This is a genomic window from Bradyrhizobium sp. IAR9, from assembly GCF_013408065.1.
Classification (GTDB): Bacteria; Pseudomonadota; Alphaproteobacteria; order Rhizobiales; family Xanthobacteraceae; genus Bradyrhizobium.
Map to the genome: position 1 here is coordinate 55,362 of NZ_JACBZW010000023.1, position 48,522 is coordinate 103,883.

Genomic DNA, 48,522 nt, shown 5'->3' on the forward strand with positions numbered 1-48,522 from the left:
TGCGCGACTTCATCAAGGCGACCGGCGCGCCGATCATGCTCGGCACCGATCCGGAAGCCGCCGTGCGCGGCGCCGACTGTGTCGTCACCGACACCTGGGTGTCGATGGGCGACAAGGAAGGCGAGCACCGCCACAACGTGCTTAAGCCCTATCAGGTCAACGGCAAGCTGATGTCGCTGGCCAAGCCCGATGCGCTGTTCATGCACTGCCTGCCCGCCCATCGCGGCGAGGAAGTCACCGACGACGTGATCGACGGTCCGCAATCGGTCGTGTTCGATGAGGCCGAAAACCGCCTGCACGCGCAGAAGGGCATCCTGGCCTGGTGCTTCGATGCGGTGAAGTAAGGGCGCTGCAAGCCCGACGGCCGCCTCACACACAACTGTCGTCCCTGCGAACGCAGGGACCCATACCGCGGAATCTCTCTTGTGGCGGGCTGGCGGAGGCGAGCGGTCTTCGCCAAACCGCATCCTGTGGTTATGGGCCCCGGAGCTGCGCTTACGGTTGTCCGGGACGACATCGAATTTGCCGCAACGTTGTGCAACCTTATCGCCCCCGAACCCACCACCCCGCGCCCTTCCATTTCCCACCGACCGACCCCAGATAACGACCCATGGTTTCCCAATCCCCTCAGATGAAAGCCGGCCCCGAAGGCCCGGTTCGCGCGCCATCAGCGGTTCCGATCGATGACGCCGTGTTGCCCTACGAGGTCGACGCGCTCGACGTGCGCGGGCGCCTGGTGCGGCTTGGCCCGGCGCTCGACGAGATCCTGACCAAGCACGATTACCCCGCGCCGGTCGGCAAGCTGCTCGGCGAGGCCATCGTGCTGACGACGCTGCTCGGCTCGGCGCTGAAATTCGAGGGCCGCTTCATCCTGCAGGCCCAGACCGACGGCCCGGTGTCGTTCCTGGTCGTAGACTACATGGCGCCGGATCGCCTGCGGGCCTATGCGCGCTTCGATGCCGCGCGTCTCGGCGATACCAAAGATTCGGGCACGCTGCTCGGCCGCGGCCATCTCGCCATGACCATCGACCAGGGCCCCGACATGAGTCGCTACCAGGGTCTGGTCGCGCTCGACGGCGGCAGCCTCGAAGACGCCGCCCACGAATATTTCCTGCGCTCCGAGCAGATCCCGACGCGCGTGCGCCTCGCGGTTGGCGAGGAGTGGCGCTCCAACGACGGCGGCAAGCATCGCTGGCGCGCCGGCGGCATGCTGATGCAGTTTCTGCCCAAGGCGGCGGAGCGCGCGCGGCAGGCCGATCTGCATCCCGGCGATGCCCCTGATGGCGTCGAGGTGCACAGCGTCGCGGAGGACGACGCCTGGGTCGAGGCGCGTTCGCTGATCGAGACCGTCGAGGACGTCGAGCTGATTGATCCCGAGCTCTCCGGCGAGCGGCTGCTGTTCCGCCTGTTTCACGAGCGCGGCGTGCGCGTGTTCAATCCGATGGTGCTCAAGGCGCAATGCTCCTGCTCGCGCGATGCGGTCGCCGCGATGCTGAAGAGCTTCTCCCCCGACGACCGCGCCGCCATGGTCAAGGACGACAAGGTCGTCGTCACCTGCGAGTTCTGCAGCTCGGTGTACGATTTCACGCCGGACGAGGCGGGCGTCGAAGGCGCGTAGCGAGCTCTCGTAGGGTGGGCAAAGGCGCACTTGCGCCGTGCCCACGAGCTCTCGACGGCGGCGAAAGACGTGGGCACGCTTCGCTTTGCCCACCCTACGGCGCCTGCCCTGTGTCGCGCTCTGTCAATCCGCTTCGCTAAAAATATTCCACTTTACCGAAATTCGGTTTCGGCGTATGTGTTGCCCATCCCGGCTCACCCAAGAGGGGCGACTATGTGGTCGTCACTGTCGCGAGCCGGGCTTGCGGTGGACGCGGCAGCGTCGGCACGAGAGGTGCGGGCAGGGCGGGTAGTCCCTGTGAGCCCGTAACCGCGTGCGGATGAGCGGCGCTGTTCAGTTCGTCTCGCCACATTCTTTCGGCAACGTCGACAAGGCCGGGAGATAATGTGGTGACCAGCGAATGCGCGTACGGCAAAACCGTGTGGTCCTGGCCGTCGTTGCTACGGTCAAGCCTTTCGAAGATGCGCGCGAGCCCAACCGGGCGGACGGCATCGTCAATTCGAACGGCGAGGGAGGCCAGAAGGAATGGTCGGCTCCCGGGAGATCACGGCATAAGCCGTCCAACCATCGCGCAGGGAAGGCCGAGTGATCGGCGACACCTGTATGCTGCTGTGCGGTCTTCTTGCGTGCGCTTTTCGCGCAGCAGACCGCGGGTGCCAGCCGGCACCCGGCCTTCCCTGCGCCCTCTTGGCTTTAGAGGGTGAAGCGACGAAGCAAAGCTCGGGCGATTCAAGCCGCGAGGCCGCCAAGGCGTGTCTGCAAGCTGAGCTGCGTGCCACAATCTCGATCTCGTAGGGTGGGCAAAGCGCAGCGTGCCCACGCCCTGTTGTTGATGGAAAGAGATCGTGGGCACGGCGCTATGCGCCTTTGCCTACCCTACGGCACCGCCGCTGGGATGTGCAGGGGAGCATCGCAATGCATGCGCCCTCTCCGATCTCCTGCCCCGGACGCTGCGCAGCACGAAGTGATGCGCTGCAGAGCCGGGGCCCATCTCGCCGCTTGCCGTGGCGCCCCTTTGTCCCGGCTCTGCGCAGCGCCACTACGTGCCGCAGCGCGTCCGGGACACGAGAGCGAGGCCCTAATTCAACACCCTCTTATTGTCCGGGCTATCCAGCGAAAACGCCGGCACGTCGATCTCGAAGCGCTCGCCGCTTTCGGTGACCATCTGGTAGCGGCCGGTCATGAAGCCGGAGGCGGTCGAGAGCGGGACGCCGGAGGTGTATTCGAAGCGCTCGCCGGGGGCCAGGATCGGCTGCTCGCCGACCACGCCCTCGCCCTTCACCTCCTGCTGGCGCCCGGAGGCGTCGGTGATGATCCAGTGCCGCGTCTTGAGCTGCACGGTCTCCTCGCCCGAATTGACGATGACGATGGTGTAGGACCAGAAGTAACGGGAGCGGTCGGCCGACGACTGCTCCGGAACAAAGTTCGGCTCGACGGTCACTTCGATCTGGCGGGTCACGGCGCGGTACATGGTTGCTATCATACCGAAATCCGGCGCTGGAACCAAACGCCGGAGACGGCTTTGGCGACATCGTCCCGCCAGAATTCGAAGGGAATGACACCCGGACGTGATCCGGCGGCTTTGCGAGATGACGACCGGACCGGTACACTCCTCAACGTCGCGATTTGCGGAAGGGTTTCTAGGCCCCGATGACCATTGCCGACCATGTGACGGGATCGACGATCGCGGGAACCGCCAAGCCTGCAGACGCCAAGCCTGTAGACAGTAAGCCTGTAGATTGCACGCCTGGGGACAGCAAGCCCGCGGGGGCGAAGCCGCGCGCGACCGCGCCGGCCATCACGCTGCCTGCCATCGGCGAGCGCGAGCTCCGGCTCGACCTGTTTCGCGGGCTGGCGCTGTGGCTGATCTTCATCGACCATCTGCCGCCGAGCCTGCTGACCTGGTTCACGATCCGCAATTACGGCTTCAGCGACGCCACCGAGATCTTCATCTTCATCTCCGGCTACACCGCCGCTTTCGTCTACGGAAGGGCGATGCTGGAGAGCGGCGTCGTCATCGCCACCGCGCGCATCCTGCGCCGGGTCTGGCAGATCTACGTCGCCCACGTCTTCCTGTTCACGATCTTCCTCGCCGAAATCTCCTACGTCGCGACCAGGTTCGAGAACCCGCTCTACACCGAAGAGATGGGCATCATGGATTTCCTGAAGCAGCCCGACGTCACCATCGTGCAGGCGCTGCTGCTGCGCTTCCGCCCCGTCAACATGGACGTGCTGCCGCTCTACATCGTGCTGATGCTGGCGCTGCCGCTGATCCTGTGGTCGATGAAATGGCGCCCCGACATCACGCTCGGCCTCTCGGTCGCGCTCTACGCGGTCACCTGGGAATACGATCTTTACCTGTCGGCCTATCCGAACGGCTTCTGGGCCTTCAATCCCTTCGCCTGGCAATTGCTGTTCGTCTTCGGTGCATGGTGCGCGCTCGGAGGTGCGCGACGGATGTCGCGTATCCTGGCTTCGCCCGTGACAATGTGGATCGCGATCGCATACCTCGCCGCGGCGTTCTACGTGACGCTGACCTGGTACGTGCCGCAGCTCTCCCAATTCATGCCGAAGCGGGTCGAGAAGTGGATGTATCCGATCGACAAGACCGATCTCGACGTGCTGCGCTTCACGCATTTCCTGGCGCTGGCCGCGCTCACCGTACGCTTCCTACCCCGGGATTGGCCGGGCTTGAAATCGCGCTGGCTACGACCATTGATTCTATGTGGCCAGCATTCTCTCGAGATCTTCTGCCTCGGCGTCTTCCTGGCCTTCGCCGGCCATTTCATTCTCGCCGAAGTCTCCGGCGGCGCAGCCATGCATGCGCTGATTAGTCTCTCCGGGGTCCTGATCATGTGGGGCGTGGCCTGGGTGATTTCGTGGTACAAGCGCGTGGCTGACAAGAGCGGTGCGAAAACCAAAAACGCCGTCGGCAACGCCGATCTGGCGGGAGGGGGCTGATGAAGGCGAAGGTTCTCCTGAGCCTGGTCCTGCTATGCGGTAGCCTCGCCGCGCCTGTGGCGCGCGCGGGCGATGCTGCGTCTGGCGCTGCCACCGCGCCCGCGGCGTGCGAATTGCCGTCTTATCTGCTTACCAGTGAAAGCCAGCTTCCCAAGGTCGCCGAGGCCGTCAAGGCCGGCAAGCCGCTCGAGATCCTGGTCATCGGCAGCCGCTCGACCACGATTCCATCCTCGGAGGGCAGCTCCTATCCGGCGCGCATGGAAGCGATTCTGAAGGAAAAGCTGCCGCCGTCGGAAGCGGTGCACGTCTCCGTAGAAATACAGAGCAAGCGAACGGCGGAGGAGGCCGCCTCGACCTTCGTTAAGCTGATGGAAGCAAAAACGCCTACTTTGGTCGTCTGGCAGACCGGGACCGTGGATGCCATCCGATCCATCGATCCCGACGAATTTCGCAGCGCCGTCACCGAGGGGGTTGTTGCGTTGCAAAAGGCAGGGGCCGACGTCGTCTTGATGAATTTGCAGTACAGCCCGCGTACCGAAACGATGATCTCGGCCCAACCGTTTCTCGATAATATGCGCGTCGTGGCGCAGGAGCATGATATTCCGCTGTTCGATCGTTTCACGATCATGCGGCAGTGGAATGATCAGGGTCAGTTCGACCTGTTCAGCCCGTCCCGCGGGCCCGAACTGGCGAAGCAGGTTCATGATTGCCTTGGCCGGGCGTTGGCACAGTTCGTGATCGACGCAGCCCATCTGGAGCCGGCCCAGCAGCAAAATTGAGGTCTAGTGTTAATGAGTTCTCTCCGCCCTTTTTGCCTGACGGCATGGCTGGCCGCGCCTGCAGCAGCAGTGCTGTTGTTGCTGGCGCCGGCCCCGCAGTCCCATGCGCAGACCCAAGCCGCGCAGGCGACACAAGCACCGGCGCAGTCGGCTGATCCCGCTCCCGCTTCGCCGTCCCAGACCACCGTTGCTGTGACCTCGCCCGAGCAGCGCGGCATCACCGCGCGCGCCATCGACAAGGTGAAGCAGGTCGCCAAATCCGCCGGCGACGTCTTCAACCGCGTGCCCTGCCTGCCGCCGAAGGGCGGCTCGAAGGCGATGGGCTCGCTGCCGCATGTCGCGGGCAAGCTCGTCGCCGGCCAGCCCGTCCTCATCGTCGCGTTCGGCTCGTCGTCGACCGCAGGATTCGGCGCGAGCTCGCCGGAGTTCAATTATCCGAACCGTCTCGCCGCCCAGCTGCGCCGACACTATCCGACCGCCGACATCACCGTCGTCAATGCCGGCGTCGGCGGCGAGGATGCGCCCGAGATGATGAAGCGCCTCCAGACCCAGGTGATCGACGTGCATCCGGATCTCGTGATCTGGCAGGTCGGCACCAACGCGGTGCTGCGCAATCTCGATCCCGGCGACACCGCCAAACTGGTCGAGGACGGCATCAGCCGCATCCAGGCCGCCGGCGGCGCCGACATCGTGCTGGTCGATCCTCAATATTCGCCGGCCGTCAACCAGCGCGGCGAAAGCGCCGGCAAGATGGTGAAGCTGCTCGGCAAGGTCGCCGAGCTTCGTCACGTCGGCATCTTCCCGCGCTTCGAGGTGATGCGCGACTGGCACGAGAACCAGTCGATTCCGGTCGAGAGCTTCGTCATCGCCGACGGTCTGCACATGAACGATTGGGGCTATGCCTGCTTCGCCCAGCTGCTCGGCGACGACATCATCCGCTCGGTGGGGCAGATCAAGCTGGGCGTGAACGTGCCCGCGGACGTAAGAACGTATCGGCCGATGTAGGCACGCTGCCGTAGGGTGGGCAAAGGCGCAAAGCGCCGTGCCCACCATCGCTCAGTGATACGAAGGAATCAGTGATACGAAGGAAGAAGACGTGGGCTCGCTTTCGCTTTGCCCACCCTACGAGATCTCGCTTCGCCTCACGCCTTCTCCAGCGCCGCAGTCAGATCCTCGATCAGGTCGTCGGCATGCTCGAGCCCCGCCGAGAAGCGGATGAACCCTTCGCTGATGCCGAGCGCGGCGCGGTCCTCCGGCTTCAGACGCTGATGCGTCGTGGTCGCCGGATGCGTGACGAGGCTCTTGGCGTCGCCGAGATTGTTGGAGATCTTCGCCAGCTTCAATTCATTGAGCACGCGGAACGCCGCGGCCTTGCCGCCCTTCACCTCGAAGCCGACCAGCGTCGAGCCGCCGCGCATCTGCTTTTTCACCAGCGCTGCCTGCGGATGATCGGCGCGGCCCGGGAAAACCAGTCGCGAGATCTTCGGATGGCTCGCCAGCACGTCGGCGATGCGCGCGGCCGTTTCGGTCTGCGCGCGCACGCGCACGCCCAGCGTCTCCAGGCCCTTGAGCAGGACCCAGGCGTTGAACGGCGAGATCGACGGGCCGGTCTGGCGCATGAAATTGTGGATGTGCTCGGCGATGAAGGCTTCCGACGACAGGATGATGCCGCCGAGGCAGCGCCCCTGGCCGTCGATATGCTTGGTCGCGGAATAGACCACGACGTCGGCCCCGAGCGCGAGCGGGCTCTGCCAGATCGGGGTCGCGAACACGTTGTCGACGACGAGTCGCGCGCCGCCCTTGTGCGCGATCTCGGCAATCCCGGGAATGTCGAGCACGTCCAGCGTCGGGTTGGTCGGGCTCTCCAGGAAGAACGTCTTGGTGTTGGGCTTCACCGCGCGTTGCCATTCATCGAGATTGGCTCCGTCGACCAGCGTGGTCTCGATGCCGTAGCGCGGCAGCAGGTCCTGGACGACGTAGAGGCACGAGCCGAACAGGGCGCGCGAGGCCACCACGTGGTCGCCGGCCTTGAGTGGCGCCAGGATCGCCGTCGTCACCGCGGCCATGCCGGTCGCCGCCGAGCGTGCGGCTTCGGCGCCTTCGAGCTCGATCATGCGGCGCTCGAACATCGCGATGGTGGGATTGGAGTAGCGCGAATAGATGAAGCCGGGATCCTCGCCCTTGAACCGCGCCTCGCACTCCTCGGCGCTGTTGTAGACGTAGCCCTGGGTCAGGAACAGCGCCTCCGACGTCTCGCCATATTGCGAGCGCAGGGTGCCGGAATGGACCAGGCGGGTTTCGGGACGGTAGTTGGTGGTCGACTTCGACATAGGTACCTCCGACATGACCGTCTCGTCGAAAACGGTCACAAAAAAACCGGCCTGGATATATCCACGGGCCGGGATCACAGAGGTCCCCGGCCTGTTTAGCGACTTATTTAACGTGGCTGCAAGCCGGCCGGCTCAAATCACCACGGGATAAGTGATGCTCATATTCCGCAATGCCCTTTCCGTCAAGGCGTCCATCGGATAGCCGTAAAAGACTTGTATTTTCGGCATGTCCGGATGCATCTGACCCCTGATGAGGACCCCCGGTTGACGTTCACGGTTGCGCCCGACGCCAATGGTATCCTGCCCGACCGCATGATCGCGGCGATGGCGGCGGCGGGGCTCATCCTGCCCGCCTATGACTTCGTCGAGAGCCAGATCCAGCCAGCGAGCCTCGATCTGCGTCTCGGCGACATCGCCTATCGCGTCCGCGCCAGCTTCCTGCCCGGTCCCGGCGCCACCGTCGCCGAGCGCATCGACGAATTGAAGCTGCACGAGTTCAGCCTCGCCGACGGCGCCGTGCTGGAGACCAACTGCGTCTACATCGTGCCGCTGCTGGAGAGCCTCGCGCTGCCGCCGGAGATCGTCGCGGCGGCGAACCCGAAGAGCTCGACCGGCCGGCTCGACGTCTTCACCCGCGTCATCGCCGACGGCACCCGCCGCTTCGACATGATCGGCGCCGGCTATCACGGCCCGCTCTATGCCGAGATCAGCCCGAAGACGTTTCCGGTGCTGGTCAGCGAGGGCTCGCGTCTGTCGCAGGTGCGCTTCCGCACCGGTGACGCCATCCTCAACGCCGACGAGCTCGATGGCTTGCATGCCGCCGAGCGCCTCGTCGACATCGACGATGCTGATCTCTCGGGCGGCGTCGCCGTCTCCGTCGATCTCTCCGGCGAGAAGGCAAACGGCTTCGTCGGCTACCGCGCCAAGCGTCACACCGGCGTCGTCGACGTTGATCGTCGCTCCGGATACGCGGTGGAAGATTTCTGGGAGCCGATCTCGGCCCGCCCCGACGGCAGCCTGATCCTCGATCCCGGCGAGTTCTACATCCTGGCGTCGAAGGAAGCCGTGCAGGTGCCGCCCGACTACGCCGCGGAGATGGTGCCGTTCGACCCGCTGGTCGGTGAATTCCGCGTGCATTATGCCGGATTCTTCGATCCCGGCTTCGGCTATGCCGGCGCGGGCGGGTTGGGATCGCGCGCCGTGCTGGAAGTGCGTTCGCGCGAAGTGCCGTTCATCCTCGAGCACGGCCAGATCGTCGGCCGCCTCGTCTACGAGAAGATGCTGGCCCGTCCCGACGCGATGTACGGCCAGCGCATCGGCTCCAACTATCAGGCCCAGGGCCTGAAGCTGAGCAAGCATTTTCGGGTGTAATTCCGTAGCCCGGATGGAGCGAAGCGCAATCCGGGACACCCTCGCTTGTGGCACGATCCCGGATTACGCTTCGCTCCATCCGGGCTACAGTCCACACGAGGTGGTGACATGACCGACCAATCCCAGCTCGACGCAAACATCCTCAACGACGTCGCGGATGCGCTGATCTATTCGGATCGCTCCGGCACGATCATGCGGTGGAACCGTGCAGCGGCGGCGCTGTTCGGCTTCTCCGCGACGGAAGCGCTCGGCCAGAATCTCGACCTGATCATTCCCGAGCATCTGCGCGCCGCGCACTGGAAGGGCTTTGAAGCTGCGCTGGCCAGCGGCAGCATGAAGCTTGCGGGCAGGCCGACCCTGACCCGCGCGCTGCACAAGAGCGGGCGCAAGCTCTACATCGAGATGACCTTCGCGCTGGTGCGGGATTCCGGCGGCACCGTCCTGGGATCGGTCGCGATGGCGCGCGATGTCACCGAACGGGTCGAGCGAGAGCGCGCGGCCAAGACGCCACCACAAACTTCGTGATGCGGAATTGGTGGGTAGCCGCGCAGGGCGCCCTGCACGGGCGTCATGTTGCCTGCCGGAAGGCGCGGTGACACACTCGATCGCAACAACGATCGGGAGCGAAACGAATGACCGCCGCAGCTGACGCAGCGCAGGAAGCCCAATGGAAGCGCTGGCGGGCGGTCGCCGACCTCTACCACGCCTATTTCACCGGCCTCATCCTCACCGTCGTCACGCGGCGCGGCACTGCGGATGCAGCGGAGTTCGTCTTCCGCGTATTCCGCCGCCAGCAGCAGGAGCGCTTCCTGCCGGGGCTTAGGAAGCTCGGGATCGATCATCTGCCGCCGGCGGTGGCGGCCGCGCAATATCACTATCTCTCCAACTGGATCGGCGGCGTGCACGTCGAATACATGTATGAGAGCGACGCCAAGGCCTGGATCCGCTATCCGCCGCCGCGCTGGATCTGGAAGGGCACCGCGATCTGCGGCGTGCCGGGCGAGGTCTCCCGCGCGATGCTGCGGGGATGGCACGCCAATAATGGCGTTGCGCTCGGCGATCTCAGGCTCGGCTTCGTCTGCACCAAGCAGAGCGTCGACGGCCAGGATGGGCTGGAAGGCTATTACCACCAGTACGACCATCCGCTAGAACTCGATCAGCGGCTCGTGTTCGCGCGCCACCTCGAAGCGCCGCTGTTCGATGCGAAGACTGCGCCGGCTTTGCCGGTTGCGAGCTGGCCGAAACCGCGCCTCGAAAAAGCCTATCGCAATTACGCGATGGAATATGTGCGCACGGCGGCGCCCGTGATGGTGCAGCTGTTTGGCCCGGAAGACGCCGGCTATCTGCTGCACCTCACCGGCAAGCTGATCGGCATGCAATATTTCGACGAAGTCGCCGCCGCGCTGGCGATGAGCCGCGGCGGGGCAAGCGCGTTCGCGTCATTCCTGGGCGCGCTGTTCGCGGCGCAGGATGACACGGCCGAGACCTCGCAATCCGAAGGCACGTTCGAAATCCGCCAGCAGAGCTGGAAGCTGATGGACGACGTTGCCGACTATCACGGCGCCTGCGCCAAGGTCCTGGAGGGATTGTTCGAAGGCCTGGCTGCGGGATGCGGGCGGCACATCGGCGTGCACATGCGCACTGCTGCTGGCGGCCGTCCGCCGCTGGTTTGGGTCGTGGAATAGGCGATGGCGCCGCCGCGCGCTTCGCCTCTCCCCGCGTGCGGGGAGAGGGAGAACAACAGCCGCAATTTCACGGGCTGAAATGCGCTGCCGCAGGGCACGCCTGCAACTGGCGCAGGAGAAATCGCTGCGGGCCGTGCTAACAAGCCTCTCGCCGCGCCTTCTGCGCGAAGAAAATAATTGGCACAGCTACGCATTGCCGCGCCGCGAATGGCGCCCCGTGCCCCGGAGAGGACATGTCCGACATCGCCGAAATCCCGGTCGATGAGCAAGAGCGTCCGCTGCCGCCGCCCCCGCGGCCGGTGCGAAGCGCGCTTGTAGACGGGCCGATTCTGCGCACGCTGCTCTCCCTCGCCTGGCCCAACGTGATCGCGCTCTCGGCCGGCACCTGTACGGTAATCGCGGAGACCTCCTATATCGGCCGGCTCGGCGTCGAGGCGCTGGCGGCGATGGCGCTGGTGTTTCCGACAATCATTCTGACCATGACGATGTCGGGCGGCGCCATGGGCGGTGCGGTCGCGTCCGCCATTGCACGCGCGCTCGGTGCTGGCGATCGCGAGCGTGCCGGCACGCTTGCCATGCATGCGATCCTGATCGGCATCAGCTTCGGCCTCGTCTTCATGCTGGGCATGCTGATCTTCGGGCCGCGGGTGCTGGAAATGCTCGGCGGCCGCGGCGATGTGCTGACTCATGCGGTCGCCTACACGCAGGTATTTTTCGGCGGCGCCGTGCTGCCCTGGCTGCTCAACACCATGGCCGGCGTGCTGCGTGGCACCGGCAACATGAAGCTGCCGTCGTTCCTGATCCTCAATTCGGCGGCCTGGCAGATCGTGCTCGGCGGCACGCTGGGCCTTGGGCTCGGGCCGGTGCCGCAGTTCGGCATGCGCGGCGTCGCGGCCGGCGCGCTGATCGCCTATTCCATGAATATCTGCATCATGGGCTGGTACCTGTTCTCCGGCCGCGCCCGGGTTACACCAAAGCTGCGTGGCCTGCGCATTCAGTGGGCGATGTTTTTCGACATCCTGAAGGTCGGCGCGATTGCCTGCTTCTCGCCGCTGCAATCGGTGCTGACGATCTCGATCTTCACCCACATGCTGGCAACATTCGGCACCACGATCCTCGCCGGTTATGGCATCGGCGCGCGGCTGGAATTTTTGCTGACCTCGATCGCGTTCTCGTTCGGTATCGCCTGCGTGCCGATGGTGGGCATGGCAATCGGCGCAGGCAACATCGCGCGTGCACGGCGCGTCGCCTGGATCGCCAGTGCTGCCGCCTTCGTGGCCGTCGGCGCGCCGGCATGCGTCGTTGCGATGTTCCCCGATCTCTGGATCAACATCTTCACCGACAGCGCGGCCGTGCGCGCGGCGAGCCATCAATATCTCTCGACGGTCGGACCGTTCTACGCCTTTTTCGGCATTGCCACGACGATGTATTTCTCATCGCAAGGCGCGGCCAAGGTGATCGGGCCGGTGCTGGCGCAGACGGCGCGGCTGATCTACATCTCGGCGGCCGGCTGGTGGCTATCGACGCACGATGCGACCGCACAGAGCTTTTTCTGGCTGGCCGCAAGCTCGATGGTCGTGCTCGGCCTGCTCTCATTCTCCAGCGTGGTGCTGACGCGCTGGGGACCGCGCGCGAGCAAGGCTGCGATCAAGCCGGCTCTCTCGGGCGCTGCCGACTAGCGATGTTTGTGGCGGCGATGGCCGCCGCCGCCGACGTTGGCGAGCCGCATCAATTGCGGGATCATCGCCATCATGTCGCCGCCTCCGGCGCCGCCGAGCATGCCCATGATGTCGCCGCCACCAACGCCGCCATAACCGGCCGGCATGGTGCCGCCAGCCATCGGGGTGTAGCCGCCGTAATTGGGTGCGCCGAAGCCGCCGCCGAGATTGCCGCCGCCGAGGCCACCGAGGCCGCCGCCGCCCATCATGCCACCAAGCCCTCCGCCGCCATTCTCCATCATGCGGCTCATCATTGGGCCCATGGTCTGCATCATCATGGCGAAGCGGCGCTTGCCCATCTTCGCCTTCATCATCTCCAGCATCGGGGCCATCTGGGTCATCATGTCCTCGCCGCCGGCACCTCCGCCGCCGAAGAACTGCGCCTTCGCCGGCGAGCTCGCGACGGAAAACAGCAGCAGCACAGCGGCCGCCTGGCAAATCACCTTGTCCGCACCTCGCATGACATGCTCCTCGCGTGCGTGGCGCCGCCCGGAGAGTGGAGCCAACAGGACGCACGCCGCGATGGTTACGGCTGGCGAGGGCGGAGCTCTGTGAGAAAACTCACAGAGCCGCGCGGACCGCCGCTAGGCTGCAGCGGGCGGAAACGCTTTATGTATCGCAACGACGGCGTCCTTGGTCTGGCCCTGGACGTAGGCTGCAAGCTCGTTCGGCAGCATGTCGATGATCCACACCAGGCGGCTTCTCCGCTCGCCGTCGGCGATCACCTGCACCGACGCGCTGTAGTGCCTCAGCCGCTCGTTGTTGATGGCATAGACGAGGCGCTGCCGCGCGTCGTCGCAATCGACCAGCACCTCGCGCGCCACCGAGCCGTTGGCGAAGGTGACGATACGCGCATCGCCGTCGAGCGTGCAGGCGGTGACGAAGCCGGGTGCCAGTCGTTCATGCAGCGCGCCGAAATCGCGCACCGCATCCCAGACATCGCGCGCCGGGGCGTTGATGGAGATGTCGTTGTGGATGGAGGCCATGGAGTTTCCTCAAAAGCAGTTTTGTAGGGTGGGCAAAGGCGCGTAGCGCCGTGCCCACCATTTGGATTGACGGGGACAGTTGGTGGGCACGCTTCCGCGCGTCGGACAAGTCGCTTTGCCCACCCTACGAGTGCTCGTGCGCGGCGGCTTCTACACACAGACCGCCTCGACATTGTTGCCATCGGGGTCGATCAGGAACGCCGCGTAATAGGTCGGGCTGTAATCCTTGCGCGGCCCGGCGCCGCCATTGTCGCGGCCGCCGCTCTTCAGGCCTTCGCTGTGGAACGCCTTGACCGCGTCATGATTTCCGGCGCGGAACGCGATGTGCGCGCCGTCGGCCTTGCGGCCCTTGTTCAGGTGCAGCCACAGCGCCGGCTCGCCCTTCGGCCCGAAGCCGGCATAGCCGTCGCCGCTGGAGCACAGGACGTAACCGAGCGGCGCCAGCACCGCGGTATAGAAGCGCGTGGCGGCGTCGAGATCGGCAACGCGAAGTCCGATGTGGTCGTACATGATCGTCTCCATTTGCAAAGCGCGCCGAAAATGGCGCGCGCCGGAGACAACCCTAGTCGGGGTGAGGCGGGCGACTCTTGGAGAATCTTGCGCTCGGCAGCCGGCTAAAGCATGTTCCGGAAAAGTGCGCAGCGGTTTTCCGGAAAGATCATGCTCAAACAATAAACTAAAGCGCGATGACGATTCATCCTCATCGCATCGCGCTTTAGCTCGCCGGCACCTCCGACTGCCACCGGATCACCCGTTTCAGGTGATAGACGTGAACCCACATGTTCGTTCCGATCACGCTGACCGTTGCGACGATCAGGGCCGTGAGCTTCTGCGGGTCATGAAGGGCGAGGACGAGCAGGAACGCGGAGAGGGCGGCCGTGACGCCGAAGCTGAACCAGAGCCCGATGAGGCGTGGTGCAAACCAGGCCGGCTGTCCGTCGGTGCCCCATTGCATCGGAATCCTGCGCGAGGTGATCTGGCGGCCATAATAGACGGCACAGCCGGCGATGAAAGCGAGGCCGACGGCAAGCGCGATCAGTGTGGCCGCAATCACGTCACTCGGGGCACTGTTCATCTGCCGGGTCGCCGCACTCAAAGAGCGTTGATTCGCTCTTTGGTTGTAATATCGCGCGGCGTGCCGTAAGCCCAGTACGACGCGCCCGTCTGGTCAACAGACTATTACCCCGCCATTCCGCCGACCTGTCTCAGTTGAGGACGAGGCGTTCAGCGAAGATTCTGCGCCCCCCGCGCGAGGCCTGGCGGAACTTGGTCGGCGATACGCCGGCAGCGCGGTGGAAGGTGCGGACGAAGTTGGAGAGATCGCCGAAGCCGACGTCGTAGGCGACATCAGTGACCGCGATGTCGTCATCGGTGAGCAGCCGCGCGGCGTGCCGCAGCCGCGAGCGCAACAGATATTGATGCGGGGTGACGCCGAGCACGCTCGAGAACAGCCGCAGGAAATGGAACGGGCTGAGGCCCGCCTGCTTGGCGGCCTGTTCGAGATCGACCTCGGCATGCGAGTTGTCGTCGATCCACAGCGCGGCCTCGACCGCGCGGCGGCGGTCGCGGGCGGTGGGGGTGGCCGGCTTGCGCGCCCTGCCCGAAACGACGTCGATAAAACGGCCGGCCAGGATCTGGCCGACTTCGTCGAGGCCGATATCGCTGTTGCCATCTGCCGCCGTCTGGGCGAGCTCGCCCAGCACCATCAATTCGGGCAGCGGCGGCGTGGCACCGACCTGCCAGATCTCGCGCCTCCCGCCGAGGGCATCGACCATGTCCGCGCTGAGGAAGAACGACAGGCAGACATCGCCGCTGACATGCTCATGCGTGCAGGTGTATTCCTCGCCGGGCGCCCCGACCAGCATCGAGCCCGCCACCAGCTCGAAGAAACCGGCGCGGCAATGGCAGCCGAAGCTGCCCGAGCGGACATAGGCAATGGAATGCCCGGTGCGGCATTCGGCAAATGGCGTGTCGTCCGGTCCCGCGTCGCAGCGAAACTCGGAAACGATCATCGATTGTGACGTCAGCAGTGTGGTCGCGTCCATCCCGCCTATCTAGGCATGATCCGGACAAGTGTGTAGCGGTTGTCCGACAAGATCATGCCCAAAAAAGCTAGGGTGCGACCATGATCGCGCCCTAGCTGGGCGCGCGCGGCGGAGCAACGGGGAGCAGCACCTCGAACAGCGTCTTGCTGGCGACCGGTTGGGCGCCCTCGAGCGCCAGCAGCCGCCGCTTGGAGATCACCCCGCCATACGGCGAGAGCCGATCGGTGTAATTGCCGGCCTCCAGTACCCGGTGGCAGGGCACGATCAGCATGTAGGGATTTTTGGCGATCGCCTGTGCCACCGAATGTGCCGCGCCTGAAGCCCCCAGCGCCTTGGCGACCTCGTGATAGGTCCGCGTCTCCCCGCGCGGAATGGAGCAGGCGAACTCATAGACGCGGCGGTTGAAGCCGGGCACCCCGCCGGCATCCAGGCTGACCTCGGAAAAATCGGGATCATTGCCCTGCAGCAGGCTCACGATGCCCTCGATCGCAAGCTCGGCATTGTTGGAAGGGCGCTGCTCGCGCGCCTCGGGATGGATCGCAAAAATGCGGCGGCGGGTGTCGATCTCCCGCGCCTCCGGCAATTGCACGGCCACCACGCCGGTGTCGCTCCAGATGATGCCGCAGCGTCCGATCGCCGTGTCGAATATCGCGTAGCCACGCCCCACCATGCACACGCCCCACTCAGTGCACGTCTCTCCCCAGACACACGATCATAACACCGCCACAATCCGACGCACCCAAAATCTTGCCAAGACGTTAATAACCGGCCGGCCGGTTGCGCCAAACCGCTTGGCGGGAGGCGCCGTCTCGGCTAATCAGGACGGGCGCGCAAGCCGCGCATAAGCGGGCGTAGTTCAATGGTAGAACGGCAGCTTCCCAAGCTGCATACGAGGGTTCGATTCCCTTCGCCCGCTCCAAGCTTCCCCGATTGAAATGTCCCGTTCGACAACCTGACAATGCGCGCATTCGCGGTGCATGAGATTCCAATATCTTAGCTCCTCGCTCCCGGCGCTGACTGCTTACTCGCCCTAAGCTGCTCTCGCCCGGCGGCTTGTGGTCCTTGTGCCGGGCCATGTTCGGATGAAGGCCAAGACCGGAAAAATGGACCAGCAGAAACTCGACCGTGCGATCGGTCGCCGCTTGAAGACGCTGAGGACGCAGGCCGGCATGACCTTGAACGAGCTCGCCGCGCGTTCCGGCGTCAGCCGCGCCATGATCGGGCGGGTGGAGCGGGCGCAGAGCAGCGCGACGGCTGCGCTGCTGGGACGACTCTGCGCGGCGCTCGACGTGTCGCTCAGCGATGTCGTCGCGCTCGCCGAGAAGCCGCCGGAGCGGCTGGTGCGGCTTGCCGACCAGCCGCACTGGCGTGATCCCGACAGCGGCTATCGCCGCCGGCACGCCTCGCCGACGGATGCGGCGAGCGGCATCGAGATCATCGTCGTGGATTTGCCGGCCGGCGCGCGGGTGCCGTACAGCCCCTGGGGCCGCAACGCCTTTACGCAGCAGTTGCTGATGCTGGAGGGGGCGATCGCCGTGCACATCGACGCCAAGGCGGTGCGCCTGCGCGAAGGCGACTGCTTGGATTTCGACGTGATGCGCGCGGTGATCTTCGAGAACGAAACCAGGCAGGACGCGCGCTACGTCATCATCACGCGGCGCGGCGCCTCCTACGGGAAGATGTGAGATCAGGGCAGGCCCTGTGGCTGCCGACAGGTCCGGTCAACGCTCTGGCCGGCTGCGGGAGCGGCTGCGCCCGCTTGCCGACCCAGGCAAGGCGGCGGTGGCCGCGCGTCCAGGGTTCGAGCGAGACGCGGGTCGGGCTGGGGGCGTGTTTACCTCTGTGGTTACAACCGCAACTCGCGGCGCTGCGGCGACGATCCTCAAAATGAGTTGCGTACCTCAAAACACCTCTGCTAACCTTCAGCGATGGCCGAGACCCTCACCGCGACGGCGCTGACGCTGAAGGACATCGCCCGCGAGGCGGGCGTCAGTCTCGCGACGGTCGATCGCGTGCTGCACAACCGCCCGGGGGTGCGGCCGGACACGGTGCGGCGCGTCCAGGCGGCCATTGAGCGCAACGCGTTCCAGCCGCACGTCGCCGCCGCCGAGCTTGCCCGTGGCCGCGCCCGCCGCTTTGCCTTCGTGATGCCCTCGGGGCCGAACCCGTTCATGCAGCAGATCGAGGCCTATCTCGGCGAGATGTCCGCCTGGCTGTCGGCCCGCCGGCTCAGCGTCGAGACGGTCGCGACCGACGTGTTTGACCCCTCCGTGCTCGCGGCCTCATTGGAGGCGCTGTCGGGCGATTACGACGGCGTCGCCGTGGTGGCGCTGGATCATCCGGGCGTCCGCGCCGCGATCAACGATCTCGTCGATGCCGGCACCAAGGTGGTGACGCTGGTTTCGGACGTGCCGTCGTCGCGCCGCCACCATTATGTCGGCATCGACAACATCGCGGCGGGCCGCACCGCCGGCGCACTGGTCGGACGGCTGGTCGGCCAAAGATCCGGCAAGGTTGCGATCGTCGCGGGCTCGCAGGGCCTGCGCGACCATGCCGAGCGCATTTTCGGCTTCAACCAGGTGATGGCGTCGGAATTTTCCGGCCTCAGCGTGCTGCCGGTGCTGGAAGGGCGCGACGAGGACGATCGTTCCGAACAGGTGCTGGCGCGGCTGCTCGGCAAGCATGCCGACATCGTCGGCCTCTATAACGTCGGCGCCGGCACCCAGGGCGTCGCCAAGGCCTTGAGTAACGAGGCGTTGAGCGATGCCGGCCGCGACAAGGTCGTGTTTGTCGGTCATGACGTCACCGTGCTGACCCGCCGGCTGCTGCTGCAGGGCGTGATGGATGCCGCGATCTCGCAGAACCCCGGACACGAAGCGCGCGCCGCCGTGCGCGTGCTGCTCGCACTCGCCCGCGGCGAGCCGATCCTGCGCGAACAGGAGAAGATCAGGATCGACATCGTGATGCGGGACAATCTGCCTTAGCGGGCGGTGGATATCGAACGGGGCGTGGCGGAGAGCGTGACGTCAAGATCGCGCCTCGCAAAAGGGCAAAGAGGAGGACGATTTGTATCTCGGACTGGACATCGGCACGTCCGGCGTGAAAGCGGTGCTCGTGAGCGAAGCCGGCGCGATCCTCGCGACGGCGGCGCGCGAGCTTGCGCTGTCGCATCCGGCGCCGCTGTGGTCCGAGCAGGATCCCGATTCCTGGGTCGATGCTGCCATCGGTGCGGTCGACGATCTCGCCGCCCGCCATCCACGCGAGGTCACGCGGATCCGCGGCATCGGCCTGTCGGGCCAGATGCATGGCGCGACGTTGCTCGACGAGGATGGACGGCCGCTGCGTCCGGCGATCCTCTGGAACGACGGCCGCTCGCAGGCCGAATGCGCCGTGCTGGAGCAGCGGTGCCCCTCGCTGCATGCGATTGCCGGCAATCTCGCGATGCCCGGTTTCACCGCGCCGAAGCTGTTGTGGCTCGCGCGGCATGAGCCAAAAATCTTCGCGCGCGTCGCAAAGGTGCTGCTGCCCAAGGCCTATGTACGCTATCGCCTGACCGGCGAGATGATCGAGGATATGTCGGATGCGGCCGGCACGCTGTGGCTCGATGTCGGTCTGCGCCGCTGGTCGCCCCTGTTGCTGCATGCCACCGGGCTCGATCTCCACCACATGCCGCGCCTCGTCGAGGGCAGCGCGGTCAGCGCGATGCTCGCGCCGGAATTCACGCAGCGCTGGGGCATGGCGAAAGACGTCGTTGTCGCCGGAGGCGCCGGCGATAATGCCGCGAGCGCGATCGGGCTCGGCGCGATCGCGCCGGGCGATGCGTTCCTGTCGCTGGGAACGTCCGGCGTGGTGTTCCGCGTCACCGACCGCTTCGCGCCGGCACCGGCCTCGGCGGTGCATGCGTTCTGTCACGCGCTGCCCTGCCTCTGGCACCAGATGGGCGTGATGCTCTCGGCGGCGGCCTCGCTGGCCTGGCTTGCCGGTGTGATGGAGACGCCGGCCCCAGCGCTGCTGGCGCCGCTCGGCGAGCGCGTCGATGGGCCGAGCCCGATCAAATTCCTGCCCTATCTCGACGGCGAGCGCACGCCGCACAACGATGCCGCCGCCAGCGGCGCCTTCGTCGGCCTGCGCGGTGCGACCGGGCGGACGCAGATCGTGCAGGCCGTGCTCGAAGGCGTCGCCTTCGCCGCGCGCGACAATCTGGCGGCGCTGAGCGCGGCAGGCGGGGCGATCACCGAGCTCGATCTCGTCGGCGGCGGCTCGCGCTCACCGCTATGGGCGCAGATCTGCGCCGACGTGCTCGGCATTCCCGTTCACCGCATCGAGGAAGGCGAGGTGGGGGCGGCCCTCGGTGCCTCCAGGCTAGGCCGGCTCGCCGCCACCGGCGAAAGACCCGCAGCGGTCTGCACCCGCCCGCGGCGGCTCGCGAGCTTCACGCCCCGCGCATCCGTCACGGAGGCCTATGACGAGGCCTACCGGCGATGGCGCGAGCTTTATCCCGCATTGAAGGAGTCTCCTTAAGTGAACGCGTCAGCCAAATTCTTCGATGCAACCACACCTGTCGCCTTCGCCGGCAAGGACGCGGGACAGGCGCCCGCGTTCCGCTGGTACGACAAGGATCGCCTCGTACACGGCCGCAGGCTCGAGGATCATTTGCGCTTTGCGGTCTGCTATTGGCATTCGTTCTGCTGGCCGGGCGGCGATCCCTTCGGCGGCGAGACCTTCCTGAGGCCGTGGCACCAGGGCGGTGACGCGATGGCGCAGGCGCGGGCCAAGGCCGATATCGCCTTCGAGCTGTTTCGCCTGCTCGACGTGCCGTTCTTCACCTTCCACGACGTCGATGCCGCGCCGGAAGGTGGCTCGCTCGCGGAATCCGTCGCCAATCTCAATGCGATCGCCGATCTGTTCGAAGCGAAGATGGCATCGAGCAAGGTGCGCCTGCTCTGGGGCACCGCCAACCTGTTCACGCATCGTCGCTACATGGCGGGCGCGGCGACCAACCCGGACCCGGAGATATTCACCTATGCCGCCGGCCAGGTCCGCGCCGCGCTGGAGGTGACGCATCGGCTCGGTGGCCAGAACTACGTGCTGTGGGGCGGACGCGAGGGCTATGAGACGCTGCTCAACACCGATCTCAAGCGCGAGCTCGACCAGCTCGGCCGCTTCATCTCGCTGGTCGTCGAGCACAAGCACAAGATCGGCTTCAAGGGGCCGATCCTGATCGAGCCGAAGCCCAAGGAGCCGACCAAGCATCAATATGATTTCGACGTCGCCACCTGCTACGGCTTCCTTGCGCGCCATGACCTCTTGAAGGACGTCAAGCTCAACATCGAGCAGAACCACGCCATCCTCGCCGGTCACTCCTTCCACCATGAGGTCGCGCTGGCCGAGGCGCTCGGCGTGTTCGGCTCGCTCGACGTCAACCGCGGCGACGATCTGCTCGGCTGGGATACTGACCAGTTCGCGATGAACGTCCCGGAACTGGCGCTGGTGTTTCACGAGATCCTGAACCGTGGCGGCTTCACCACCGGCGGGCTCAATTTCGACGCCAAGATCCGGCGGCAGTCGATCGACCCGGACGATCTGATCCACGCCCATGTCGGCTCGATGGATGCCTGTGCGCGCGCGTTCCTCGCCGCCGCCGACATGCTCGATGCCGGCGCCCTCACGGCGCCGCTCACCGAGCGATACGAGGGATGGGCCGGCACTGAGGGCCGGGCCATTCTCGGCGGTCAGCGTTCGCTCGCCGATCTCGCCGATCGCGCGCTCCGTCCCGGCTTCGACCCGCAGCCGCGCTCGGGCCGGCAGGAATATCTGGAATCCCTGGTCAACCGCTATGTCTGAGCGAGGCTGCTGATGGCAAACGCTGACGCGACACCGGTCCTCGAGCTGACCGGCATCGGCAAGGAGTTCGGCGCGATCCGCGCGCTGCATGGCGTCGACATGCAGGTCATGCCGGGCGAGGTGGTCGGCCTGATGGGCGACAACGGTGCCGGCAAGTCGACGCTGGTCAAGATCATCGCCGGCAATTTCCGCCCCAGCCACGGCGAGATCCGCTTTGCCGGCAACGCGGTTCATTTCAACCGGCCGGTCGATGCCCGCGCCGTCGGCATCGAGGTCGTCTACCAGGACCTCGCGCTATCGGACAATCTCACGGCGGCGGCCAACGTGTTCCTCGGCCGCGAGCTGAAGCGCAGGTTCGGGCCCATCGCATTGCTCGACCACAGGGCGATGGCGGCGCGCGCGCTGGAATTGTTCGGCGAGCTGCGCTCGGAGACGCGCCCCGACGACCTCGTCAAGCAGATGTCGGGCGGCCAGCGCCAGGCGGTGGCGATCGCGCGGACGCGGCTGTCCAATGCGCGGCTGGTGATGATGGACGAGCCGACCGCCGCGATCTCGGTGCGCCAGGTCGAGCAAGTGCTCGGCCTGATCCACCGGCTGAAGGAGCAGGGTGTCGCCGTGATGCTGATCTCGCACCGCATGCCCGACGTGTTCGCGGTCTGCGACCGCGTCATCGTCATGCGCCGCGGCGAGAAGCGGGCCGACAAGCCGATCCACCAGACCTCGCCAGAGGAAGTCACCGCGCTCATCACCGGCGCGAAGGAGGCGGCGTGATGGCCATGCCCATGGAATCCCCGATCAGCTTCACCAATGTCGGCCGGATCAGATGGTGGCAGCGCGGCATCTTCGCCTCCCAGACCGGTTACGTGCTGCTCGCGCTCGCGGTGCTGCTGGTGATCATGCATTTCGCCAGCCCCTATTTCTTCACCGAAGGCAATATGCAGAACGTGGCGAAGAATTTTTCCTTCATCGCCATTGCGACGCTCGGTGTCACCTTCGTGATCATCACCGGCGGCATCGACCTGTCGGTGGGATCGATGATGTGCTTCTCGGCCATGATCACCTCGATGGTGATGACAGAGCTGTCGGCGCCCGGCTCGCCCGCAGGCGCGCTGTTCGTGCACATGGCGGCCGACGGCAAGACCGTAATTGCCAACGTGCCGGGCCTGATCCTGCTGGTCTCGATCCTCGCCGGCCTCGGCGTCGCGCTGATCGCGGGGCTCGTCAACGGCTTCTGCATCGCCGTGCTCGGCCTGTCGCCCTTCGTCACCACGCTCGGCATGCTCTCGATCGTGCGCGGGCTCGGCTACGTCGTCTCCAACGGCCGCGGCAGCTTTCCGGGCGGGCCCGATGCCGATCGCTTCTACGCGCTCACGTCGGGCGACGTGCTCGGCGTGCCCGTGCCTTTCATTTATCTCGTGATCCTCGCACTGACGATGGCCGTGGTGCTGCATCACACCTCGTTCGGCCGCCACGTCTTCGCACTCGGCGGCAACGAGAAGGCCGCGGAGCTGACCGGCATCCCGGTCGTGCGGGTGAAGATCGAGGTCTATGTGATCTGCGCGCTCGCAGCCGGCCTCCAGGGCATCATCATCTCCGGCTGGCTCGGATCGGCGCCCGCCAACATGGCGACGTCCTACGAGCTGAACGTGATCGCGGCGGCCGTGATCGGCGGCGCCAACCTCGCCGGCGGCATCGGCGGTCCGCTCGGGGCCATCGTCGGCTGCGTGCTGCTGGAGGTGATCCGCAACGGCCTCGTGCTGGCGCAGGTCTCCTCCTACTGGCAGCAGACGCTGGTGGGCGTGATCATCATCCTGGCCGTGCTGGTCGACCGGATCCGCTCGCGGATGAGCTGAAGGTGACGTCGTTCCGGGAAAACAACGAAGATGCCGCCTGTCCGCTTCCCGGACGTTTCAAAGAGGATGGGCACCAGAGAAGGGTGGAGGAGACAATGAGGAAACTTCTTCTTGCCGGCATCGCCGTCGCAATGATGGCAACGCCGGCGTTCGCCGCGAACTACCGCTTCGTCATCGTGCCCAAGGCGATGAACAATCCGTTCTTCGACTTCGCGCGCGACGGCTGCCTGAAGCGCGCCAAGGAGCTCGGCAATATCGAGTGCATCTACAAGGGACCGGTCGAGCATGAGCCGGCGACGCAGGCCCAGATCATCCAGGACTTCGTCACGCAGAAGGTCGACGGTCTCGCCATCTCGGTCGCCGACGTCGCGGCCATGACCAAGTCGATCGAGGCGGCGACGGCCGCCGGCATCCCCGTCATCACCTTCGATGCCGATGCGCCGGGCTCCAAGCGCATCGCCTATATCGGCACCAACAACAAGGAGTTCGGCGTCGCGCTCGGCAAGCAGCTGGTGAAGATGCGGCCCGATGGCGGCAAATACGCCATGGTCTCGGGCGGCCCCGGCGCCAAGAACCTCGCCGAGCGTGTCGACGGCGTGCGCGAGGCGCTGAAGGGCTCGAAATGGACGGAGGTCGCGGGCTCCCCGACCTTCTGCAACGACGATCCGGCACTCGCGGTTCAGCAGATGACGGATATGCGCACCGCAACGCCGGATCTCGCCGCGATCGTTCCGATCGGCGGCTGGCCGATGTTCGCGCCTGAAGGCTTCAAGGCCTTCGCGTCGAGGAACAAGAAGGACATCGATTCCGGCAAGTTCACGCTGGTCGTCGCCGACACGCTGAAGATGCAGCTCGAGCTGCTGCGCGACGGCTATGCCAACGCGCTGGTCGGCCAGCGTCCGTTCGAGATGGGCGAGAAGGCGATGGACACGCTGCTCGCCATCAAGAAGGGCGAGAAGGTGCCGGAGATCGTCTACACCGGCCTCGATCTCGTCACCAAGGACAACGTCGCGCAGATGTTGAAGTAGGAGCGTCCGCCAGCCCCGCGCTCCTGCGTGCCTCCCCCGCTTGCGATTTTTGCAAGCGGGGGAGATGATCTGGACTGTTGGAATGAAGACAAGGCAATGGGAATGAAACGGTCGCGGCTCGGCTCGCTCGACGTCACTTCAATCGGTCTCGGTTCCGCCCCGCTCGGCGGATTGTTCAGCCCGGTCAGCGATGTCGATGCGGAAGCGACGATCGCGCGCGCCTGGTCGCTTGGGGTGCGCTTCTTCGATACGGCGCCGCTCTACGGCTTCGGCCTCGCCGAGCGGCGATTAGGGGCCTTCCTGCGACAGCAGAAGCGCGAGTCTTACGCCATCTCGACCAAGGTCGGCCGCCTGCTGCGCGCGCCCGATGGCGGCGCCGCCGAGGACGAGCACTATAAGGGTACGCCGCGCGAGCGGCCCGTGTTCGATTTCAGCTATGACGGCGTGCTGCGATCGGTGGAGGAGAGCCTGGGTCGCCTCGGGCTCGACCGTGTCGACGTCCTCCTGGTGCACGATCCCGACGATCACTATGACGAGGCGGTCAATGGTGCCTTTCGCGCGCTCCAGCGCTTGCGCGAGGACGGCACCGTCAAGGCGATCGGCGCCGGCATGAACCAGTCGGAGATGCAGGTCCGTTTCGCCGAGGCCGTGCCGGTCGACTGCTTCCTGCTCGCCGGGCGCTACACGCTGCTCGACCAGGGGGCGCTGGACGCGTTGTTTCCGCTGTGCACCGCCAAGAACATCGGCATCCTGCTCGGCGGCATCTACAACAGCGGCATTTTGGCCAATCCGCACACCAGTGCGAAGTTCAATTATCAGGACGCCGACGCAACGCTGGTGGCGCGGGCGCTGGAGCTCGACGCGCTCTGCCGCAAGCATGGCACCGAACTGAAGGCCGCCGCGCTCCAGTTCTGCATGGCGCATCCGGCCGTCACGGTCGCCGTGATGGGCGCACGCAATGCCGCTGAAGTTTCCGACAACATCGCGATGTCGGAGAGTGCGGTGCCGAGCGCGTTCTGGCAGGAGTTACGTGCGCGAAACCTCGTCGATGCCCGCGCGCCGCTGCCGGGCGGGGCGTAAGGCATGATCATCGACGCCCATCAGCACTTCTGGGATCCGGCGCGCGCCGATTATCCCTGGATGGCAGCGGACGAGCTGACGCCGATCCGCCGCGCTTTCGGTCAGGCCGATCTCGCCCCACTGTTGAAAGCGAACGGCATCGACGCCAGCATCGTGGTGCAATGCCGCTCCGCGCTGGAGGAGACCGAGGAATTCTTGCGCATTGCGCACGAAAATCCCTTCGTCGTTGGTGTGGTCGGCTGGGCTGATCTGACGGATGGTACGCTTGGCGAAACCCTTGATCGGCTTCGCGCTTCACCCGGCGGCGGCAAGCTGGTCGGCATCCGCCACCAGGTCCACGATGAAGCCGATCCCGATTGGCTGCTGCGCGAGGACGTCCAGCGCGGCCTCACCGCATTGTTCGCCCGCGATCTCACCTACGATTTCCTCGTCCGCGCCCGCGAGCTGCCGTCGGCGATCGCAACCGCTCAGGCGTTTCCGCAAGCGCGGTTCGTGCTCGACCACGCGGCCAAGCCGCCGATCGCCGACGGCGGCAGCGACGAGTGGGCCGATCGCATCAAGGCGCTCGCGGCTTGCGGCAATGTCTGGTGCAAGATCTCAGGGCTTGCGACCGAAGCGGTCTGGAACGACTGGGATGCGGAGCGGCTGTTTCCATTCGTCGCGCACGCCGCGAGGTGTTTTGGCGAAGACAGGCTGATCTTCGGCTCGGACTGGCCGGTGTGCCTGCTTGCGGGGAGCTATGGCGAGATCAAGAGCGCGCTGGAAGCCTGTCTGGCGAAGCTTGGCCCGCAGCTGCGGGACAAGGCTTTTGGGGCGAATGCCAAGGCTGCGTATCGGTTAAGTTAATTGCAGCAAATGCGCGCTCTTACCCTCTCCCCTTGTGGGAGAGGGTGGCTCGCCGCGGAGCGGCGAGACGGGTGAGGGGTCTCTCTCCGCGAGCTATCGTTTGCATTTGAGTTTGCTGAAGCAACCCCTCATCCGGCGCTTCGCGCCACCTTCTCCCACAAGGGGAGAAGGGAGGAAGCCGCGGCGCGCGCCTCAGCCTATTCCGACATCGGCTTGTCGGAGATGTCCCAGTCCTTGCCGGTGAAGGTGGAGATGAAGAGCGTCTTCATCGGCGTGTAGTCCCCGGGCGTATAGCTGTAGGTGACGCCGTCGAGGAAGTAGGGCGAGTGGAAGCCCGCCAGCGTCGAAGCCTGCTTCAGCACGTTGGCGCGGGTGAGGTCGTCGCCGCAGCGGCGCAGGATCTCGCCCATGGTCACGGCCTGGCCATAGCCGGCGAAGGCGATGGTGTTGTCGGGGTCGATGGCCGGCGTGTACTTCTTGCGCAATTCCTCGAACGCCATCACGTCGGGGTCCTTCTCCCATTTGGGCAGGCCGACCTCCTTGTTGTAGCGGATGGCGACGATGCCGGTGGCGTTCTCGAGGCCCGCGGCATTGAGGATCGAGCGGCCGGTCGAGCCGGCGGAAAGAAGCTGCAGCGGCTTCCAGCCGAGCTCGGCGACCTTGCGGATCGACTGCGACGACGCCTTGCCGGTCGAGATGTTGTAGAAGACGTCGGCGCCCGACTTGGAGAGGTTGATGAGCTGGGAATCGACGGTCGGCTCGGTGAGATCGTAGGTTTGCTCCATGATCACCTTTGCGGTGCCGCCGGCGTCTTCCAAAACCTTCTTGAAGGGACCGAGGAAGTCGCGACCAAAGTCGTCGTTCTGGTAGAGGATGCCGATCTTGGCATTCGGCTTCACGTTGACGACGTGCCGCGCCAGGATGCGCGCCTCGGTCGGATAGAGTGGCAGGCCCGCCATCGTCCATTTGAACTCTTTCGGGTTGTTCCACTTCGACGCGCCGGTGTTGAGCAGCAGTTGCGGCACGCCCTTGGAGTTCAGGTATTTGTGCACGGCGGTCTGCGGCGCGGTGCCGAGCGAGCCGTACAGCGCGAGCACTTCCTCCTGCTCGACCAGGCGCCGCGTCGCCTCGACGCATTTCGGCGCGCTGTAGGCATCGTCCATGGTGAGAAACTTGACCTTGCGTCCGTTGATGCCGCCCTTCTCGTTCAGCATCTGGAAATAGGCCTCGCCGATGCGCCCGAGCACGCCGTAGAGCGAGCCGGGGCCGGAATGCGGCACGGTCTGGCCGATCTTGATCTCGGTGTCGCTGGCGCCCGCATCATATTTCTTCTCCGCAGCCCAGACGTAAGGCGCGGGCAAGGTGGATGCGGCGATGGTGGCGAGCGCGGCGGCGCTGAAATCGCGCCGCGATGGATTCTTGGTCATTGTTGTTTTCTCCCTGATGCGCGCATTGTGCTGGGAACGCAGCACGGCTCGCAAGTGGGAAGTCACGGCTTTGCGACGCAATGACGCTCAAATCACGGGGCGTTAGCGCCTAAACTCAAGTTTTCTCGGCTACGATCACGAGGCCGCGCACCGGCTCGTTGTTCTCGATGCGCGGCGAGGCCGGCTCCAGCGTCAGCAGCTTGAGCCCGGCCTTGGCGATCGCGCCGCGCACATATTCCGCCGAATGGGCATAACGCAGGCCTTCGCCGAGAACGATGCCGCTGCCGTCATGCGTCTCCAGCGTGAAGGCGAGCACGCCGCCGGATACGAGCGCGCGCCTGGCTTCGCTCAGCACCGGCGCGAGATCGGAGAGATAGACGAACGCATCCGCAGCGACGACGAGGTTCGCGCATCCGTCGTCCTTGCTGCGCAGGCCGTCGATCATGTCGGCGACTTCGAGCTCGGCATAGAGGTTGGTGGCGCGCGCCTCCTTGATCATGCCGGGCGACAGATCAATGCCGATGAAATGGTCGACCTGTTTGGCGAAGGCGGCGGCCGCGAGGCCGGTGCCGCAGCCGAGATCGATGGTGCGCTTGAAGAAGGCTGGCTTCTTCGCCGCGACGCGCGCGGCCAGCACCGCCTTGAAGATCAGCGCGGGGGCGCGGTAGCCGAGATCGTTGATCAGCGCATGCTCGAAGCGTGGCGCGTATTGATCGAACAGCGCCTGCACGTAAGCTTTGGGCATCTCCGACATCTCGGCGTCGCCGAGCCGCATCAGATGCAGGCCGGCGCCGTGCTGGTCATCAGGATCGCAATCGCGCGCCTTGCGGAAAGCCTCGATCGCCTTGTCGCGCTCGCCGAGCTGCTGACGGATCTCGCCGAGCGTGAACCAGGCCGAGGTGAAGTTCGGCGCAAGCTCGATCGCCTGCTCTATGAGGTCAGCGGCGGCGGGCAGGTCGCCCTTGAGCTGGAGGTCGCGCGCGAACTCGAAGCGGCGGTCGGCCATGAGATCGCCGGAGGTCTGGAACAGGCGGAGGGGCATTGGGAACCAACACTCGTCGTGCCGGCTCGCCGGCAATCCATCAAAAAAGCAACTGTTTAAGTGGATGGAGGCGCGGGTCAAGTCCGCGCATGACGGGTGAATTGGAGGCGCTCGCTTCCTATATGAGGCGCGGGTCAAGTCCGCGCATGACGGGTGAATTGGAGGCGCTCGCTTCCTATATGACCACCATGCGCCCCCAAGACATCCTGCTGCCAGTTGCTGCCGGCCTGTGCTGCAAGCCCGGCGGCTTCCATATCGACCCCGTTCGCCCGGTCGAGCGGGCCGTGATTACCCACGGCCATTCCGACCATGCCCGCGCCGGCCATGGTGCGGTGCTGGCGACGCAGGAAACGCTGGACATGATGCGGCTGCGCTACGGCGAGAATTTTGCCGGATCGACGCAAGTCATCAACTATGGCGAGGAGATCCGGCTCGGCGACGTCTGCGTGAAATTCCACCCGGCCGGCCATGTGCTGGGATCGGCGCAGATCGCGGTGACCTGCAAGGACACCTGCATCGTCGCTTCCGGCGACTACAAGGACGCGCCCGATCCGACCTGCACGCCGTTCGAGCTGGTGCCCTGCGACGTCTTCATCACCGAGGCGACGTTCGGGTTGCCGGTATTCCGGCATGGCGATGCGAGCGACGAGGTGAAGAAGCTGCTGGCCTCGGTCACGCTGTTTCCGGAGCGCGCGCATCTCGTCGGGGCCTATTCGCTCGGCAAGGCGCAGCGCGTGATCGCCCTGCTGCGGCAGGCCGGCTATGACGCCCCGATCTATCTGCATGGCGCGATGGAGAAGATCACCGAGTACTACCAGAGCCGCGGCATCGATCTCGGCGAGCTCAGGCCAGTGAAGGGCGTGAAGAAGGCGGCGCTCGCCGGGACCATCACGCTGGCGCCGCCCTCGGCGACCTCCGATCTCTGGACGCGGCGGTTTCCCGATCCCGTCACCGCGTTTGCCTCGGGATGGATGCGCGTGCGCGCCCGGGCGCGGCAGCGTGGCATCGAGCTGCCGCTGGTGATCTCCGATCATGCTGACTGGGACGGCCTCACCGCCACCATCGCCGCGACCGGCGCCGGCGAGATCTGGGTCACGCACGGCCAGGAAGATGCGCTGGTGCATTGGTGCCAGAGCAGGGGCCTGCGCGCGCAGCCGCTCGATCTCGTCGGCTATGGCGACGAGGAGGAGAGCGAGACACCGGCCACAGACGAGGCCGAGGCATGAACCGCTTCGCCGAACTCCTGGATCGTCTCGCCTATGAGCCCGGCCGCAACAACAAGCTGCGGCTGCTCACCGGCTATTTCCGCGAGGTTGGAGACCCCGACCGCGGCTACGCGCTGGCCGCGCTCACCGGCGCGCTCAGCTTCAAGCACGCCAAGCCCGCCTTGATCCGCGATCTCATCGCCGCGCGCACCGATCCGGTGCTGTTCGGTTTGAGCTACGACTATGTCGGCGATCTCTCGGAGACGGTGGCGCTGATGTGGCCGAAGGCGCAAAACAATTCGCAGTCTTTTCCGGGCCACCCCTCTCCCCCGCCCTCCCCCACAAGGGGGGAGGGAGCGCAGCGCAGTGCGGCGTTGTCAGCGAGCACAATATCTCTCAGCGATTTCCAAAGTGAGGGACGCACGAGCCTCTCCGTTCCCTCCCCCCTTGTGGGGGAGGGTCAGGGAGGGGGGTCCCGCGGGCGAGATGCTGATGAGTCCCCTCACGCCCGCAACCACAACAATCCACCGCCGCCGACCCTGACCGAAGTCGTCACCACGTTGCGCACGCTCGGCAAGACCGAGCTGCCAAAACAGCTCGAGCGCTGGCTCGACGAGCTTGATGAGACCGGCCGCTGGGCGCTGCTGAAGCTCGTCACTGGCGCGCTTCGGATTGGTATCTCCGCGCGGCTGGCGAAGACCGCGGCGGCCGCGCTCGGCGACAAGGATCCGCATGAGGTCGAGCTGATCTGGCCTGGCCTTGCGCCACCCTATCTCGACCTGTTCGCATGGCTGGAAGGCCGTGCCGAAAAGCCGGTCAACCGCGATCCCGCGCCGTTCCGGCCCGTGATGCTGGCGCATGCGATCGAGGACAGCGATTTCGCCGCGCTCGATCCCGCCGACTACATCGCCGAGTGGAAATGGGACGGCATCCGCGTGCAGGCGGTGGCGGGCCGCGATGATCGCGGCCACATCACGGCGCGGCTCTATTCACGCACCGGCGAGGACATCACGGGGAGCTTTCCCGATCTCGTGCCGTCGCTGCGCCTGCCCGGCGCGATCGACGGCGAGCTCTTGATCCTGCGCGAGGGCCGTGTGCAGAGCTTCAACGTCCTGCAGCAGCGGCTGAATCGCAAGGTCGTCTCGCCAAAGCTGATCAAGGAATTTCCGATTCACCTGCGCGCTTACGATCTGCTCGGCGACGACGAGAACGATTTGCGCGAGCTGCCGTTCGCGGAACGGCGCGAACGGTTGGAGACCTTCATCAAGAACCTCGACGATCCCCGCATCGATCTGTCGCCCACCGTCGCCTTCGCAAGCTGGGACGCGCTCACCGCCGCACGCGCCGATCCCGCAAGCGCCGGTGCCGGCGAAGACGCGGACGCCGTCGAGGGCGTGATGCTGAAGCGGCGCGATGCGCCTTATTTGCCGGGCCGGCCGAAGGGGCAGTGGTGGAAGTGGAAGCGCGATCCGCACATCATCGATGCCGTGCTGATGTATGCGCAGCGCGGTCACGGCAAGCGCTCGTCCTTTTATTCCGACTACACCTTCGGCGTCTGGACCGCGGGCGAGGGCGGCGACGAGCTGGTGCCGGTCGGCAAGGCCTATTTTGGCTTCACCGACGAGGAGCTCTTGCAGATCGACCGCTTCGTCCGCCGCAACACCACGGAAAAATTCGGCCCCGTCCGCCATGTCGTGCACGAGGGCGACAAGGGCTTGGTGCTGGAGGTGGCGTTCGAGGGCCTGCAGCGCTCGCCGCGCCATAAATCCGGCGTCGCCATGCGCTTCCCCCGCATCAGCCGCCTGCGCTGGGACAAGCCGCCGCGCGAGGCCGATCGGCTGGAGACGCTGGAGAGGATGCTGAAGGCGGAGGCGGCGGAGATTGAGGTGTGAGTGCGTTTTATGAGAGCGCTCGATTGTCGCCAAGGCGGAGATGCGCTCCCTCTCCCGCCTGCGGGAGAGGGTTGGGGAGAGGGCTGTCTCCGCGATGGGACAATCCCCTAGAGGAGAAAGCCCTCACCCGCGCCTTCGGCGCGACCTCTCCCGCAAGCGGGAGAGGTTGGCGACCGCGGCCGGCAGCGCTCCCAAACCGAGGCTACCCGAATTAAACTCCCGTAACCCGATTGACGGTCCGTCACGGGTTCCCCATGTGCCTCGCCGTGCCCTATAATGGGTCGAATCCGCCTACAGGAGTTTGAGATGGTCCAAGACGTCAGAGATTTGCCGGCCGGCCGCAACGACGGGCTGAACCGCTTTCTCGGCGGCTCGCCGCTGGCGGTCGCGCTTCGCCTGGTCCTGCTCTCGATCCTGGTCGGCGTCGTGCTCGCCGCGATCGGCTTCGATCCCTGGAACATCCTCACCAGCATTCGCCTCTTGTTCCAGCGTCTCTGGGATCTCGGCTTCGACACCATCAACTGGCTGTGGCGCTACTTCCTGCTCGGCGCAGTCATCGTGATCCCGATCTGGCTGCTCTCGCGCGTGTTCGGCACGCCGCGCGGCCGGTGAGATTTTGAAGGTCCGCAGCCGATGCAATTGCGTTTTGTCGGCTGCGGCGATGCTTTCGGCTCCGGCGGCAGGCTCAATACCTGCTTCCATGTCTCGGGGCGCGAGGCCAATTTCCTGATCGACTGCGGTGCGTCGGCTCTGCCGGCGCTGAAGCGGCTCGAGATCGCGTGCGAGGACATCGATCTCATCCTGATCACGCATTTCCACGGTGATCATTTTGCCGGCCTGCCGTTTGTCCTGCTCGACGCGCAATTCTCGCGGCGGACGCGGCCGCTGACGATCGCGGGCCCGCAAGGCATCGAGACGCGGCTCGGCGAGGTGATGGATGTGTTGTTCGAGCATTCCTCAAAGACGAAGCAGCGCTTCGAGCTCTCCGTCGTCGAGCTCTCGCCCGAGCAAAGCCGGACTTTCGGTGCCGTGACGGTGACGCCCTATCCGGTCGTGCACGGCGAATCCGGCGGCCCCTTCCTCGCCTACCGCGTCGAGGCCGAGGGCCGCACACTCGCCTATAGCGCCGATACCGAATGGACGGAGACGCTCATTCCGCTGGCGCATGGCGCGGATCTTTTCATTGCCGAGGCCTATATGTACGAGAAGGTGGTGAAGAACCATCTCAGCCTGAAGACCTTGGAACAGCATCTGCCCGACATCGGCGCCAAGCGGGTCGTCCTCACCCATATGAGCGACGACATGCTGTCGCGCCTCGACACGCTGCCCCATATGGCGGCCGAGGACGGCATGGTCGTCGTGTTCTGAACCATGCACGCGCCCGTCCATCCCAAAGTCGGCACACGTGAAGTGTTCGCCATCGCCGGGCCGGCGATGGTCGCGAACCTGACTACGCCGCTGATCGGCATCGTCTCGACCACCGCGATCGGCCGTCTCGACGATGCCGCGCTGCTTGGCGGCGTCGCGATGGCCTCGGTGATCTTCGACTGCCTGTTCTGGCTGTTCGGCTTCCTGCGGATGAGCACGCTCGCCTTCACCGCGCAAGCGCTGGGCGCGGGCGACACGCGCCAGCCGACCGCGATCCTGGCGCGCGGCTTCATCGTTGCCGGCCTGATCGGCGCCGCGCTGATCGTGCTGCAACTGCCGCTGGCCGCATTGCTGTTCGATCTCATGGGCGGCAGCGAGGGTGTGACGCAGGCCGCGAAGACCTACTTCAAGGTCCGGATTTGGTCGTCGCCGTTCGCGCTCGCCAATTACGTCATCCTCGGCTGGCTGATCGGCCAGGCGCGTGCCAATTCGGCCTTGATGCTTCAGGTCGTCATCAACCTCGTCAACATGGCGGCGACGATCCTGCTGGTGCTGATCTACGACACCGGCATCGCCGGTGCCGCGATCGCCGCGCTGTTGTCGGAAGCGGTCGGGTTCGCCCTCGGCGTGATCGTCTGCCGCCATTATGCCGATGGCGGCTTCGCCGTGCCGTACGCGACCCTACTCGACCGCGACAAGCTGTTGCGGATGCTGGCGGTGAACACCGACATCCTGATCCGCACTGCGGCGCTGATCGCCGTATTCCTGTTCTTCACCGCCAAGGGCGCGCAGGCCGGGGACGTCACGCTGGCCGCCAACTCCGTGCTCAACAATTTCCTGCTGGTCAGCGCTTTCTTCCTCGACGGTCTCGCCAACGCAGCGCAGCAGCTGTGCGGCCGCGCCGTTGGCGCGCGCGATGCAAAGGGCTTTGCGGATTCGACCCGGCTGGTGCTGCTATGGGGGCTCGGCTTCGCGCTGGTGGTGTCGGGACTGTTCGCGCTGTTCGGGCCCGCCTTGATCGATTTCATGACGGCGAGTGACGACGTCCGCCGTGCCGCGCGCGAATTCCTGCCGTTCGTCGTGCTCGTGCCCATCCCCGGCGTGTTCGCCTTCGGCTTCGACGGCATCTATATCGGCGCGACCTGGGCGCGCGAGATGCGCAATCTGATGCTGGCTTCGCTGGTGATCTTCCTCGCCGCCTGGTGGGCGCTGCAATCGCTCGGCAATGCCGGGCTGTGGTGCGCGCTGATGGCTTCGTACCTCTCGCGCGGCGGCTTGCAGGCCGCGAGGTATCCGGCGCAATTCAGGGCGACGTTTTCGAAATCGTAGAAGAACCGTAGCCCGGACGATGACTACGTTCGGGGCACGAGACCGCCTTACATCCCCGGCCAATCTTCCGCTGTGAGCGTCGCGGCATCGGCGCCGACGATCTCGGACAGGGAATCCCGCCCGGTGCGGAGCAGCGTCGAGGTGAGGTCGCGCTTGATCTCGTCGACGAGGCCGAGGCCCTTGTAGATCAGCGACGAATAGAGCTGGATCAGGCTCGCGCCGGCGCGGATCTTGGTCAGCGCGGCACCGCCCGAATCCACGCCGCCGACGCCGATCAGCGGGAACGCTCCTTCGACGCGCACATAGGTCTCCGCGACCATGCGCGTCGACAGGCGGAACAGCGGCCGGCCGGACAGGCCGCCTTGCTCCTTGGCGCGCATCCCCTCCCGCAGCGTGCTCGGCCGCGCGATCGTCGTGTTCGACACGATCATGCCGTCGACCCGGCGCGAGCGCGCCACCTGCACGACGTCGTCGAGCTGGGCGAGGCTCAGATCCGGCGCGATCTTGAGCAGCACCGGCGTGTCGCCGGCCTTCTGACGCACACGCTCGCGCGCGTCGATCACCCTGGCGAGGAGATCGTCGAGCAGGGCGCCTTCCTGCAAATTGCGCAGGCCCGGCGTGTTCGGCGAGGAGACGTTGACGGTGAAATAGCTCGCGACCGGCGCAAAGGTCTCGATCAGCTTGACGTAATCGGCGACGCGGTCCGGCGAATCCTTGTTGGCGCCGACATTGACGCCGACGATGCCGCCATGCTGCGCGCGCGCGGCGAGCCGGCGCAAGGCGACGTCCGCGCCGTCATTGTTGAAACCCATGCGGTTGATGACGGCCTCATCGCGCTCCAAACGAAACAGCCGCGGCCGCGGATTGCCGCTCTGCGGCCTCGGCGTCACCGAGCCGATCTCGACGAAGCCGAAGCCGAGCCGCAGCAGCGCGTCGGGCACCTCGGCGCTCTTGTCGAAGCCCGCGGCCATGCCGATCGGATTGGGAAAGTTGAGCCCGAAGGCGCGCATCGCAAGCTTGGGATCGTCAGCGCGCGGCTTGACCGGCGGCAGGAAGCGCAATCCCTGGATCGCGAGGCGATGGGCGTCTTCCGGATCGAGCCAGCGCAGCACCGGCAGCGAAAAGGCGTCGAAAGCGCGGATCACGGCAGCAGCTCCGGAGTGTCGTGGCCGCCGTCCGAGCGGATGTTGAGGTTCATCACCGACAGCACCGCGCCGAGGTCGAGCTCGCCATAGAGATGTGGAAACAGCTCGTCATTGCGCGAGCGCTCCCAGCGCAATTCGCTGCCGAGCGCGTCGCCGTCGACCTCGACCAGGAACAGCGCGCGCTGTCCGACATAGTGCTTGCGCAAGGTCTCGGGAACCTGGGCAGCGGTCGAGAAATGGATGAAGCCGTCGCGCGCATCGTCCGCGCTGCCCCGGTAGACACCCTGCCGTTCCGCCTCACGCCAGGCCGAGGCCGGACAGATTTTGTAGATCTTGACCACCGCTTGCGCAGCCCTGTTTGTTCTTTGAGTCAGCTCTTTGAGTTTCTTGGGTTTTTTCGCCGCGTGCGGGTCCCCGAAACCCGGGCGCGACCGTAAAGGCCGCCCCTTCCGAACTCAAGGCTTAGAGCCTATTCCGCTCCGATGAAATCGGAACGGGTCTCTAAATTCCTGTTTTGGTGCGTTTTCTTGCGGCGTTTTCCTGGGGCCAGCCGGTATCCATTTCGCTTGAGGGCGGCTGCCCCGCCGCCTCTTGCGCGAAAAACGGAAAACCGGTTGATTTGAGGATAGTTTTCCTGAGTTGCGACGGGCTGGACCTTGCATGGTCAGGCAGGCCAAAGCGCAGAGGATACTGACGCACAACCAGATCTGGGTCGCCCTGGATCGGTTGGCGGCGCGCGCCGGTCTGTCGCCGTCCGGTCTTGCCAAGCGCGCCGGGCTCGATCCCACCACCTTCAACAGGTCCAAGCGCGTCACCTCCGACGGCCGCGAGCGCTGGCCCTCGACCGAATCGATCGCAAAGGCGCTGGCCGCGGCCGAGTCGTCGATCGAGAGCTTTGCGCGGCTGATCGACGATGACGCCGGCGACGGCCGCTCGGTACCGCTGCTCGGCTTCGCGCTGGCCGGCGCGAGCGGCGCTTTCGATGAGGCCGGCCTTCCATCCGGCAAGGGCTGGACCGAAATCGCGCTTCCCACCGAGGACAGCCACACCTTTGCGCTGGAGATTTCCGGCGATGCGCTGCTACCTGCCTATCGCGATGGCGACCTCATCCTGGTCTCACCCGGCGCGCCGATCCGCAAAGGCGATCGCGTGGTGGTGAAAACCAGGGCGGGCGAGGTGATGGTCGCGACGCTGGGGCGCCGCACCGCGAAGGCGCTGGAGCTTCAATCGCTCGATGCGTCGCAGGCCGGGCGCACCATGGCGGCGAGCGATGTGGCGTGGATGGCGCGCATCATGTGGGCGAGCCAGTGAAGGCGAGGGCACTGCTCACGTGCAACGTACTCAACGGATCCACGGAAGCTCTCACAGCACCTCGAAGACCTTGTAGGCGACGGCGCCCTCGACGAGATAACCCTTGCCGACACAGACGATGTCATTGACCCAGGCGTAGGTCTGCGAGCCGGTCTCGAACAGCGGATTGGTACGGAAGTAATATCCGGCGGGATCGACCTTGGTGCGTCGCGCGGGATCCGCCATCTCGGCGCGCAAAGACTGCGGCGTCACCCAGCGGCCGCCATAGGTCATGTAGATCAGCTCGCCATCATGCGTCCGCAGCGACAGGCGCACATCGAGCGTCATGGTGCCATCGGCGCGGAACAAGGCCCAGTCGCCGCCGCCCCGCAGCACCTCGCCGCGCAGGCGCGGGCCTTCGAACGAGCCCTTGGCCGCCCCGAATAGCACGCGCTGCCCGACCGGCCCGGCGCCGAAATTAAGGCGCGGATCGAGGTCGACAACGATGTCGAAGAGAAGTCTGGTCGCGAGGTCACCGACGGGCTTGATGCGGGGATCGGCCATGGTCTGACGCTCCTGTTGCGTGGATGGAGTTATGCCGCCTGCGTCGCTTCCCCGAACAGCTTGCGCCTGATCGCGTCGGTCGAGACGCCGGATTGGGCGCAGAGCTCGGAGAGATCGAAGACGAAGCGCTCATATGCGATCTTGTCGTCGCGAAAGGCGAAGGCGATGAACACCGGCAGCTCGGCGCGACGGCCGTTCGGCACGGCCCCGAAGCGATCCCCCGTCATCGTCATCCGCACGGTGCCCCAGCAGACCAGCGTGTCGGCGGAATTGGCGTGGCCGTCGAGGGTGACGTGATAGTCCGGGAATGACTTGAAGAAGCTTGTCAGGATGCGCTCGTTTTCGGCGAGACCCTGCGCCCTCGTGCCGAAGGCCGGCGTCTCCAGCACCATGTCGGGATGCAGAACCTCCAGCGCCGCAGCGACGTCCTGCCGGCTCTTCGCGATCGCCAGCCCTTCCGCCAGCTCGAACATGCGTTTGCCGTCCATGGCTACCTCGACAACTTTTACATTCTATACGTCTAATACATACATCATGTATGTTATATGTGGTTTGATACCGACGCGTCAAGCATTAGGTTGCGCGCGATGCGGGCGAAGGATCCTCCGAGAAGTCGTCGGGAAGAGTACAGCGAGGCCACCAGGCAGGCGCTGCTCGATGCCGGCCGCGAAGCGTTTGCAGCCCACGGATTTCAGGCCGCCGGCATGGAGGCGATCTCGCGGGCGGCGCGGGTCACGCGCGGCGCGTTCTACCATCACTTCGAGGACAAGAAGGCGCTGTTCGACGCCGTCGTCGTCGCCATGCAGCGCGAGGCGGCCGGCAGAATCGAGATCGCGGCGCGCAATGAGCGCAAGATCTGGGATCGTCTCAGCGCCGGCATCGACGCCTATCTCGACGCCTGCGAAGAGCCGGACTACGCGCGCATCGTCATCCAGGAAGCGCAGGCCGTGCTCGGCGAGCCGCGCTATCGCGAGATCGAGGAGACCTACCCGACCGCGCTCCTGATCGCGACGCTGCGGGCGCTGAAGCGCGATGGGGAGTTGCACGCGGACGATGTCGATCTGCTCAGCCGGATGATCGACGCCATGATCTGCAAGATCGGACTGCTGCTGCCCCACGCCGAGGATTCCAGGAAGCTGCGCAGAAACGGGCAGAAGATCGTCGCGGCCGTGCTGGAGACCTTTCGCCAGAAGGTCTGAATCCGCTTCCGGCTCGCGTCACTCTTGCATCGCCATTGCGACTCACCGCCGCTCTCGCATAGGTTGCGGCCGATATTGCCAGTCAAATTCATCTCTGGGGGAATACGATGAATCGCCGTCACGCATTGAAGGCTCTCGCGGGTCTTGCGCTTTGTCCGCTCTGCAAGCCGGCCTTCGCAGCCGAAGGCGCGCATTGGAGCTATGAGGGCGTCGGCGGACCGGCCAAATGGGGCGATCTCGATGCGGCCAACAAGGCCTGCGCGGTCGGCCTGCAGCAGTCGCCGATCGACATCGAGGGGACGATCAAGTCGCAACTGCCGGTTCTGAAGCTGAACTGGGGCAAGAGCGCCGACACGATCGTCAACAACGGACACACGATCCAGCTCAACTTCGCCGAGGGCAGCACGTTGATGCTCGGCGACGTCAAGTACAAGCTGCTTCAGGTGCACTTCCACCGGCCGAGCGAGCACATGATCGGCGGCAAGAATTTTCCGATGGAGGCGCATTTCGTCCATCGCAACGAAGCCGGCGGCCTCGCCGTGGTCGGCGTGCTGATGGCCGAGGGCAGGCCGAACCCGGCGTTCGGCAAGATCGTCAAGACCATGCCGGCGGCGGAAGGCCCGGCGGTGAAGGCGGATGCGAGCATCGATCCGCACGCCATGCTGCCGCAAAAGCTGAGCTACTTCCGCTATCCCGGCTCGCTGACGACCCCGCCCTGTTCGGAAGTGGTCGAATGGTTGCTGCTGACCACCCCGATTCAGGTGTCCGCCGCTGACGTCGCTGCGTTCGCAAAACTCTATCCGATGAACGCGCGCCCGGTGCAGAAGGACAACCGGCGCTACGTGCTGAAATCGATTTGAGCTGAAGCAAACGGTCCGTAGCCCGGATGGAGCGCAGCGTAATCCGGGACCAGGCGTGCAATTTGCGAGAACCCCGGATTGCGCTTCGCTCCATCCGGGCTACCTCTTGCCTCACGCGCTCCGCGCCAGCGCGCCGTCGATCATGTTGACCGCGTTCTGCACCCCGTACACCGCGACGAAGGAGCCGAAGCGCGGGCCCTTCTCCTGGCCGAGCAGGACCTGATAGAGCATGTTGAACCAGTCCAGCGTGACACCGGGACGGCCGTCCTTGCCCTTCTTGACCTGATCGAGGAACGGCTCGCGGCGGCCGATCTCGTAGACGACGTTCTGGATGTCCTCGGCCGATGCGTCCTGCGCAAGCTGTGACAGCGCATCGCGCAAATCCTGCAGCGCGCTGCGCTCGGTGTCCGAGGGCACGCGGAACTGCTTCGTCGGCGCGACGAAGTCGCGGTAGTAATTGATGGCGTAGCCGACCATCGCATCGAGCTTGGGATGCGTCTGCGGCGAGACGCCCGGACGATAACGGCCGATGAAACCCCACAGCGTCTCGGCATTCTCCGCGTTCGACGACGACACCAGCGTCAGCAGGAGCTGGAAGGTGACGGGCATGTCGCCCTGCGGCGGCTTGCCGTTGTGGATGTGCCAGACCGGATTGCCGAGCTGCTGCTTGCCATCCTGCCTGGCGAAGCCGTCGATGAACTGCTGATAATCGTCGACGTTGCGCGGGATGACGTCGAAATACAGCCGCTTGGCCGCCTTGGGCTCGCGATACATGAACAGCGACAGCGATTCCGGCGAGGCGTAGCGCAGCCACTCGTCGATGGTGAGGCCGTTGCCCTTCGACTTCGAGATCTTCTGGCCCTGCTCGTCGAGGAAGAGCTCGTAGTTGAAACCTTCGGGCGGCGTGCCGCCGAGCGCCCTGGCGATCGCGCCTGAGAGCTTCACCGAATCGATCAAATCCTTGCCGGCCATCTCGTAGTCGACGCCGAGCGCGACCCAGCGCATCGCCCAGTCGGCCTTCCACTGACACTTGACGTTGCCGCCGGTGACGGGCGTCTCCACTTCCTGATTCGTGTCGGGGTCGACATAGGTCACGGTGCCGGCGGCGACGTCGCGGCGGATCATCGGCACTTGCAGCACGACACCATTGGTCTTGCTGATCGGCAGGAACGGCGAATAGGTCGCGCGGCGATCGGGTCCCAGCGTCGGCAGGATGATCGCCATCACCTTGTCGTAGGCAGCCAACATCTTGAGCAGCGTCGCGTCGAAGCGGCCGGACGTATAATAGTCGGTCGAGCTCGCGAACTCGTAGTCGAAGCCGAAATGATCCAGAAACGCGCGCAGGCGCGCGTTGTTGTGCGCACCGAACGAGGGGTACTCGTTGGAGAACGGATCCGGCACCCGCGTCAGCGGCTTGCCGAGATGCGCGGCTAGCATCTCCTTGTTGGGGACGTTGTCCGGCACCTTGCGAAACCCGTCCATGTCGTCGGAGAACGCCAGGAGGCGCGTCTTGACCTTGTCCTCGGTCAGCACGCGGAAGGCATGGCGCACCATCGAGGTGCGCGCGACCTCGCCGAACGTGCCGATATGCGGCAGGCCTGACGGTCCGTAGCCGGTCTCGAACAGCACCTCGTCCTTCGGGCTTTTCTTCAGCCGCGCGACAATGGCCTTCGCCTGTTCGAACGGCCAGGCGTTGGATTGTTCGGCGAGCGCGCGCAAATCGCTCGGGCTCATGTTGGGATCGATAACGGACATCAAGGGGGCCTCCGGGCCGCGGAAAATAGCGATTTCCGGGCAGAATGCAAAAGTTGCGGAGCAACTATCGCGGGGATCGTAGGGTGGGCAAAGCGAAGCGTGCCCACCACCTCGAAGACGTGGGGCACGGCGCTGACGCGCCTTTGCCCACCCAACGGCAGTTTGCTCGTCGCGAGCGGAGGGCTAAAACGGGCTCACCGAGAAATACCGCAGCCACAGATCGGTGTAGCGGCCCTTTTCCCAGACGCGGAACAGGGCCCAGTTCAGGGCCTGGCGCAGCACGTCGTTGCCCTTGCGCACGGCGATGCCGATGCCTTCGCCAAAGAAACGGCTCTCGACGAAGGGACCGCCGGAGAAGGCGCAGCAATCGCCGGAATCGGTGCCGTTGATCCAGAACGCCAGCGAGATGGCGTCGCCGAAGATGAAATCGACCTCGCCCTTGCGAAGGGCGGCGCGCATCGCGTCGTCGTTGGGATACGGGTGCAGCTCGGCGTCGGTGAACATCGCCTTGAGATAGGCCTCGTGCGCGGAGCCGGCGATGACACCGACCTTCTTGCCCTCGAGATATTCGGGGCGGATCTCCGGCATCACCGCGTCCTTGCGCGAGGCGAAGCGCGCCGGCACGCGGTAATAGGGGTCGGTGAAGTCGACGCGGGCGCGCAGCTGCGGGCTGACCGCCATCGAGGCGATGATGGCATCGCCGCGGTTGGAGGAGAGCGCGTCGACCAGCGTCTCGAAGCGGCGCATCTGCACGGTGCAGGTGACCTTGATCTCCTCGCACAGCGCGCGGGCCAGATCGACGTTGAAGCCGGCCGGGTTGCCGTCGGCGCCGGTGAAATTGAACGGCGGATAGTCGGTCTCGGTCAGGAAGCGGATCACGGTCAGGCGCGACAGGTCCGGCCGCTCCGGTCGCCGCCGCGGGTCCCAGAACCCGGGCACGGCCTGCGGGGCGGCCTGGGGCGCGACCTGCGGCGTGGCCTGAGGCGCCGCCGGGGGCCGCTTGGCGGGCGCCTGGGCCTGGGCAGCAGAAAGACCCGTCAGCAGGCACGCCGCAGCGGCCAGCCCAGTCAGCAAGCCACGGGCAGATTTGGACGATTTCGCCTGTTGCGATGGAGCCATCGGCCGGAAATGAACGAATTTCATTGGGATCGGAGGGCGTTATAGACCATCCCGACGGGAACGCGAGCATGGAATGCAGCCAAGTCGAGGTGCGCTCCATCTCCCGCTTGCGGGGGAGGGCCGGGGTGGGGGTATCTCCGCGCGCGAGAGCCCCAATGTGGAGAGAGCCCCACCCGGCGCGCTGTGCGCGCCGACCTCCCCCCCAAGCGGGAGAGGTTGCACCGAGAATGCCGCTCGATCCTGCTCTCTTCTCAGAGATACTTCTTCAAATCCGCCGCCGCCTCGTCCGGCGTCCGCTTCAAATTGAACGGCGAGACGAAGCGGCCGTCGCGGTCCATCAGATAGATCAGCGCGGTGTGGTCCATGGTGTAGTCGCCGTCCTTGGTCGGGACCTTCTTGGCGTAGACCCGGTAGGAGGTGATGACCTTGGCGGTCTCGGCGGGATCGCCGGACAGGCCCTCGAGGTGCGGATCAAAGCTCGACAGATATTCCTTCATGGTCGCCGGGGTATCGCGCTCGGGATCGACCGAGATGAAGACGGCATTGACCTTGTCGGCATCCTTGCCCATCGCGCGCAGCACTTCCGAGATCTCGAACAGCGAGGTCGGGCAGACATCTGGGCAATGGGTGTAGCCGAAGAAGATCAGGGTCGGCTTGCCCTTCAGGCTCTTGTCGGTGACGGCCTTGCCGTTCTGGTCGGTCAGCTGGAACGGGCCGCCGATCGCGGCCGGCTGCGCCACCTTGCTGACCCCGCCCATGGCCCAGAACATGATCAGGAGGCCGACAACGAGGCTTGCGGCGAAGGCGGTCGCAATCACCAGCGGACGGGCGGCGGAACTCATGAGCGAAAAACTTCCTGTGGCGGATCAGAAGCAGGCGGCGAAACCGGTCCTGATCATTTCGAAGAACATCTGCGTGCCGTAGTGGAACCACAGCGCCAGCGCGCCGAGCACGAGCAATCCGCCGAGCCCCGCGCCCGCCAACAGCAGCACGAACGGCGTGCGGCCGGCAGTGGGCGAATTGTCCTGTAGCGGATGCGAGGGGTGCAGCAATTGAGCCATGACAACGATCGGGGCGAAGGTCGGGGTTCCCTGCCTTTCAAATAGGCGCTGGGGCGTGGCCGGGCAAGCGCGGCGGCCGGGAGGGGGATCACGGGGTGCGGAAGTACGTCCCATTCTCGTCATGCCCGGCTTGTCCCGCCTGCGCGGCCGAAGCCGCTTCGGCGCGGCGAAGGGCCGGGCATCCACGCGCTTTTCACCGAGCCCAAAAACGTCGATGGCCGGGACAAGCCCGGCCATGAGCAGTGCTAGGAGTGACGAGTGTGCGCCTACCGCGACGACGGCTTGTTGGCCGAGGCTTGCGCATCCAGGTAGCAGGGCTTGTACATGGCCTGGAGCTGCTTGCCCTTCAGGAACAGCATGTGCGGGGTGAGGCCGCCGCGCTGGGTGATCCAGCGTTTCACCTGCGACGGATACATCGCGTAGAGCATCTGGGTGGCTTCGGCGTTGGTGACGGCGCGGCCGTTGGTGCCGAAATCCCACGCGGCGTGGAAGCCGAGCGTCGCGTGCGAGGTCACGCAGATGCGGTCGTGCGGGATGGCACCGAGGACGATGGTGCAGGCCGAGGCGCAGAGGCCGTCGATGATGACGGTGTCACCTGACTGCCGCAGGTCCTGGTATTTGTCGACATAGGTTCCGATCCGGCCACCGCGGTCATCCGCGATCCGAACCACCGCGTGAGAAGCCCCCATGCAAGCGATCAGGAGAACCGCCGCAAGCAACCCCGTCAGAAACTTCATTGTCCCCCGCCCCAGTCGAATTCGAATCTGCGTGTTCGGTGGTGATGCGCGACTAGCGTCTGTCGTAACCGCGGTTTTGTCTAGGCAGGCCGGCTCGCTCAAAACAAATTCAAATCCAGTGTTGCGTCCGCGCTGCACCCGATGGGTCTCTATCCCAAAGTGGAACAAGTTAATGATGTCTTATGCGCCACACCCTTGATCTCAGTTACAACCGCTGGCTTCAATCCGGGCGACTACAGGGAGGAACCTGTGGCCGGGGAATCATGGAGGGGGAAACACATGGCTGAAGAGACTGACGTCATCGTTGTCGGCGCGGGCCTATCGGGACTGGTTGCCGCAACCGAGGTCGCGGATGCGGGCAAGCGCGTGATCGTGGTCGACCAGGAAGGCGAGCAGTCGATCGGCGGCCAGGCGTTCTGGTCGTTCGGCGGATTGTTCCTGGTCGATTCGCCGGAGCAGCGCCGGCTCGGCATCAAGGATTCCTTCGACCTGGCCATGCAGGACTGGATCGGGGCCGCCGGCTTCGACCGCGACGAGGACTTCTGGCCGCGGCAATGGGCCGAGGCCTATGTGGCATTCGCCGCCGGCGAGAAGCGCGCCTGGCTGCGGGCGATGGGCCATCGCATCTTCCCGGTGGTCGGCTGGGCCGAACGCGGCGGCTATGACGCGATGGGCCACGGCAATTCGGTGCCGCGCTTTCACGTCACCTGGGGCACCGGGCCCGGGCTCGTCGAGCCGTTCGAGCGCCGTGCGCGCGAGGCGATGAAAAGCGGCCGGCTGAGCTTCAGGTTCCGCCACCGCGTCGATGCGCTCTCAATCACCAACGGCACGGTGGATGGCGTCAGCGGCGCCGTCCTCGCCCCCGACACGATCGAGCGCGGCAAGAGCTCCTCGCGCAACGTCGTCGGCGAGTTTGCGCTGAGGGCGCAGGCCGTGATCGTGGCGTCCGGCGGCATCGGCGGCAATCACGAGCTGGTGCGGCAGAACTGGCCGAAGCGGCTCGGTGATCCCCCGAAGTTCATGATCTCCGGCGTGCCCGAACATGTCGACGGCCGCATGATCGGTATCACCGAGAAATCAGGCGCGCGGCTGATCAATCGCGACCGCATGTGGCATTATGTCGAGGGCATCCAGAACTGGAATCCTATTTGGCCGCGCCATGGCATCCGCATCCTGCCCGGCCCGTCCTCGATGTGGTTTGACGCCACAGGTACGCGGCTGCCGGCGCCACTGTTCCCGGGCTCCGACACGCTCGGCCAGCTCAAATACATCATGTCGACCGGCTATGATTATTCCTGGTTCATCCTGACCCAGAGCATCATCAAGAAGGAGTTTGCGCTGTCGGGCTCGGAGCAGAATCCCGACCTCACCGGCAAGAGCTGGCGCATGACCTTGCGCCGCGCCACCAACAAGGGCGCCCCCGCGCCGGTCGAAGCATTCAAAAGCCATGGTGTCGACTTCATCGTGCGCGACAAGATCGAGGACCTTGTTGCGGAGATGAACAGGCTTGCCGGCAGCGACCTTCTCAAGCTCGAGCACATCAGGATGCAGATCGAGGCGCGCGACCGCGAGATCGCCAACGCTTACGTCAAGGACGCGCAGGTGATGAACATCCACAATGCGCGCCGCTATATCGGCGACAGGCTGATCCGCACCGCCTCCCCGCACAGGATCCTGGATCCCGCGCAAGGGCCGCTGATCGCGGTCAAGCTCAACATCCTCACCCGCAAGACGCTGGGCGGCTTCGAGACCGATCTCGACTCGCGTGTGTTCGGCGGCGAGGGCGCCGTCATTCCCGGCCTCTATGCGGTCGGCGAGGCCGCCGGCTTCGGCGGCGGCGGCGTGCATGGTTATCGCTCGCTGGAAGGCACCTTCCTCGGCGGCTGCCTGTTCTCGGGCCGCAATGCCGGCCGGGCCGCGGCGAAAGCGGTGGGGTAGGTCATGCGGCGGATGCTGCGCATCGGCGCGCTGGTCGCGGCATTGGCCGCCGCGTCAGTCGCATCCGCCGAGACGGTCGACGTCAACGGCGTGAAGCGGTCCTACACCGCGCAGCTTCCCGCGAAGAAGCCGGCACCGCTCGTGATCGTGCTGCACGGCAAGACCCAGCGCGGCGCCGACATGATCTCGCGGACGGCCTGGCCGCAGGTCGCAAAGCGCGAGGGCCTGGCCGTGGTCTTTCCGGACGGGCTCAACAATGCCTGGGCGGACGCGCGAACCAAGGCGGGGCCTGCGCTGCGCGGACCGCCCGCGGGCACCGACGACGTCGCCTTCCTCGCAAAGCTCGTCGAGAAGCTGGTGGCCGACGGCACGGCCGATGCAAAGCGCGTCTTCGTCGCGGGCGTCTCCAATGGCGGCGCCATGGCGATGACCATGGTCTGCGCCCGCGCCGATCTGTTTGCGGCCGGTGCGAGCGTGATCATGAATCTCACCGACGAGGCCGCCGTCACCTGCCATCCGTCAAGGTCTCTGCCGATGCTGCTCATGAACGGAACAGCCGACCAGCTGGTCCCGTATGAGGGCGGTCGCGGATCGAGCTATTTTGCCGCGGACGGGTTCTGGTCGACCGAGGAGACGCTGGCGTTCTGGCGCAAGCTCAATGGTTGTGAGACCGACGATGCCAGCGTGACCGACTTGCCCGACAAGGCGCCTGCAGACCAATCGACAGTGACCCGGATCTCATCGCGCTGCCCGAGGGGACACGACGTCGTGCTCTATCGGATCAACCATGGCGGCCACCGCATGCCTGGATTTTCTCCGGATGCCCGCTTCCCGAGGGTCGCAGCCGGCCTGCTCGGGCCGCAGAACGGCGACATCGATGGCGCCGAGACGATCTGGGCTTTTTTCAGTCAGTTTCTATGAGGCGCACATGCTCGGCGTTGACGGCATGCGTGCCCGGCAACGCATGCGCCGCAGGCAACGCATGCGTGCCCGGGGTGGCACGGCGCGAGGTGCTGGGCTAGACAGGGCCGCCATTCCAGTGAGGAGATCCGTAAATGAGCATTCAGCGTTTCGAAACCGGCCCGCGCATGAGCCAGGTCGTCGTGCATGGCAACACCGTCTATCTCGCCGGCGTCGTCGCCAACAAGGCCGCCGGCGAAAGCGTGACGAAGCAGACCCAGGACATCCTGGCGACCATCGACGGCCATCTCGCCAAGGCCGGCACCGACAAGTCGAAGCTGCTCTCGGCCACGATCTACATCACCGACATGAAGACGTTCGGCGAGATGAACGCAGTTTGGGACGCCTGGGTCTCGGCCGGCAATACCCCCGCCCGCGCCACCGTCGAAGCCAAGCTGGCGGCGCCGCAATACACCGTCGAGATCATGGTCACGGCCGCGAAGTAATCTTCACGATCAATTCGCGTGCGAATGGAGCGCGATGACAACATCATCGCGCTCCATTTTTTTTCGCGCGACTCAGTTCTTTTTGCGCATGATCTGGCCGGAAAACCGCTCTACACTTTTCCGGATCATGCGCATGACCTACGAGGTAATCGATCGGCGCGCGCGATCCTTCGATAGTCAGGGACAGCCAACCACGGCGTCATCGAAGGAGAGCACCATGACCGATCCCATCACCATCGCCCGCCGCTACATCGAGCTCTGGAACGAGCGCGCCGCCGGCGGGCGCCGCGGAGCTGTTCAGCGAAAACTGGACGAGCGATGCGAGCTATGTCGATCCCCTGATGAAGGGCGACGGCCGCGACGGCATCGAGGCGCTGATCGCAGGCGTGCAGCAGCGCTTTCCCGATTTCAGGTTCAAGCTGATCGGCGAACCCAACGGCTACGGCGATCACATCCGCTTTTCATGGGGACTTGGTCCCGATGGCACCGACAGCCCGATCAAGGGCACGGATTTCGTCGTGCTGAAGGACGGCCGCATCAGAAGCGTGACCGGATTTCTGGATCAGGTGCCGGCCGGGGCGTGAGAGCGCTGGCCCTCCTCGTGCAGGCGGGGAGGGCGGCACCCCTCGACGAAGTGATCTTCACGGCTTACCTGTCATGCCGTGCCGCCCCGTATCCTCCAAACATCGGCCGAGCCGGCCACGCTGCTGCCGAGCCGCTTCCAGCAATGGTTCGCGGCCCGCGGCTGGTCGCCGCGCGCGCATCAATTGGCGCTGCTGGAGAAGGCGCGCGAGGACGCTAGTGCGCTGCTGATCGCACCGACCGGCGCCGGCAAGACGCTGGCGGGATTCCTGCCGACGCTGGTGGAGCTTTCTTCTCCCTCCCCCCTTGTGGGGGAGGGGCGGGGAGGGGGGTGGCCACACGCACCGCTCGTGGGGCTGGGGCCCCCCCCCCCCACAAACCCGGGGCGCCCAACCCACCACCCCGGGGGGGAAAAAAAAAAAAAAAACAAACACCCACCACCCCCCCCCCCCCCCCCCG

General features: G+C 65.5%; 48 protein-coding genes, 1 tRNA gene, 2 pseudogenes and 1 riboswitch (1 of these 52 cut by a window edge). Of the genes and pseudogenes, 32 read left to right on the plus strand and 19 right to left on the minus strand.

The window, feature by feature from the left end; all coding sequences use genetic code 11:
- Both argF and GGD67_RS37735 read left to right on the plus strand, forming a co-directional pair.
- Nucleotides 1-344, plus strand: partial view of an ornithine carbamoyltransferase gene (gene argF, locus GGD67_RS37730; RefSeq protein WP_179739976.1) — the 3' end only. It extends 580 nt beyond the left edge of the window; only the last 344 of its 924 coding nucleotides appear in the window; the start codon falls outside the window, past its left edge; the stop codon is at nucleotides 342-344.
- 266 nt (nucleotides 345-610) lie between these two features.
- Nucleotides 611-1,618 (plus strand): Hsp33 family molecular chaperone, encoded by a 1,008-nt coding sequence (locus GGD67_RS37735; protein WP_018316917.1) that lies wholly within the window; start codon nucleotides 611-613, stop codon nucleotides 1,616-1,618.
- Nucleotides 1,619-2,696: 1,078 nt separating this feature from the next.
- Here the strand turns inward: GGD67_RS37735 and apaG are convergent.
- Entirely contained in the window at nucleotides 2,697-3,089 is a 393-nt protein-coding gene (apaG, locus tag GGD67_RS37740) for a Co2+/Mg2+ efflux protein ApaG (protein WP_026202434.1), read from the minus strand.
- Between the two features lie 179 nt (nucleotides 3,090-3,268).
- On the opposite strand from apaG, the gene GGD67_RS37745 reads away from it, so the two are divergent.
- From GGD67_RS37745 to GGD67_RS37755, 3 genes are read left to right on the plus strand one after another with little or no spacing between them, the layout of a single operon-like run.
- Nucleotides 3,269-4,579 carry an OpgC domain-containing protein gene (locus GGD67_RS37745; RefSeq protein WP_179739978.1) on the plus strand — a complete coding sequence of 437 codons (1,311 nt, stop codon included), beginning with the start codon at nucleotides 3,269-3,271 and terminating at the stop codon, nucleotides 4,577-4,579.
- Nucleotides 4,579-5,358, plus strand: a complete 780-nt coding sequence (locus GGD67_RS37750; protein ID WP_179739980.1) for an SGNH/GDSL hydrolase family protein — start codon at nucleotides 4,579-4,581, stop codon at nucleotides 5,356-5,358. The genes GGD67_RS37745 and GGD67_RS37750 overlap by 1 nt, the downstream gene beginning before the upstream one ends.
- A gap of 12 nt (nucleotides 5,359-5,370) precedes the next feature.
- Nucleotides 5,371-6,363: an SGNH/GDSL hydrolase family protein gene (locus tag GGD67_RS37755; protein WP_179739981.1), complete on the plus strand. Its 993-nt coding sequence runs from the start codon at nucleotides 5,371-5,373 to the stop codon at nucleotides 6,361-6,363.
- A 137-nt stretch (nucleotides 6,364-6,500) separates the two neighbouring features.
- Here GGD67_RS37755 and GGD67_RS37760 read toward each other — a convergent pair whose 3' ends face one another.
- A complete protein-coding gene (locus GGD67_RS37760) occupies nucleotides 6,501-7,688 on the minus strand; it encodes an O-succinylhomoserine sulfhydrylase (RefSeq protein ID WP_179740034.1) in 1,188 nt (395 codons plus the stop codon).
- A 74-nt stretch (nucleotides 7,689-7,762) separates the two neighbouring features.
- Nucleotides 7,763-7,842, minus strand: a riboswitch (SAM riboswitch).
- An 80-nt stretch (nucleotides 7,843-7,922) separates the two neighbouring features.
- On the opposite strand from GGD67_RS37760, the gene GGD67_RS37765 reads away from it, so the two are divergent.
- The 4 genes from GGD67_RS37765 to GGD67_RS37780 all read left to right on the plus strand — a co-directional run bounded on the left by GGD67_RS37765 (nucleotide 7,923) and on the right by GGD67_RS37780 (nucleotide 12,423).
- Entirely contained in the window at nucleotides 7,923-9,059 is a 1,137-nt protein-coding gene (locus tag GGD67_RS37765) for a 2'-deoxycytidine 5'-triphosphate deaminase (RefSeq protein WP_409411130.1), read from the plus strand.
- 108 nt (nucleotides 9,060-9,167) lie between these two features.
- The gene (locus GGD67_RS37770; protein WP_179739983.1) at nucleotides 9,168-9,584 is read left to right on the plus strand and encodes a PAS domain S-box protein; all 417 of its coding nucleotides are present in this window, start codon (nucleotides 9,168-9,170) and stop codon (nucleotides 9,582-9,584) included.
- 107 nt (nucleotides 9,585-9,691) lie between these two features.
- On the plus strand, nucleotides 9,692-10,744 hold the full coding sequence (locus GGD67_RS37775) for a hypothetical protein (RefSeq protein WP_179739985.1): 1,053 nt from the start codon (nucleotides 9,692-9,694) through the stop codon (nucleotides 10,742-10,744).
- Nucleotides 10,745-10,977: 233 nt separating this feature from the next.
- On the plus strand, nucleotides 10,978-12,423 hold the full coding sequence (locus GGD67_RS37780) for an MATE family efflux transporter (RefSeq protein WP_179739987.1): 1,446 nt from the start codon (nucleotides 10,978-10,980) through the stop codon (nucleotides 12,421-12,423).
- On the opposite strand, the gene GGD67_RS37785 is transcribed toward GGD67_RS37780, so the two are convergent.
- From GGD67_RS37785 to GGD67_RS37810, 6 genes are all read right to left on the minus strand, one after another.
- A complete protein-coding gene (locus GGD67_RS37785; RefSeq protein WP_018320849.1) occupies nucleotides 12,420-12,923 on the minus strand; it encodes a hypothetical protein in 504 nt (167 codons plus the stop codon). The genes GGD67_RS37780 and GGD67_RS37785 overlap by 4 nt on opposite strands.
- 123 nt (nucleotides 12,924-13,046) lie before the next feature.
- Nucleotides 13,047-13,448: an SRPBCC family protein gene (locus GGD67_RS37790; RefSeq protein ID WP_179739989.1), complete on the minus strand. Its 402-nt coding sequence runs from the start codon at nucleotides 13,446-13,448 to the stop codon at nucleotides 13,047-13,049.
- 150 nt (nucleotides 13,449-13,598) lie between these two features.
- Nucleotides 13,599-13,958, minus strand: a complete 360-nt coding sequence (locus tag GGD67_RS37795) for a VOC family protein (protein WP_026202432.1) — start codon at nucleotides 13,956-13,958, stop codon at nucleotides 13,599-13,601.
- A gap of 205 nt (nucleotides 13,959-14,163) precedes the next feature.
- On the minus strand, nucleotides 14,164-14,523 hold the full coding sequence (locus tag GGD67_RS37800) for a hypothetical protein (protein ID WP_018320847.1): 360 nt from the start codon (nucleotides 14,521-14,523) through the stop codon (nucleotides 14,164-14,166).
- A gap of 130 nt (nucleotides 14,524-14,653) precedes the next feature.
- A complete protein-coding gene (locus GGD67_RS37805) occupies nucleotides 14,654-15,493 on the minus strand; it encodes a helix-turn-helix transcriptional regulator (RefSeq protein ID WP_179739991.1) in 840 nt (279 codons plus the stop codon).
- A 91-nt stretch (nucleotides 15,494-15,584) separates the two neighbouring features.
- Complete coding sequence (locus GGD67_RS37810) at nucleotides 15,585-16,163, minus strand: methylated-DNA--[protein]-cysteine S-methyltransferase (RefSeq protein ID WP_092251977.1); 579 nt, start codon at nucleotides 16,161-16,163, stop codon at nucleotides 15,585-15,587.
- Nucleotides 16,164-16,338: 175 nt separating this feature from the next.
- On the opposite strand from GGD67_RS37810, the gene GGD67_RS37815 reads away from it, so the two are divergent.
- The 10 genes from GGD67_RS37815 (at nucleotide 16,339) to GGD67_RS37860 (ending at nucleotide 26,144) form a co-directional block, all read left to right on the plus strand.
- A tRNA-Gly gene (locus tag GGD67_RS37815) sits at nucleotides 16,339-16,412 on the plus strand.
- Nucleotides 16,413-16,596: 184 nt separating this feature from the next.
- Nucleotides 16,597-17,178: a helix-turn-helix domain-containing protein gene (locus GGD67_RS37820; protein ID WP_092251714.1), complete on the plus strand. Its 582-nt coding sequence runs from the start codon at nucleotides 16,597-16,599 to the stop codon at nucleotides 17,176-17,178.
- Nucleotides 17,179-17,421: 243 nt separating this feature from the next.
- Nucleotides 17,422-18,477 carry a LacI family DNA-binding transcriptional regulator gene (locus GGD67_RS37825; RefSeq protein WP_179739993.1) on the plus strand — a complete coding sequence of 352 codons (1,056 nt, stop codon included), beginning with the start codon at nucleotides 17,422-17,424 and terminating at the stop codon, nucleotides 18,475-18,477.
- Nucleotides 18,478-18,559: 82 nt separating this feature from the next.
- A complete protein-coding gene (gene xylB / locus GGD67_RS37830; RefSeq protein ID WP_179739995.1) occupies nucleotides 18,560-20,014 on the plus strand; it encodes a xylulokinase in 1,455 nt (484 codons plus the stop codon).
- Nucleotides 20,015-21,337 carry a xylose isomerase gene (gene xylA, locus GGD67_RS37835; RefSeq protein ID WP_179739997.1) on the plus strand — a complete coding sequence of 441 codons (1,323 nt, stop codon included), beginning with the start codon at nucleotides 20,015-20,017 and terminating at the stop codon, nucleotides 21,335-21,337.
- Between the two features lie 12 nt (nucleotides 21,338-21,349).
- The gene (locus GGD67_RS37840; RefSeq protein WP_092251718.1) at nucleotides 21,350-22,108 is read left to right on the plus strand and encodes an ATP-binding cassette domain-containing protein; all 759 of its coding nucleotides are present in this window, start codon (nucleotides 21,350-21,352) and stop codon (nucleotides 22,106-22,108) included.
- Entirely contained in the window at nucleotides 22,108-23,190 is a 1,083-nt protein-coding gene (locus tag GGD67_RS37845) for an ABC transporter permease (RefSeq protein WP_179739999.1), read from the plus strand. Before GGD67_RS37840 ends, GGD67_RS37845 begins: the two co-directional genes overlap by 1 nt.
- Before the next feature lie 95 nt (nucleotides 23,191-23,285).
- Nucleotides 23,286-24,218, plus strand: a complete 933-nt coding sequence (locus tag GGD67_RS37850; RefSeq protein ID WP_179740001.1) for a sugar-binding protein — start codon at nucleotides 23,286-23,288, stop codon at nucleotides 24,216-24,218.
- Nucleotides 24,219-24,320: 102 nt separating this feature from the next.
- The gene (locus GGD67_RS37855; protein WP_179740036.1) at nucleotides 24,321-25,298 is read left to right on the plus strand and encodes an aldo/keto reductase; all 978 of its coding nucleotides are present in this window, start codon (nucleotides 24,321-24,323) and stop codon (nucleotides 25,296-25,298) included.
- Between the two features lie 3 nt (nucleotides 25,299-25,301).
- Entirely contained in the window at nucleotides 25,302-26,144 is an 843-nt protein-coding gene (locus GGD67_RS37860; RefSeq protein WP_179740004.1) for an amidohydrolase, read from the plus strand.
- 197 nt (nucleotides 26,145-26,341) lie between these two features.
- On the opposite strand, the gene GGD67_RS37865 is transcribed toward GGD67_RS37860, so the two are convergent.
- Together GGD67_RS37865 and GGD67_RS37870 are read right to left on the minus strand one after the other, a co-directional pair.
- Nucleotides 26,342-27,571, minus strand: a complete 1,230-nt coding sequence (locus GGD67_RS37865) for an ABC transporter substrate-binding protein (protein ID WP_179740005.1) — start codon at nucleotides 27,569-27,571, stop codon at nucleotides 26,342-26,344.
- A 115-nt stretch (nucleotides 27,572-27,686) separates the two neighbouring features.
- On the minus strand, nucleotides 27,687-28,613 hold the full coding sequence (locus GGD67_RS37870) for a class I SAM-dependent methyltransferase (protein ID WP_179740007.1): 927 nt from the start codon (nucleotides 28,611-28,613) through the stop codon (nucleotides 27,687-27,689).
- Between the two features lie 188 nt (nucleotides 28,614-28,801).
- Between GGD67_RS37870 and GGD67_RS37875 the strand changes: the two genes are divergently transcribed.
- The 5 genes from GGD67_RS37875 (at nucleotide 28,802) to GGD67_RS37895 (ending at nucleotide 34,407) form a co-directional block, all read left to right on the plus strand.
- The gene (locus tag GGD67_RS37875) at nucleotides 28,802-29,839 is read left to right on the plus strand and encodes a ligase-associated DNA damage response exonuclease (RefSeq protein ID WP_179740038.1); all 1,038 of its coding nucleotides are present in this window, start codon (nucleotides 28,802-28,804) and stop codon (nucleotides 29,837-29,839) included.
- Nucleotides 29,836-31,710: an ATP-dependent DNA ligase gene (locus GGD67_RS37880; RefSeq protein ID WP_179740009.1), complete on the plus strand. Its 1,875-nt coding sequence runs from the start codon at nucleotides 29,836-29,838 to the stop codon at nucleotides 31,708-31,710. Before GGD67_RS37875 ends, GGD67_RS37880 begins: the two co-directional genes overlap by 4 nt.
- A gap of 306 nt (nucleotides 31,711-32,016) precedes the next feature.
- Nucleotides 32,017-32,322 carry a DUF6460 domain-containing protein gene (locus GGD67_RS37885; protein WP_179740011.1) on the plus strand — a complete coding sequence of 102 codons (306 nt, stop codon included), beginning with the start codon at nucleotides 32,017-32,019 and terminating at the stop codon, nucleotides 32,320-32,322.
- 21 nt (nucleotides 32,323-32,343) lie between these two features.
- Nucleotides 32,344-33,078 carry an MBL fold metallo-hydrolase gene (locus tag GGD67_RS37890; RefSeq protein ID WP_179740013.1) on the plus strand — a complete coding sequence of 245 codons (735 nt, stop codon included), beginning with the start codon at nucleotides 32,344-32,346 and terminating at the stop codon, nucleotides 33,076-33,078.
- Between the two features lie 3 nt (nucleotides 33,079-33,081).
- A complete protein-coding gene (locus GGD67_RS37895; RefSeq protein ID WP_179740015.1) occupies nucleotides 33,082-34,407 on the plus strand; it encodes an MATE family efflux transporter in 1,326 nt (441 codons plus the stop codon).
- Nucleotides 34,408-34,454: 47 nt separating this feature from the next.
- Here GGD67_RS37895 and GGD67_RS37900 read toward each other — a convergent pair whose 3' ends face one another.
- Together GGD67_RS37900 and GGD67_RS37905 are read right to left on the minus strand one after the other, a co-directional pair.
- Complete coding sequence (locus tag GGD67_RS37900) at nucleotides 34,455-35,552, minus strand: quinone-dependent dihydroorotate dehydrogenase (protein WP_092251729.1); 1,098 nt, start codon at nucleotides 35,550-35,552, stop codon at nucleotides 34,455-34,457.
- The gene (locus GGD67_RS37905; protein WP_018320827.1) at nucleotides 35,549-35,893 is read right to left on the minus strand and encodes a DUF952 domain-containing protein; all 345 of its coding nucleotides are present in this window, start codon (nucleotides 35,891-35,893) and stop codon (nucleotides 35,549-35,551) included. The genes GGD67_RS37900 and GGD67_RS37905 overlap by 4 nt, the downstream gene beginning before the upstream one ends.
- A 319-nt stretch (nucleotides 35,894-36,212) precedes the next feature.
- Between GGD67_RS37905 and GGD67_RS37910 the strand changes: the two genes are divergently transcribed.
- Nucleotides 36,213-36,863, plus strand: a complete 651-nt coding sequence (locus GGD67_RS37910) for a helix-turn-helix transcriptional regulator (RefSeq protein WP_179740017.1) — start codon at nucleotides 36,213-36,215, stop codon at nucleotides 36,861-36,863.
- 51 nt (nucleotides 36,864-36,914) lie between these two features.
- Here GGD67_RS37910 and GGD67_RS37915 read toward each other — a convergent pair whose 3' ends face one another.
- Nucleotides 36,915-37,406, minus strand: coding sequence for a DUF3237 domain-containing protein (locus GGD67_RS37915; protein WP_179740019.1), 492 nt, complete (start codon nucleotides 37,404-37,406; stop codon nucleotides 36,915-36,917).
- A 29-nt stretch (nucleotides 37,407-37,435) separates the two neighbouring features.
- Nucleotides 37,436-37,894, minus strand: a complete 459-nt coding sequence (locus tag GGD67_RS37920) for an ester cyclase (RefSeq protein ID WP_179740021.1) — start codon at nucleotides 37,892-37,894, stop codon at nucleotides 37,436-37,438.
- 99 nt (nucleotides 37,895-37,993) lie between these two features.
- Here GGD67_RS37920 and GGD67_RS37925 point away from each other — a divergent pair, with 99 nt between their 5' ends.
- Both GGD67_RS37925 and GGD67_RS37930 read left to right on the plus strand, forming a co-directional pair.
- Nucleotides 37,994-38,605: a TetR/AcrR family transcriptional regulator gene (locus tag GGD67_RS37925; protein WP_179740023.1), complete on the plus strand. Its 612-nt coding sequence runs from the start codon at nucleotides 37,994-37,996 to the stop codon at nucleotides 38,603-38,605.
- A gap of 107 nt (nucleotides 38,606-38,712) precedes the next feature.
- Nucleotides 38,713-39,465, plus strand: coding sequence for a carbonic anhydrase (locus tag GGD67_RS37930; RefSeq protein WP_018320822.1), 753 nt, complete (start codon nucleotides 38,713-38,715; stop codon nucleotides 39,463-39,465).
- 111 nt (nucleotides 39,466-39,576) lie between these two features.
- On the opposite strand, the gene GGD67_RS37935 is transcribed toward GGD67_RS37930, so the two are convergent.
- From GGD67_RS37935 to GGD67_RS37955, 5 genes are all read right to left on the minus strand, one after another.
- Entirely contained in the window at nucleotides 39,577-41,220 is a 1,644-nt protein-coding gene (locus GGD67_RS37935; RefSeq protein WP_018320821.1) for a lysine--tRNA ligase, read from the minus strand.
- A gap of 183 nt (nucleotides 41,221-41,403) precedes the next feature.
- Nucleotides 41,404-42,339, minus strand: a complete 936-nt coding sequence (locus GGD67_RS37940) for a transporter substrate-binding domain-containing protein (RefSeq protein ID WP_179740040.1) — start codon at nucleotides 42,337-42,339, stop codon at nucleotides 41,404-41,406.
- Between the two features lie 251 nt (nucleotides 42,340-42,590).
- Nucleotides 42,591-43,181: an SCO family protein gene (locus GGD67_RS37945; protein ID WP_018320819.1), complete on the minus strand. Its 591-nt coding sequence runs from the start codon at nucleotides 43,179-43,181 to the stop codon at nucleotides 42,591-42,593.
- 24 nt (nucleotides 43,182-43,205) lie between these two features.
- On the minus strand, nucleotides 43,206-43,400 hold the full coding sequence (locus GGD67_RS37950; RefSeq protein ID WP_179740025.1) for a hypothetical protein: 195 nt from the start codon (nucleotides 43,398-43,400) through the stop codon (nucleotides 43,206-43,208).
- 266 nt (nucleotides 43,401-43,666) lie between these two features.
- Nucleotides 43,667-44,137: a hypothetical protein gene (locus tag GGD67_RS37955; protein ID WP_018320817.1), complete on the minus strand. Its 471-nt coding sequence runs from the start codon at nucleotides 44,135-44,137 to the stop codon at nucleotides 43,667-43,669.
- A gap of 279 nt (nucleotides 44,138-44,416) precedes the next feature.
- Between GGD67_RS37955 and GGD67_RS37960 the strand changes: the two genes are divergently transcribed.
- The 5 genes and pseudogenes from GGD67_RS37960 to GGD67_RS40225 all read left to right on the plus strand — a co-directional run.
- Entirely contained in the window at nucleotides 44,417-46,075 is a 1,659-nt protein-coding gene (locus tag GGD67_RS37960; RefSeq protein WP_179740028.1) for an FAD-binding dehydrogenase, read from the plus strand.
- A 3-nt stretch (nucleotides 46,076-46,078) separates the two neighbouring features.
- Nucleotides 46,079-46,996, plus strand: coding sequence for a PHB depolymerase family esterase (locus tag GGD67_RS37965; protein ID WP_179740030.1), 918 nt, complete (start codon nucleotides 46,079-46,081; stop codon nucleotides 46,994-46,996).
- Between the two features lie 134 nt (nucleotides 46,997-47,130).
- Nucleotides 47,131-47,481, plus strand: coding sequence for a RidA family protein (locus GGD67_RS37970; RefSeq protein WP_018320814.1), 351 nt, complete (start codon nucleotides 47,131-47,133; stop codon nucleotides 47,479-47,481).
- Nucleotides 47,482-47,698: 217 nt separating this feature from the next.
- A pseudogene (locus GGD67_RS37975) lies at nucleotides 47,699-48,065 on the plus strand (nuclear transport factor 2 family protein).
- A 78-nt stretch (nucleotides 48,066-48,143) separates the two neighbouring features.
- Nucleotides 48,144-48,522: pseudogene (locus GGD67_RS40225) on the plus strand (DNA ligase-associated DEXH box helicase); the annotation flags it as partial.

Coding starts and splice junctions, on each gene's coding strand:
- GGD67_RS37735 (WP_018316917.1), top strand. CDS start 611: ATGGTTTCCCAATCCCCTCAGATGAAAGCCGGCCCCGAAGGCCCGGTT.
- apaG (WP_026202434.1), bottom strand. CDS start 3,089: ATGTACCGCGCCGTGACCCGCCAGATCGAAGTGACCGTCGAGCCGAAC.
- GGD67_RS37745 (WP_179739978.1), top strand. CDS start 3,269: ATGACCATTGCCGACCATGTGACGGGATCGACGATCGCGGGAACCGCC.
- GGD67_RS37750 (WP_179739980.1), top strand. CDS start 4,579: ATGAAGGCGAAGGTTCTCCTGAGCCTGGTCCTGCTATGCGGTAGCCTC.
- GGD67_RS37755 (WP_179739981.1), top strand. CDS start 5,371: ATGAGTTCTCTCCGCCCTTTTTGCCTGACGGCATGGCTGGCCGCGCCT.
- GGD67_RS37760 (WP_179740034.1), bottom strand. CDS start 7,688: ATGTCGAAGTCGACCACCAACTACCGTCCCGAAACCCGCCTGGTCCAT.
- GGD67_RS37765 (WP_409411130.1), top strand. CDS start 7,923: ATGCATCTGACCCCTGATGAGGACCCCCGGTTGACGTTCACGGTTGCG.
- GGD67_RS37770 (WP_179739983.1), top strand. CDS start 9,168: ATGACCGACCAATCCCAGCTCGACGCAAACATCCTCAACGACGTCGCG.
- GGD67_RS37775 (WP_179739985.1), top strand. CDS start 9,692: ATGACCGCCGCAGCTGACGCAGCGCAGGAAGCCCAATGGAAGCGCTGG.
- GGD67_RS37780 (WP_179739987.1), top strand. CDS start 10,978: ATGTCCGACATCGCCGAAATCCCGGTCGATGAGCAAGAGCGTCCGCTG.
- GGD67_RS37785 (WP_018320849.1), bottom strand. CDS start 12,923: ATGCGAGGTGCGGACAAGGTGATTTGCCAGGCGGCCGCTGTGCTGCTG.
- GGD67_RS37790 (WP_179739989.1), bottom strand. CDS start 13,448: ATGGCCTCCATCCACAACGACATCTCCATCAACGCCCCGGCGCGCGAT.
- GGD67_RS37795 (WP_026202432.1), bottom strand. CDS start 13,958: ATGTACGACCACATCGGACTTCGCGTTGCCGATCTCGACGCCGCCACG.
- GGD67_RS37800 (WP_018320847.1), bottom strand. CDS start 14,523: ATGAACAGTGCCCCGAGTGACGTGATTGCGGCCACACTGATCGCGCTT.
- GGD67_RS37805 (WP_179739991.1), bottom strand. CDS start 15,493: ATGGACGCGACCACACTGCTGACGTCACAATCGATGATCGTTTCCGAG.
- GGD67_RS37810 (WP_092251977.1), bottom strand. CDS start 16,163: ATGGTGGGGCGTGGCTACGCGATATTCGACACGGCGATCGGACGCTGC.
- GGD67_RS37820 (WP_092251714.1), top strand. CDS start 16,597: ATGGACCAGCAGAAACTCGACCGTGCGATCGGTCGCCGCTTGAAGACG.
- GGD67_RS37825 (WP_179739993.1), top strand. CDS start 17,422: ATGGCCGAGACCCTCACCGCGACGGCGCTGACGCTGAAGGACATCGCC.
- GGD67_RS37840 (WP_092251718.1), top strand. CDS start 21,350: ATGGCAAACGCTGACGCGACACCGGTCCTCGAGCTGACCGGCATCGGC.
- GGD67_RS37845 (WP_179739999.1), top strand. CDS start 22,108: ATGGCCATGCCCATGGAATCCCCGATCAGCTTCACCAATGTCGGCCGG.
- GGD67_RS37850 (WP_179740001.1), top strand. CDS start 23,286: ATGAGGAAACTTCTTCTTGCCGGCATCGCCGTCGCAATGATGGCAACG.
- GGD67_RS37855 (WP_179740036.1), top strand. CDS start 24,321: ATGAAACGGTCGCGGCTCGGCTCGCTCGACGTCACTTCAATCGGTCTC.
- GGD67_RS37860 (WP_179740004.1), top strand. CDS start 25,302: ATGATCATCGACGCCCATCAGCACTTCTGGGATCCGGCGCGCGCCGAT.
- GGD67_RS37865 (WP_179740005.1), bottom strand. CDS start 27,571: ATGACCAAGAATCCATCGCGGCGCGATTTCAGCGCCGCCGCGCTCGCC.
- GGD67_RS37870 (WP_179740007.1), bottom strand. CDS start 28,613: ATGCCCCTCCGCCTGTTCCAGACCTCCGGCGATCTCATGGCCGACCGC.
- GGD67_RS37875 (WP_179740038.1), top strand. CDS start 28,802: ATGCGCCCCCAAGACATCCTGCTGCCAGTTGCTGCCGGCCTGTGCTGC.
- GGD67_RS37880 (WP_179740009.1), top strand. CDS start 29,836: ATGAACCGCTTCGCCGAACTCCTGGATCGTCTCGCCTATGAGCCCGGC.
- GGD67_RS37885 (WP_179740011.1), top strand. CDS start 32,017: ATGGTCCAAGACGTCAGAGATTTGCCGGCCGGCCGCAACGACGGGCTG.
- GGD67_RS37890 (WP_179740013.1), top strand. CDS start 32,344: ATGCAATTGCGTTTTGTCGGCTGCGGCGATGCTTTCGGCTCCGGCGGC.
- GGD67_RS37895 (WP_179740015.1), top strand. CDS start 33,082: ATGCACGCGCCCGTCCATCCCAAAGTCGGCACACGTGAAGTGTTCGCC.
- GGD67_RS37910 (WP_179740017.1), top strand. CDS start 36,213: ATGGTCAGGCAGGCCAAAGCGCAGAGGATACTGACGCACAACCAGATC.
- GGD67_RS37915 (WP_179740019.1), bottom strand. CDS start 37,406: ATGGCCGATCCCCGCATCAAGCCCGTCGGTGACCTCGCGACCAGACTT.
- GGD67_RS37920 (WP_179740021.1), bottom strand. CDS start 37,894: ATGGACGGCAAACGCATGTTCGAGCTGGCGGAAGGGCTGGCGATCGCG.
- GGD67_RS37925 (WP_179740023.1), top strand. CDS start 37,994: ATGCGGGCGAAGGATCCTCCGAGAAGTCGTCGGGAAGAGTACAGCGAG.
- GGD67_RS37930 (WP_018320822.1), top strand. CDS start 38,713: ATGAATCGCCGTCACGCATTGAAGGCTCTCGCGGGTCTTGCGCTTTGT.
- GGD67_RS37935 (WP_018320821.1), bottom strand. CDS start 41,220: ATGTCCGTTATCGATCCCAACATGAGCCCGAGCGATTTGCGCGCGCTC.
- GGD67_RS37940 (WP_179740040.1), bottom strand. CDS start 42,339: ATGGCTCCATCGCAACAGGCGAAATCGTCCAAATCTGCCCGTGGCTTG.
- GGD67_RS37945 (WP_018320819.1), bottom strand. CDS start 43,181: ATGAGTTCCGCCGCCCGTCCGCTGGTGATTGCGACCGCCTTCGCCGCA.
- GGD67_RS37950 (WP_179740025.1), bottom strand. CDS start 43,400: ATGGCTCAATTGCTGCACCCCTCGCATCCGCTACAGGACAATTCGCCC.
- GGD67_RS37955 (WP_018320817.1), bottom strand. CDS start 44,137: ATGAAGTTTCTGACGGGGTTGCTTGCGGCGGTTCTCCTGATCGCTTGC.
- GGD67_RS37960 (WP_179740028.1), top strand. CDS start 44,417: ATGGCTGAAGAGACTGACGTCATCGTTGTCGGCGCGGGCCTATCGGGA.
- GGD67_RS37965 (WP_179740030.1), top strand. CDS start 46,079: ATGCGGCGGATGCTGCGCATCGGCGCGCTGGTCGCGGCATTGGCCGCC.
- GGD67_RS37970 (WP_018320814.1), top strand. CDS start 47,131: ATGAGCATTCAGCGTTTCGAAACCGGCCCGCGCATGAGCCAGGTCGTC.